We start from the raw sequence: 43,833 nt of genomic DNA on the forward strand, positions 1-43,833 counted from the left end.
GATGAACTGCTGGCCAATGCGTCGTCAGAACGTTGCGGCGCGACCCGTTGAACAAGCTTGAATCACCAGCGTTGTCTGCGCCAAGGAGGAAGCCGCGTGCGCACCCAGCACAGGCTCCATCGACCAGCGACCTGCTTGACCATCGAACACTGGACCGAGCCGAAGAATCCGGCGGATTCGGCGTTCGGCCACTTTACGCACAGCACACGGCCTTGTCATTCCGCAATGCAGCAAACGTCTCGCGCAACGCCTCACGCCACCTCTTGGCGCTGCCGGCAGAGTGACCACGGCGCCTGTTCAGCGCGTCCGGCGGTTGACCGAAACCTGCACGCCGAAACGCTGCCGCAGAGCCGGCTGTTTTGGTAAGCGCGGTGTATCCAGCGGGGTGACGAAGTGAGTTCAGGAAGCGCCGGCAAACACCGCTTTCAGGCTCGGTGCGTCAAGCACGCGCTTGGCCCAGGCCTCCAGGCGGGTCGTTTCGGCTGCGGCAAAGTGGCCATCGACCCATTCCGGCAAGGCGCCAAAACGGCAGCAGAGCAATTGCCGCAGCAAGCGCGCTTCGCCTTGCCCGATGCCTTTTGCCGGGCAACGTTCCATTGCCTGCCGTTCCCATTCTTTCGTAATTGTCGGCACCAGTTCCTCGCCATAGTCAAAGGTTTCGGTCACCACCTGGCGCAATTCCTGATTGCTCAGGCGGTCGATACTCGCCCCTCCAGCCGGATAGCGTGTCAGCGTGCCTGGATGCTCATGCGGGCGACCGGCGAGGAAAGCTCGCGCAGCGGTGGGAAGATATCGCGCAGGTGCTCGGGCAAGTCGTCCCGGAAGATGTATTTCATGACCAGAAGCGCGCTATGCAGGATAGCGCGCCGCGCCGCGCCGACTTGCGCGCAGTTCGTTGGCGGAAAGGTGGCGGATGTCGCGCCCATCGGGGCGGATCTGTCCTTCCTGCGGGCGGTAGAAACCGAGCAGAAGCTTGGCAAATGTGCTTTTGCCCGACCCTGAGGAACCCATCAGGACGCTCAGGCGGCCAGCTTCGAAAACCAGATTGAGATGGCGATAGAGCCAGGGATGCTGGTCGGAGTAGCGGGACGCGAGGTCGAGCGTTTCGATGCGTCCGCTGCTGTCTGCTTCGCGTGCGGCGCTCACGGTGTTTCAGTCGGCTGATCGAGAATGTCGCCCAGGCGGCGGACGGCGATCATCGCCTGCTGGAACTCCTGCCAGAGCCCGGCCAGGCGCGGCATCGGTTGGCTGAGCCGGGCGGCAAGCATCTGGAATGCAAGCAGCATGCCGACGGAAAAGCCCTCGTTGCGCATGACGAGCAGGGCGCCGGCGAGCGGTACGATCAGCGTCATCGCTTGCTCAAGTGCGTTGGTGGCGACGCCATAGCCGTTCGTTACCTGCCGCGTGGAAAATCCAGCCGCGAGATAGCCGGCAAGATACTCGCCGTAACGCTTCTCGGCCTGCGTTTCCATCGGCAGCGACTTGACCATCGCCATGCCGGCGACGTACTCGGTGAGAAACGATTGATTGCGCGCGCCGAGCAGGAATTGCTGATTCAGGCGCCGCCGGTAGAGCGGCGTGACGAGCAGCGAAAGCAGACAGATGAGTGCGAGCAGGGCAAGGGCGATCAGCGAGGGCTGCCAGGAGTACCAGAACATCGCGGCGAGAAAGATGAGCAGGAATGGCAGGTCGAGCACCAGCGTGACGGCGGCGCCGGAAACAAACTCGCGGATCGTTTCGACACCCTGCAGGCGAGCGACGAGCGTGCCGGTCGGGCGCGCCTCGAAATAGGGCAAGGGCAGGCGCAGCAGATGCTGGAAGACTCGCTGCCAAGCACGGCATCACTACGGTTGCCGGTGTGCAGGACGAGGTATTGGCGCAACCAGCTCAGGCTGGCGGTAAAGACCAGAAAGATTGCCAGCGCTATGCCGGGAACGATCAGCGTGCTGCGCGTCTGGTGCACGATGACCTTGTCGATGATGACCTGGGTAAACAGCGGTGTCGCCAGTGCGACGAGCTGAATAGCGAGCGACGCCAGAAGAACGTCACGCCAGATGCGGCGGTACTTGAGCAATTCCGGAACGAACCAGCGGAAACCGAAGTGCTCCGTTGGCCTCTCGCCTGCGTCCGTTCGTGGCGGCGCGGTTTGCTGGGTGAATTGCAGAACAAGCATAACTTCCCCGGCGAGTAGCGCTGCGCTCGTCGTCGTACCGACCTGCGCATCGCTTGGCCGCAGGCGGGCGATGCGTCCGTCCTTTTCGGCCAGCAGGAGAATTGCCTCCGCCGGCGTGCTGTGTGCTTGCTGGGTGTCCGGCGTGAGGAAGGCGCAGCAGGGATACGCCAGGTGCTGCGCAGTCGTTGCGTCGAAGGCGACGCTGGCCGAGTGCAAGCCGAGATGGGCGAGCGCCGCCTGCAGCGTGGCCAGCGAGCGCGGTGGTGGAAAGCGCTACTGGACGAGCACCGGGTCGCAGGGTAGGTGGTACATCTGGCAGGCGGCACCGACGAGCCAGAGAAATCCTTCCGGCGTCAGGCGGCATCGGTCAGACACCAGCACATCTCCTCGTATCCCGCTGGGGGCAAAACGTAGTGGGTTTCCTGTGGCGCCGCAGCGGAACGGTTCGCTGTCGGGTTGGCGCAAGCGCAAATTTAGCCCAATGTGGCTGATTCGGCCAGCGTTACTGACAAACTATTCAGTCAGCCAGCCAGCTCTCGGCGCTCAGGCGCTTGCCAAGTGCGCTGTCAATCGTCGTCGCCAGCGTCCTGAGGTTGATCGGCTTGCGCACGTAGCCGTCGATGTCGGCTGCCAGGCGAGCGGCGTTCTGGTCGTCGGCGGTGCTGGCGGAGAGCGCCAGGAGGACCGCCGCTCGTGGCTGGCCCAGCGCGCTGGCGCGCGCACGCAGTTGCCGGCAGGTCGCCAATCCCCTGATCAGCGGGAACTGACAGTCGATCAGGACGACCTCGAAAGGCCCCGTGTCGAGCGCTGCCAGGGCTTGCTCATCGTTTTCTGCCTCGACTACGCTCAGTCCGAGCGAGGAAAGCATTTCCCGACTGATCAGGCGGTTCACGGCATTTTCGTCGACGAGCAGCAGGCGGTGATCGGGCGCAATTCCTGCCGGCGGTCGATTTGCCGTCGCCGGCGCGGGCAGGTCAGCGCTGCCGCTCGACGCGTCTGGCGTCGCCGGTGACCGCGCTGGCAGCGTCGCGGAATACGGGATATGCACAGTGAACACGCTGCCCCGGTGGTCGGCCGCAGTGCTGCTCTGCCAGGCAATCGTTCCATCCATTGCGTCGACCAGTTGCTTGACCAGCGCCAGACCGATACCGGTACCGCCGTGCCGCCGGGTCGTTGACTGATCGCCCGGCGTGAAGGCCTGGAAGAGCGTCGCCTGACGTTCTGGCGGTATGCCGATCCCGGTATCGCTGATCGCAAAGACGATCGTCGGCTTGTCGCTGCTTTCCTTGCCCGCGGTGCGGCTGACGGTCAGGACAATCTCGCCGTGCTCGGTGAACTTGATCGCGTTACCGAACAGCTTGAGCAGGATCTGCCGTGTTCGCGTCGGATCGCCCAGCACGCGCGACGGCAGGTCGGGTGCCAACTCGAGTCGCAGGTGCAGGCCTTTGCGTGCCGCTTCCGCCGCGAACAGTTGGACGACGGTCTGTGCGACAGCGCCGGGCGAGAATTCGCTGCAGCGCAGGACGAGATGCCCTGCATCGATAGAGGCGAAGTCGAGAATGTCGTTGATCAACTCGAGCAAGGCGTCGCTCGACTTGCGCGCAGTGCGCAGCAAGGCAATCTGGCTGGACGACAGCGGCGAGTCGGCGAGCAGGTCGAGCGTTCCGATAAGCCCGTTCATCGGTGTGCGCAGTTCGTGACTCATCGTGGCCAGAAAGCGCGACTTGGCCTGGCCGGCGGCTTCGACCTGTCGCCGGGCCATGTCCAGCGCGCTGGCAGTCTGCTCGAGTTCAATACGTTGGAGAACCTGCGCCGTCGCCTCAGCCAGTTGCTCGCGTGCGGCGCGCAGCGTGATCAAGCCGTAGATTGGCGCGACGGCAGCAAGCGCGTAGCCGTGACCGGTTGCTTGCAGGAGCGAAACCACCATCGTGGTCAGCAGTGGTGGTAGCAACCAGATGAGCAGCGCCGAGCGGACCAGCGTCAGAAAGAGCGCGGCAACGGTGAGTGAGGCAAGCAGAACGATGAGGACCATGGCCGCCGCTTGCGGCGGAACGTTCGGGTAGACGAGCGCGACGCTGATAATGTTGTTTGCCGCCAGGACCGCGGTCATGGCGAGAAAGAGTCGGCGCGCGCGTTGGCAGCCGGCCGGGGTGGTCGACATCTGCGGCCATTGGCGAGCGAGGATGTGGCGCCAGACGCCAGCCGCGATCGCAGCCGCCAGAATGGCGCCAGCGAGCAGCGCAGGCAGGTAAACCGCGGTGATGGTGGCGATTATCGCCTGTCCGAAAACCATCGCGACGGCCGACGAACGCGCTTTCTCGATGGCGCGACCGGTCAGTTCGAGTTCGACGCGCAGCGTCTTGTCGGCGCTTGGCTGCGCGCACCCGGCCAGGCGGGGTCCGGTCATTGCCGAGCAAAGGCCGTTGGCTGGCCGGCCGTGACGAAGGCAAGCAGCGCGTTGGCAAGCGCGCCCGGTTGCTCGCTCATCATGGCGTGTCCGCAGTCGGCAAGTTCGATGCGTTCGCAAGCGGGCAGCGCGGCTAACAACGGCGGCAGATTGCGGCGTGGAGTCATGCGGTCGCGACGTGCGACGACCAGTAACGTCGGACAGTGCACCTGGGCGGCGGCGCGCAAACCGTTCTGGTAGTCGTTGCAGTTGGCCAGGTCGACGGCCAGCACACCGGGTGGGCTGCGCCGCATGATGGCCAGCATCAGGCCCGGCCCCCAGATACCGTGCCCGCGCTGACCTCCCGTACGCAGAAAGCGGCTGCTCGCCGAGTAGGCGGACATCATTCGGCAAACCTGGTCGGGAGCACTTGTCGCCTGTCCGAGCAGTGCGTCGGCGACCGGCATCGGGACCGACGTTCCGAGCAAGGCGAGGCGGCTGACGCGCTGCCGGTGGCGGGCTGCGCACTCGAGCGCGACGAGCGAGCCCATCGAGTGACCGACGAGCACCGCCTGGGTGACGCTGGCCGCGTCGAGCAACTCGGCCAGCCAGTCGGCGAGTGCTTCGATGCTGCGCAAGGGTGCGCCGGCGGACAAGCCGTGTCCCGGCAGGTCAGGCACCAGCACGTGCTGGCCGGCCGCGGCCAGGAGGTCGGCGACGCCCAGCCAGGCGTCGTGATCGTTGGCAGCGCCGTGCACGAGAACGACGGGCGAACACGGCCTGCCGGCCACCGAGCGTGGCGGCCCGCTGCTTGTCAGGTGGCAGCGAAAGCCGTTCACGGTCAGGTCCACAGCAGGTTTCCGCGCGCGGGTTCCAGGGGTCAGCGGTCAGGCAGGTACATCGGGTTCCAGCATATGTTCGAGGAAGGTAATGCGATCCTTCAGCAGCAGTTTGCGCTTCTTCAGGCGGCGCACGAGAAGCTCGTCCGGGGGTGGGTTGAGCATCAGGTGCTCGATCACCAGATCGAGGTCGCGGTGCTCGATCTGCAGCTCATGCAGGGTGGCGCGGGTGTGAGTCATCTGCTCTTCGGTCAGCATGGTCGGCAATTTCCCAGGGTTGTGATTCGGCTAGCCGAGCGCGCTTGCAGCCTGCAGCACGCAAGCCTGCCAGGAACGACAGTCAACCTGGCTTGCGCGTCCGCCCGGCTGCGCTTGCGGCCACCGTGGCGGCGGCGCGCGGCGAGTCAGCGTGTATGGTAGGCGTGCGACCGGGAAAAAACAACGGCGGCGTAGGATGGTTGCGGTGATGACCGCCAGCGCTGCCGCAGTTTTCGCCGCGTAAGCTGCTGAACCGCAGCCTGCGCATGCTCGGAAGGCCGACACCCATTCGCGCTCGGGAAGCCTGCTTGGGGGGGGGCGCCAAGAAACTCGCTGCACGGGCGCGTGACTTGCCGCAATGGGGTGCTTTTCCGACTAGAATAGAGAGTCGGATTGTAACCTTGAGATACCGCCGGGAGGAGGCAGATGGTCTATCACATTATCGTTTCGTTTGGGCGGGACAGGCAGTACGAGTTCAAGTTTTCGCACACCGATCTCGCTTCCGGCTCTCCTGAAGATGCGCGCCGCTGGTTCGACAAGGAGTTTGCCGACCTCGAGTGCGAGCCCAGCAATCCGATGGGCAAGGTGCTGATCATCGACAAGATTCTCAATGTTGCACGCTACGGCGGAGAACAGCGCTTCATCGACGGCAAGGATTGGGCGACCCGCTTTGCGCGCTACACGGCTCTCGCCCTCGGTCGCGACACGGTGCGTATCGATGTGGCGGCATTCAATATCGGCTACTGAGCGCGCGTGACGCCGGGCGGCGCGGTGTGTCGGTGTGACGATGATGAGCAAGGGATTGGCGCAGAGCAGTGTCGATGACGATGAGGACGAAGCAGTCAGTGGCGGATTCGCCGCGCTCCCCGGAGGGACACGCAACTACATTACGCCGCAGGGACACGCTCGTCTGGTCGCTGAACTGGAACACTTGGTACGTGTGGAAAGGCCGCAGGTAGTTGCTGTCGTGCAGTGGGCGGCGTCAAATGGGGACCGCTCGGAAAACGCCGATTACCAGTACGGCAAGCGACGTCTGCGCGAGATCGACCGGAGGATTCGCTTTCTCGGCAAGCGTCTCGATCTGGCCGAGGTCGTCGATCCGAGCCGGCACGTCAACTGCGAGCAGGTTTTTTTTGGCGCGACGGTGACCATTTGCGACGAGCAGGGAAGGGAAAGCACCTATCAGATCGTCGGTGTCGACGAAACGGAATCGGCGCGCGGGCGGATCAGTTGGGTTTCGCCGCTGGCTCGTGCGCTCCTCAAGTCGCGCGTCGGCGACACTGTCCGTTTCCGTAGCCCGGCCGGTTGGCGCGAAGTGGAGGTTGTTGCTGTCGACTACGCGCTGAGCGAAACTTGAGCGCTGGTGCCTGGCCGGTGCGCGCCGGCGGGGATGCGCTGCATGACGGAGCTGGCGACGATACGCCAAGTCGGACTTCAGGAGAGCACGAATGAAACCGCATGCCTTCGTTGCCATGCCTTTCGGTAGCAAGCCGGGGCACGACGGTCAGCCGATCGACTTCAACCGCGTCTATTCCGAATACATCGAGCCGGCTTTGGCAGCGGCTGGCATGGCCGTCTTTCGTGCTGATCGCGAGCAGCGGGCGGGTGATATCCGGACCGACATGTTCCAGGAGTTGCTGATTGCCGATCTGGTGGTCGCCGACCTCACCCTCGACAACCCGAACGTCTGGTATGAACTGGGGATTCGGCACGCCTTGCGGGCACGCGGCGTCATCCTGGTCCAGGGGCCGCGCGCCAATCAGCCCTTTGATCTCTACACCGATCGCAAGCTGCGTTATGGCTTGATCGGCGGTGTACCCGACCCGACAACCCTGGACGAGGATAAGCGTGCGCTGACCGAGATGGTTCGGGCAACGATGACCAGCTCGACGCGCCGCAAGGTGAGCCCCGTCTTTCAGTTGATTCCCAATCTCGAGCAGCCCGAGTGGCGGCGTCTCTTGCTCGCCGAGCGCAACGAGTTTTCTGCCGCGTATGCCAACTGGTCGAGCCGCATGGAGGTGGCCCGACAGAAGAACCGGCCCGGCGATATTCTCGTCCTCGCCGACGAAACGCCGGTACGCGCCTTGCATCTCGAAGCCAAGCGGGCCGCCGGCAATGCCTTGCTCAAGCTCGAACAATATGAGCTCGCGCTCGAACAGTTCGAGCAGGCGCTGGCGGTCGACGCCGACGACAAGCCGAGCCGGGAAAGGAAGGCAGTCTGCCTGGGCCGCCTTGGTCGCTACGAAGAAGCGCGTGAGTGGGTCCGCCAGCTCACCACCGACTATCCGCGCGACGCGGAATGCTGGGCTTTGGCCGGGCGTGTCGAGAAGGAAAAGTGGATTGCTCGCTGGCGCCAGCCGGGACTGACGCCAGCTCAGATGTACCAGGCGGCGACCAACGAAGACGCGTTGCTGGCGGAAGCTCTTGAACCGTATCGGCAGGCATTCATTGCCGACCCGGCGCATCACTATTCGGGGATCAACGCGCTGACCCTGCAACTCCTGCGCCAGCACTGCGGTGCTTCGGTTGCACAGACGCTGATCGACAATCTGGTTGGCGGCGTTCTCTGGGCCAGCCTGACGGCACAGGAACGTGATCGCCGCGATTACTGGGCGCGCGCCAGCTACGCTGAACTTTGCCTGCTGGTCAATCCGCTCGACAGCGTGCGCCGCGAGTATGGCAACATGGTTGCCGCGGCCAATGGTGACTGGTTCGCCCTGGACTCGAGTCGGCAGACACTCACTCTGCTGCGCGACATTGATTTTCGGCCAGTGGAAACGGCTGCCGCACTGGCTATCGTGGACCGCGAGATCGCGCGCAGCAGTCCACCGTTCGTGCCTCGCCAGGTCGTCCTCTTCAGCGGTCACATGGTCGATGCAGCACAGCGTGAGCCGCCGCGCTTTCCCGCCGAGCAGGAAGCGGTGGCGGCGGCGCGCATCGGCGAAGCGCTTGATCAGCTTGGCGTGGGGCCGGGAGACCTCGCCCTGGCGCAGGCGGCGAGCGGTGGCGATCTGCTGTTTCTTGAGGCGTGTCAGGCACGCGGCTTGCGCCTGCGGCCCATGCTGCCGTTTGAAGCACCCGAATTCATCGAACGTTCCATCTTGCCGGCCAGCAACGGCGAGCAGTGGCGCCAGCGCTATTTCGCCCTGATCGCCGGGCTCGACGAGCCGCCACGCATCATGCCCAGCGAACTCGGTCGGCTGCCGCGTGATACGCGCGGTGTCGAGGCGAACGCCTACGAGCGCTGCAATCTCTGGTTGCTGTACACCGCTCTCGCGTGGGGAGTCGACAAGGTTCGTTTTGTCTGTCTGTGGAACGGCGGTGGCGGCGACGGTCCGGGCGGCACCGCGCACATGTACGAGGAGGTGCGCCGCCGTACGGGGCGCGTCGTCTGGCTCGATACACGCAAGCTGTGGTGACCCGCGCATGCGGGCGGTGTGCGGCGAATTTCCAAGCCGGGCTCAGCCGCCGTTCTCGTTCAGCCAGCGCAGCGCAGCGCTCAGACAGGTATTCAGCGTATGGTGGTTGAGTCCTCCGGCCACTTGCGCCAGGAGCTCGTCGCAGCCGGCTGCATCGTCGCCATCGAAGCGCTCGAGCAGCGCTAAAATCGTTCCCAGCAGTCCTTCGTGCAGGCAAAGCGCTGCCCACAGGTCACGATCGACGGTGATTTGCTGCAGGATTTCCTCGATCGGCAGCCCAAGCGCAATCGGCATCATCGACAGGATGCCGGCCAGGAAAGCGAGGTCGCTGAGTTTGCGGTCGTGCACCCGCGTCGCCTCGACCAACAGTTCCATCATCCGCCCACGCAGTGCGGCCACTTGCAGGAGCGCCGAGCCGCTTGGATCGGCGCTGCCATTTTCCGGTGCGAGCAGCAGGAGCGACAACCAGCGCTGGATCTGGCGGCGACCGAGCAGGGTGATCGCCTGTCGCAGCGAAGTGACAGGCTGGGCGTAGCGGCTGCCGCGGTGGCCGACCGAGTTGACGACGCGCAGCAGGTTGAGCGTCAGCGCCGGCTCGTGTTTGAATGCGTCCTCGATTACCGGCGTATCGACGTCCAGGCCAACCAGGTTGATCAGCCGGATCAGCGCTGTCTGCGAGGCGGAAAGGCGGCGCCCGCTGACGATTTCAGCCTGGGCAAAGTAGCGCCCCTGGAAGAGCTGGAAGCCCACCTTGCGGCAGCGTTCGAGCTGCTCGTGGCTGTCTACGCCCTGCGCCAGCAGTTTGATCGGCAGGCGGCGCAGCGACCCGGCGAGATCGCGTAACTGGCTTTCGTCGGCAGTCTGCACGTCGATCTTGATGACATCAACGATTGGCAGGAGCGGCCGGCTGCGGTCATCGATCCCGCGGTAATCGGTCAGGGCGAGCGAATAGCCACGTTCGCACAGGGTTCGGCAGCGGCTCAGCATTTCCTTGTCGGGGATGTCGTCGATCAGCAGTTCGAGAACAACGCCTTCGTGCGGCAATAACTCGATTGCTTCCTGATGGAGAAAGACGGCATCAATGCCGATGAAAGCGGAGCGGTGGCCAAGCGCACTGCGCATGCCGAGATCCGCGTAAACGGCGCACAAGGCGGCTCCGCTGCTGCGCTCGTCGGCGCTCGCGCCACTTCGCCGAAGAAAAAGCTCGTAGCCGGCGAGTTCGTTCTTCTGATTGAGAATCGGTTGGCGGAAGAGGAAGGCGTTGTCGCGAGTGCGGTCGGTCATCGGAGGTTTTCGTCTTCGGCGGTGGTCAAGGGCAGACGTCGCGGCGGGTTCAGAAGGGCAGCCGCAAGTCAGGTCGTGCGGCGTGCAGCACGCGACGGAAGTCGGCCTGGATGCGCTCGAGCGCGCTGGCGTCGTCGGCCTCGAAACGGAGCACGACGACCGGTGTGGTGTTCGACGGACGCGCCAGCCCGAAGCCGTCGGCGTATTCGACGCGCAGGCCGTCGATCGTGATGATCTCCCTTGCTCCGGCAAAGTTGGCGTTTTGGCGCAGTTCTTCAATCAACGCGAAAGGTTCCCCTTCCCGCATGGCGATATTCAACTCGGGGGTTGAACTGCTGTCGGGCAATGCCGCCAGCAGCGCGCTGGGGTCGGCCGCGCGTGAGAGAATTTCGAGCAGGCGAGCAGCCGCGTAAAGGCCATCGTCAAAGCCGTACCAGCGCTCCTTGAAGAAGACGTGGCCGCTCATTTCGCCGGCCAGCGGCGCGCCCGTTTCCTTCAGCTTGGCCTTGACCAGCGCATGCCCGGTCTTCCACATCAGCGGCTCGCCACCGTGTTGGCGTATCCAGGGCGCCAGGCGGCGGGTGCACTTGACGTCGTAGATGACTGCCTGTCCGGGACAGCGCTGCAGCACATCGGCGGCGAAAAGCATCAGTTGACGGTCAGGAAAGATGATCTCGCCGTTTCGCGTCACGACGCCAAGCCGGTCGCCGTCGCCGTCGAAGGCCAGGCCAAGTTCGGCGTCGCTGCTCGCCAAGGCGTCTACCAGGTCGCGCAGGTTTTCCGGTTTCGAGGGATCCGGGTGGTGGTTGGGGAAGTTGCCATCCACCTGGCAGAACAGTTCGACCAGCTGGCAACCCAGGGCGCTGAAAAGCTGCGGCGCGAGACCGCCGGCGACGCCGTTGCCGCAGTCGATGGCGATCTTCATCGGGCGCGCCAGGCTGACATCGCCAATGATGCGGGCGAGATAGGCCGGACTGACGTCGGCGCTACGTGCGTGGCCACTGCCGGCATGCAGCCGGCCGGCGTCGACGCGCTGGCGAATCTGTTGAATCGCCTCTCCGGCGAGCGTCTCGCCGCCGATGACCATCTTGAGTCCGTTGTAGTCGGGCGGGTTGTGACTGCCGGTGACCGCCACGCAGCTCTGGCAGCCGAGTTCATGCGCGGCGAAATAGACCACCGGCGTCGGGACACAACCGAGGTCTATCGTATCCATGCCGGCCTGCCGAATACCTTCGCTGAGCGCCGCGGCCAACTCGGGACCCGACAGGCGACCGTCACGACCAACGGCAATCGCCGGCTGACCGCGTTCGATCGCCAGCGAACCGAGTCCCTGACCGATGCGGCGAACGATGTCACGGGTCAGCGTGCGACCGACGATGCCGCGGATGTCATACGCCTTGAAGATCTCGGCGGGCAGGGGAAGGCTCATGGCGGACCTCGTGCTGAAAGGGAAGAAAGGGCTAGTGCAGGATGCGCGCGACCTTGCTCTCACCGTCACCGCCCGCGGCGCCGTCGGCGAGGCCGCGCTCGGCTGCGGTCGAGGAGTGGTGCGCAAGCAGGCGCCAGCCACTGGCGCCACGCTGGAAGACATTGGTGGCCAGCATCACGCTGTGCGGGCGGCGCTGATCGCCGATGAACAGCGTTTCGACGGCGTTGTGTACGGCCAGCAGCATGCCGGTCCAGCGCACGACGCGCGACAGGCGGACGGTCAGCCGCGGGTTGTTGGCAAAAATGGCGCGCCAGCTTTCGCGTATGGCGGTGGTGCCGGTCAGGCGGTGGCCGGTGGGATGGATACAGATGATTTCCTCGTCATCCGCCCAGACATTCATCAGGGCGCTCAGGTCGGCCCGGGCGATCGCTTCGTAGAATGCCGCCTCAACGTCTTCCGGGCTGGCGAAAACGAGAATCATGGCGCGGTGTCGGCCAGGCAGGCAGCGAGAACCTCTTGCGGCGCGAGCCTGTTCAGACAGTCGAGGTGGCCGAGCGGGCAGCGGCGCTGAAAACACGGGCTGCAAGCGAGATGCAGACTCAGAATCGTCGCACGCTCGGAAAGCGGCGGGGTGAACGTCGGCGATGACGAGCCGTAAAGCGCGATCAGCCGGCGATCGAGGGCAGCGGCGACGTGCATCAGCCCTGAGTCGTTGCAGACGACGAGTGATGCGGCAGCGAGCAGGTCGATCGCCTGGCTCAGCGATGTCCTGCCGGACAGGTTGAGCGGCAGGTGCGTCGGTTTGGCCAGGGCGACGATCTCGTCGCCGATCGAGCGATCCTTGTCCGAGCCGAGCAACCAGACGGTATGGCCGGTCTCGGCGAGCAAGTCGGCGAGTGCCGCGAAATGGCGGGTTGGCCAACGCTTGGCCGGGCCGTACTCGGCGCCGGGGCAGAAGACGGCGAGTTTATCTGGCAGTTCGAGGCCGAGCGCTGCGCAGGTCGAGGCGCGCTCGCTTGCGTTGGAGCGCAGGCGCGGCCTGGGTAGCGGTCGGGGCAGCGGCGCGCCGGGCTCTTCGGCGAGTTGCGCAAAGCGCTCGGCCATCTGCGGCAGCGCGGTCTTGTCCAGAATGTGCCGCTGGTTGATCAGTCCGTAACGCTTTTCCCCGACGAAGCCGATGCGTTGCGGAATGTCGGCCATGAACGGCACGAGCGCCGACTTCAGCGAGTTGGGCAGGACGTAGGCGCGTTGATAAGCATTTCCGGCAAGCCGGCGCGCCAGTCGGTGGCGCGCCCGTAGCGAGAGGTCGCCGTGGGCAAAGGGGCTGTCGACGATCTGGGCAATTTCAGGCATACGTTCGAGGACCGGCGCGACCCAGCGCGGAGCCAGCGCATCGAGCTGCAGCCCGGGAATCTTTTCGTGCAGTCGCCTGCACAGCGGTTGCGCCAACACCGTGTCGCCAATCCAGGACGGAGCGACGAGAAGGGCTTTCATGAGCAGCGGCCAGGTCGGCTACCCGCGAACTCGGATAGCCGCCAGGTGATCAGTGGTGTCCGTTGGGCAGCTCGCCAGTGAAGACGTAGCGCGTGCTGCAATACGGGCACACGGCCTCGCCGTGCTGCGTGACATCGAGGAAAACACGCGGGTGCCTGGCCCACAGCGGAGAATCCTTGGTCGGGCAATGCAGCGGCAAGTCACCGGCGGTAACCTCGACGGGCTTGCTCCTAAGGTCTTGAGACATGAGCGCAACCTTGCAAACAGAGAACCGGAGTTAGACGTAGGCGAGCCAGTCCTCGCGCGCCGGCACACGGCCGTTGACGCAGTCGAAAAACAGGCTCTGAATTCGCGTCGTGATTGGCCCGCGCCGCCCTTCGCCGATCTGCCGGTTGTCGAGCTCGCGAATCGGCGTCACCTCGGCTGCCGTACCGGTGAAGAACGCTTCATCAGCGCAGTAGATTTCGTCGCGTGTGATGCGCTTCTCGATGACTTGCAGGCCCAGTTCTTCGGCGAGATCGAGGACCGAGGCGCGGGTGATTCCCTCCAGGCAGGACGTCAGGTCGGGTGTGTAGAGCTTGCCGTGCTTGACCATGAAAACGTTTTCGCCAGCGCCCTCGGCAACATAACCGTCGACGTCAAGCAGCAATGCTTCGTCGTAACCGTCGTGCGCTACCTCCTGGTGCGCGAGGATCGAGTTGGTGTAGGTACCAACCGACTTCGAGCGGCACATGTTGATGTTCACGTGATGCCGGGTGAAGGACGAGGTCTTGACGCGGATTCCCTTCTCCATTCCCTCGGCACCGAGGTAGGCGCCCCATGGCCAGGCGGCAATCGCGACATGCGTACTCACCGCGGTGGCGGCGATACCCATCGCTTCCGAGCCGTAGAAGGCAATCGGCCGAATGTAGCAGGAGTCGAGCTGGTTGGCGCGGACGACCTCCTTCTGCGCGTCCATCAGCGTTGCCTTATCGTAGGGCATCTTCATCTGGAAGATGTAGGCCGAGTTGAGCAGGCGTTCGGTGTGCTCGCGCAGCCGGAAGATCGCCGTACCTTTGACCGCCTTGTAGGCACGCACGCCCTCGAAGACGCCCATGCCGTAATGCAGCGTATGGGTCAGGACATGCGTGGTTGCCTCGCGCCACGGCACCAGTTTGCCATCGTACCAGATGAACCCGTCACGATCTGCCATGGACATGGTCTCTACCCCTCTTGCCAGATGCCTAGAAGGCCGAATTCTAGCCGATTTCGTGTCACGGTTGGCGGTAAAATGGCGCTTTGCTCCCCTTCCGGCAAGGTCTGGCTCATGGTCTGGAAACCCAACGTAACGGTTGCTGCGCTGCTTGAACGCGATGGCCGCTTTCTGCTTGTCGAGGAAGAGACCGAGTTCGGTGTCCGCTTCAACCAGCCGGCGGGCCACCTCGACTGTGGCGAGTCGCTGCTCGCCGCAGTCGTACGTGAGACGATCGAAGAGACGGCTTATCGCCTGCAGCCGGAGTTTCTGGTCGGTATCTACAACTATCGCATTGAAGAGCGGGATCTGACCTACTTGCGCTTCGCCTTCGGTGGCCGGGTGGCCGGGCACGAGCCAGCGCGGCCGCTCGATCAGGGCATTCTCGCAGTGCACTGGTTGACCCCGGACGAGATTCGCGCGAAGCAGGCGCTGCATCGCAGTCCCCTCGTCCTGCGTTGTGTCGAGGACTGGCTGGCCGGGCGGCGTTACCCGCTCGAACTTCTCGTCGACTACCATCGATGAGGTGGCTCGCCTGCCTTCTGATGGCTGGCGCGGCGAGCACGGTCAGCGCCGATACGGTCAGGGTCTGCTACAACTACGGGTGTCTGGCCGAGGCCGAGGCGCACTTCGAGGGAGTGCGCATGGTACAGCTCGCTGCCTTGCTTGGTGCAGCGCAAGACGCGCCTGACGAACGGGAGCGGCTGTCGCTGGCGGTCGGCTGGATGCTTGGCTGGGCCGGCGAACAGACGCCGATCGGCGCAGACCGGGGCGGAAACTTTGCCGATCAGGCTGTCTTTGGACGGATGGACTGTATCGACCATTCAACGACGACGACGCGTCTGTTGCGCCTGCTCGAAGCGCGCGGGTGGCTGCGTTTCCATCGGGTTGCCGAGCCGGTGCAACGTGTGCGTTACTTGGTGCAAGTGCATTTCTCGGCGCAAATCGAGGAAATCCCGGGCGCGTCAGAGGTGGGCGCAGGTCCGTCCGAGCCGGCACGGCATGTCGTCGATAGCTGGTTTCGCGACAATGGCCAACCAGCCGTAGTCATGCGTCTGGAGGACTGGCTGGCCGGGGACGAAGACCAACTGGAATCAGTAGCGATTGCCGGCCGGTTGCCAGAGTAGGCGACGCGGCTCGGATGTGCGTAGAGAGGCTGGAATGGATGCGGTGAAGCGGGGAAAGACGGTAGTCGTCGGCTTGTCGGGGGGGGTCGATTCGTCGGTCGCCGCCTTGCTCCTCAAGCAGCAGGGTTGGCAGGTGGTCGGCCTGTTCATGAAGAACTGGGAAGATGACGATACCGAAGAGTACTGCTCGTCGCGCCAGGATTTGATCGACGTGTTGAGCGTTGCCGACGTAATCGGCATTGATGTAGAAGTGGTCAATTTTGCGAGCGAGTATCGACAGCGCGTGTTTGATCGCTTTCTCAAGGAGTACCAGGCTGGACGGACGCCGAATCCAGACGTGCTGTGCAATTCCGAGATCAAGTTCAGCGTGTTCTTGGAGCACGCCGCGAAGATCGGCGCGGACTGCATCGCGACGGGTCACTACGCGGGTGTGCGCGAATTCGCCGGCGGATTCCAGTTGCTCAAGGCGGAAGACGGCACCAAGGATCAGAGCTACTTCCTCTACCGCCTCGATCAGCAGCAACTGGCGAAGACGATTTTTCCGCTCGCCGGCCTGTACAAGCGCGAGGTGCGCAGAATAGCTGCGGCAGCCGGACTGCACCTTGCCCTGAAGAAGGACTCGACCGGCATCTGTTTCATCGGCGAGCGGCCGTTCAAGGAATTCCTGATGCGCTACCTGCCACAGCAAAAGGGCGAAATCCGCTGCCTGGACGACGACCGCCTGCTGGGCGAGCACGATGGTGTCGCCTATCACACGCTGGGCCAGCGCAAGGGGCTGCACATCGGCGGTGTCAGAGGCGGCAAGGGCAGCGAGAATGGCGACCACGAAGCCTGGTTCGTCGCCAGCAAGGATCTGTCGCGGAACATTCTCTACGTCGTGCAGGGACACGATCATCCGGCGCTGCTTGCCGAAGAACTGCGCGCCGAAGAACTCACCTGGATCGCCGGCGACGCTCCGCATACGCATTGGGTCTATACGGCCAGGACGCGCTACCGGCAAGCCGATGCACCTTGCGAGATCGAGCAGGTCGACCGCCAGTCGTGCCTGATCAGATTCGCCGCGCCGCAATGGGCAGTGACGCCGGGCCAGTCCGTCGTCGTTTACGAAAGCCGTGTTTGCCTGGGCGGCGGCATCATCGTCTGAGCGGGCGACAGCGAGGGAAGTCAGTTGCCGATGAGCAACTCGAAGCCGCAGGCCTCGTCGCCGAAGCCTCCCATACAGGTGACTTCCCTGGCCTGCACGTGTTGCCCGACGATGCCTTCGACGACGCCGGCGATCAGACCACCCTCGAAATGGCACAAGGCACGGCCAACCGGCGTCAAGCCAGCGCAGGTGACGCACTCATGGACATCCACGTGGATGTGCTCGCGGGTCATCACCGGAACGCTCACCTGACCGATACGCAGTTGCTCGCACAGAGCGAGAAAATCGTCGATCTGCTTGAGCCCCAGATCCATGCCCAGTTTCTTGCCGGCGTAGTAGGTGATGGCCGATGCGCCAGTGCCGAGAACATCCTCCAGGGCGACCAGTCGAAGAAGGCGGTAAAGGCCGACGCCGGCCATGCCGCCGACCGCCGGGCGATGAACTTGTAAGGCGTTGTGAATGGCGACCGGCTCTTTCATTGGTTTCTCCAGGAGCAGGGCAACAGGCGGAAGCCTTCCCTGTGGGCAGTTAAGGGTCTGGTTTCGCGTGGTCGGCCGCGTGCCGGAAAGGCGATCAGGGCGAGTCTGTGGGTCTGCTGGCGGCTGGGACGAGCGATATCCATCCGATGAGTATATATTATATCTGGCCTCTGGGTCAATTTCCGAGCAAAGGCGACACGCTTGCTCCGGGCGTCCGGCGGTTGGGTTTGTTGTCGCGTCGGTAGAGCTTCAACTTCTCGCTGTCGCGACGGTCGGCCGGCCGCGCGCCCTCCCAGATCTTTCGCCAGTTTGCACTGGCGAGCGGGCTCTCATCCTTCAGCGAGCCCTGCACGAGCAGCAGGTCACAGCGCGTGCTGGCGGGCGAGTCCAGTCCGACGGTTCGTATGCGATCGAAATAGTCGAGCGAGGCAAGCAGCGAGTCGCCCAGGTTGCCATTGGCAATGCATTCACGTTTCTCGGGCAGGGCTCGGGCGAGCCCCGCCGATAGTGGGCGATAGCTCTTGCCGTAGTCGATCCATGGCATCCAGAGCGTCGCGATGAGGAACCAGAAAAGGGTCAGTCCGGCCATCCAGTGCACGATTCCCCGCATCGGCGAGCGCGGACTGGTGGCGATCAACCATGACCAGATCAGCGTAGCGAGAAGGGCAAGAGCGATCAACACGACGCTGAGCTGCGGCGTGAAACCGGGTTCCAGCCGGCCGACTTCGCTGGCCAGGCGTTCGGGCCAGCCGAAAGTCGTGGCAACCCAGCCTGCCCAGGCAAGCAGGGCAAAGAAGCTGAAGGTGATCATGGCGAACCAGTCGAAGGCGTTCGCCGCACCGCGTCGCAAGGACGAGACACCGGGGACGGCGAGCAAGACCAGCGAAGGCAGAAGGAGCAGGGTAGGCGCGCTGCGCGTTCCGAAGCAGACACTGATGATGACCAGCGAGGCGAGGAAGGCAAAGATCGGGAAGCTCAGTTGCCGGCCGAGCAATTGTCGGCGACGCGCCCATAGCGTCCACCCGGCGAGCGGGAGTGCCGGCCAGGCGTACCAGGTGAGGAGCAGCAGAACCCGCGGGAAACTGAGTAGCGGCTGGCTGCTGCCGGTCAATTGGAGCAATTCCTCGCGCCAGAACGCGTGCAGGAAATCCGGCCGCGTGGTGAGCAGCGCGAAAGCCCAGCAAGCGGCAATCGCGCTGGCGAGCAGCAGCGCAGCGAGCAACAGGAGCCCGGTCTGCCGGCGCTTGTCCGAGCGCCAGGCGACGAAGCCGGCGATCGGCAAGAGCGAAAGCATGGGCACCAGACCGTTGGCAAGGAAACCCAGGCCAAGCGCCACTGCGAAACAGCCAGCCCCGGCTAGCGGTTTCCGGTTGATCAGCGTCAGTCCCCAGTAAGCAGCGGTATGGGCAGTAAGCGCGGCGAGCATCGGCTGCGCCTCGTGCGCGTGAAACAGGAAGCCGATGCTGCCGGCAAGCAGCAGTGGAGCTGCCGGCGCTGCTGCGCGACCATGCAGTTCGCGCGCGGCGAGGAGAATGAAGCTGAGCGCCAGCAAGGTGCACACGCCGCTTGCGAGGCGTGCGCCTTCGTGCACCGGCAGGAGCCAGGAAGACAGGTGTGCCGTCGCTGCGGCAAGCCAGTAGTAGAGCGGTGCGTCAGGGTAGGGGCGGCCGGCGAGGCCCGGGGTCAACCAGTTGGCGTGAGTGACGATGTCGTGCACGACGCCAATGGTTACCGCATCGTCCGTCTTCCATGGGTCGTGGCCGATCAGGCCGCTGAAAATGTAGATCGCCAGCAGGAGCGCCAGGACCGCACCTCGCGGGTGCAGGCGGATCCCGTTGAGAGGAGAACTTTCCGGCTCAACTGACATGGGGCGATCGCTGGTGGGCAAAAAAAAGGCAGCCGACCGGCTGCCTTCGTCGCCGAAACCAAGACGGCGGGGCGCGCCGGCTCAAGCCGACTTGCGAATGGCGCCGTACTTCTGGTTGAATTTTTCTACCCGGCCAGCCGTATCGATGATCTTCTGCTTACCGGTGTAGAACGGATGGCAGGCCGCACACACTTCGACATGCAAGGCCTTCTTCATCGTCGACCGGGTAGTAAAGGTGTTACCGCAGGAGCAGGTCACCGTGATTTCGTTGTAGGCAGGATGGATAGTGGCTTTCATCTGGTGCTTTTCCTGTAGGTTGAACTGGCTCGTCGATCGTGCGCCGACAGCGATCGACCAGCCTGACCAATGAAAAAACGCGAATTATGGTGCATTTTCACGCCATCCGCAATCCTTCGTCGGGCTCACGGCCGACCGCCTTGACCGTACAGGCGGCTTCAGCGCAGGCCGCAGCGCTTGCGCATGGCCTCGCCTGGCGTGCTGCAGCTCAGGTAATCAACGCCGCATCGAGTCGAAAAATTCGGCGTTGTTCTTGGTGGCCTTGATCTTGTCAAGAAGGAACTCCATCGCCTCAAGGTCGTCCATGTTGTAGAGCAGCTTGCGCAGAATCCACATTTTCTGCAGGATATCGGGTTTGAGAAGCAGTTCCTCGCGCCGTGTGCCCGAGCGATTGACGTTGATCGCCGGGTAGACGCGTTTCTCTGCCATACGCCGGTCAAGGTGGATCTCCATGTTGCCGGTCCCCTTGAACTCTTCGTAGATGACATCGTCCATGCGGCTGCCGGTGTCGATCAGCGCGGTCGCGATGATCGTGAGCGAGCCGCCTTCTTCAATGTTGCGCGCAGCACCGAAGAAGCGCTTGGGCTTCTGCAGCGCATTGGCGTCGACGCCGCCGGTGAGAACCTTGCCTGAAGCCGGTTGAACCGTATTGTAGGCGCGCGCCAGGCGTGTGATCGAGTCGAGCAGGATGACCACGTCTTTCTTGTGCTCGACCAGCCGCTTGGCCTTTTCGATTACCATCTCAGCGACCTGGACATGCCGGGTTGCCGGCTCGTCGAAGGTCGAGGCGACCACCTCGCCGCGTACCGAGCGGGTCATCTCGGTCACTTCTTCGGGGCGCTCGTCGATGAGCAGGACGATCAGCGAGATATCCGGATGGTTGCTCGTGATGGCGTGTGCGATGTGCTGCATCATGACGGTCTTGCCGCTCTTCGGGCTGGCGACCAGGAGGCCGCGTTGTCCCTTGCCGATTGGCGCGATGATGTCGATGATTCGGCTGGTGATGTTTTCCTCGCCGCGGATGTCGCGCTCGAGCTCGATATGCTCGGCTGGGTGGAGCGGCGTCAGGTTCTCGAACAGGATCTTGTTCTTCGACGCCTCGGGGACTTCGCCGTTGATCCGGTCGACCTTGACCAGGGCGAAGTAGCGTTCACCGTCTTTCGGCGTGCGAATTTCCCCCTCGATGGTATCGCCGGTGTGCAGGTTGAAGCGCCTGATCTGGCTGGGGCTGACATAGATGTCGTCGGTGCTGGCGAGATACGAGGTGTCGGGCGAGCGCAGAAAGCCGAACCCGTCCGAAAGTGTCTCCAGTGTCCCATCGCCGAAAATACTCTCGCCTTTCCTGGCCTGGTTTTTGAGCAGCGCGAAAATCAGTTCGTGTTTGCGCAGACGGTTGGCGCCTTCGACGTTGTTGTTGACCGCCATGTCGAGAAGCTGGCTTACATGAAGTGCTTTGAGTTCGGATAAATGCATTTGCTGACGATGGAGAAGGGGGGCCGGACGTCCGCGTGCCGTCGTGGGTCAGACGACGGCCGGCGGAATGGCCACGTGCTCGGCGGGGCGCCGCTGTTGCGGCGAGAAGAAAGTACTCGAAGAGTGCCCGAAGCGTGAGTGAAGCTCAGGTGTCAGCCGATGGCTGGCCGAAACCGTGGGTTGCATGGAGCACCCACGCCACCTTCAGGCGCAGGGTAGCGACTTTAGATATTGCTGTCAATGAAGGTTACCAATTGCGACTTCGAGAGCGCGCCGACCTTGGTCGCCTCGACGTTGCCGTTCTTGAACAGCATCAGCGTCGGTATCCCGCGTATGCCGTAGCTGGCTGGCGTCTTCTGGTTGTCGTCGATGTTGAGCTTGACCACCTTCAGTCGACCGGCATAGTCGTTGGCCACGTCGTCGAGCAGCGGCGCAATCATTTTGCACGGGCCGCACCATTCGGCCCAGTAATCGACCAGCACGGGGCGGTCCGACTGGAGGACGTCGGCGGCAAAACTGTCGTCGGTAACATGGTGAATGTGTTCGTTCATGGGCTAGCCTCTAGCGGGATCTGGATGGGGTGCGTGGCCGAAGCGGGGGGGCGAGGCGGGCGGCAGAAGCGGGGTCGTTACAGACCGACCGGCAGCAAGCTCAGCCAGCCCCGCTATGCTAAACAAAAATCATCGTCATGGGAAGCCGTTGCTCTGTCTCGTCCGCGGCAAATGCGCTATAGTGAATCCGTCGCAGATTCACGAGACTAGACAATGGCCTACGTCGTTACTGAGAACTGTATCAAGTGCAAGTTTACGGATTGCGTCGATGTGTGCCCGGTGGATTGCTTTCACGAGGGGCCGAATTTCCTGGTCATCGATCCGGAAGAGTGCATCGATTGCACGCTGTGTGTCCCCGAGTGCCCCGCCGAAGCAATTCTCGCCGAGGATGACGTTCCGCAGGCACAGCGCCACTTCATCGCGCTCAATGCGGAGTTGGCCGGGCAGTGGCCGACAATCCTCGAACGCAAGGAGCCGCCGGCGGACGCCGATGAATGGAACGGCAAGACCGGCAAGTTGCAGTACCTGCAGCGCTGAGCAGGCATTTCACCCCGGTGACAGGGGAAACCATCAATTGATTCAGGAGGAGAGCAGTGGAAAGAATCTGGCTCGAAAGCTACCAGAAGGGGGTACCTGCCGAGGTTGATCTGAGCGAATTCCAGTCGCTCGGCGAACTCTTCGAAAGAAGCGTTGCACAGTACCGCGAGCGCGTCGCCTATATCAATATGGGCGTCGAGATTACCTATGGGCAACTCGACAAGCTGTCGCGCGACTTCGCCGCATACCTGCAATCGGTGCTCATGCTGCCGCCGGGTGCACGCGTCGCGGTGATGCTGCCGAACGTCCTGCAGTATCCGATCTGCATTTTCGGAGCGCTGCGCGCGGGCTATGTCGTGGTCAATGTCAACCCCCTCTACACGCCGCGCGAACTCGAACATCAGTTGAAGGATTCTGGTGCCGAGGTCATCGTTATTCTGGAGAACTTCGCCGTCACGCTCGAGGAGGTACTTGCCCGGACGCCGGTCAAGCACATCGTTCTGGCGCGCCTGGGGGACATGCTGGGCTTTCCGAAAGGCGCGGTGGTCAACTTTGTCGTCAAGTACGTCAAGAAGATGGTGCCGGCCTACAGTCTGCCGCGGGCGGTCGAGTTCCGCACGGCGCTTGGCAAGGGTGCGGCTGGTGAACTCAAGAAAGTCGCCGTCGCGCAGGAAGATCTTGCCTTCCTGCAATACACCGGGGGTACGACGGGCGTTTCGAAGGGAGCCATGCTGGTTCACCGCAACATCCTGGCCAATCTGGCGCAGGCGCATGCCTGGATCAAGCCCGAACTGGGCGACGCACAGCACATGGTGGTCACCGCCTTGCCGCTCTATCACATCTTTGCCCTGACCGCGAATTGCTTCACCTTCTTCAAGATCGGGGCAAGCAATCTGCTGATCACCAATCCACGCGACATCCCTGCCTTCGTTGCCGAACTGGGCAAGTATCCGTTTACAGTGATCACGGGCGTCAACACCCTGTTCAACGCGCTGCTCAATAACGACGCGTTCTGTGCGCTCGACTTCAAGCACCTGAAGGTGACCTTGGGCGGGGGAATGGCGGTGCAGAAAGCGGTTGCCGTGAAGTGGAAGCTGGTGACCGGCAAGCCGCTGATCGAAGCCTATGGCTTGACCGAAACGTCGCCGGCAGCAACCATCAACCCGCTCGATATCGCCGACTATACCGGCGCAATCGGCCTGCCGATCTCGTCGACCGAGGTCACCCTGCGCAACGACGCCGGGCAGGATGTTCCGCTCGGCGAACGCGGCGAGTTGTGCATCCGCGGTCCGCAGGTGATGAAGGGCTATTACAATCGGCCGGAAGAGACGGCAAAGGTAATCACCGCCGACGGTTTCCTGATGACCGGCGACATCGCAGTGATGGACGAAAGAGGCTTCGTGCGTATCGTCGATCGTAAGAAGGACATGATTCTCGTTTCCGGCTTCAATGTCTATCCAAATGAGGTCGAGGACGTGGTCGCGCAACATCCGGGCGTCCTGGAAGTCGCCGCGGTCGGCATACCGCATGAGAAGTCGGGCGAAGCGGTCAAGATCTTCGTCGTCAAGAAGGACGCCGCGCTCACTGCCGAGGTGCTGATCGCTCACTGCCGCGAGCACTTGACCGGCTACAAGGTACCCAGCCAGGTCGAGTTTCGCAGCGAGTTGCCGAAGACGAACGTGGGCAAGATTCTCCGTCGTGAACTGCGTGACGAGGCGCTCAAGAAAGCCTGAGTCGCTGCACCTCAGTTCTGCGCGTACTGCTGGAGAAACTCGGTGGTGACCGGGTGTTTGTTGCGCGAGGCATAGAAAAGTGGGGTCTTGCCGTTCTTGTCGACGCTTTCCGGGTCAGCGCCACGTTCGATCAGGACGCGCGCCACTTTCGGCTGGCCGGTGGCGGCAGCCAGGTGCAGCGCCGTCTGACCCGCGTCGCTTTTCGCGTTGACCTCGGCGCGCTTGTCGAGCAGAAGTTCGACCTCGGGCCGACCGCCGGAGAGCACGGCCGCGTGCAGCGGCGTCATCCCGATCCGGTCGCGCGCGTTGATGTTTGCCCCGCGTGCCAGGAGCAACTCGGACGCCTTGCCGCGGCGATGGAAGGCGGCCAGGTGCAGCGGCGTTCTGCCCAGCGCATCGGGTGCATCGACGTCCGCACCACCTTCCAGCAGCGTCTTGATTTCATTCAGGTCGCCACGCGTCGCCGCGAGCGTCAGCGGCGGTGTTGCACTGCTTGAAGCGCTTGCCGGAAGGGCGGCTGCGGCCGGTTTGCCGGTCGCCGCAGGTGGATGGTCGGCTTCCTTGCTGCAGGCGGTGACGAGGGCGACGGCGACGGCTATGACGGCCGGGGTGATGCAGCATTCAAGTCGTTTCATGCGGGAAAGTCTCCTGCGGGGCAAGTCGGTGATTCTCCGGTGACCGGATATTACCATTGCTCCCGGCGAGCAAGTCCGTTCGAGAAACCGTCCGGGGCTGGGCAGGCTGCCGGGGTGTTGCCGCACGCGCTGGCCGCTGGCCTCGTCGACGACCCCGGGCGTGCGGCCGATCGCCCTGATTGTTCGGAGGAAACTCTATGTTGATGAGGATAGATCATTCGGTGCTGCTGCTCGTCGACTTGCAGGAGCGTCTGCTGCCGGCGATCGACGATGCGGGCAGCGTTGTCGAGGCGAGCGTCTGGTTGACGAAACTCGCCGGGCAGTTGCATGTCCCGGTGATTGCTACCGAGCAGTATCCGCGCGGTCTGGGCGCCACTCTGTCCGAATTGCGCGCCTGCCTGCCGCCGACAGCCAGCAGGGTCGAGAAGATTCACTTTTCGGCACTGGCCGATGGGGGGGTGTTCAGGGCGGCCGGCGGCGATCGTCAGCAGTTCGTCGTGGCCGGAACTGAAGCACACGTCTGTGTCCTGCAGACGGTGCTCGACCTGCTCGCTGCCGGTCGTCAGGTCTACGTCGTCGAGGATGCGGTCGGCTCGCGGCGCAGTTCGGACAAAGCGCTCGCCTTGGCCCGCATGCGCCGTCATGGCGCCGACATCGTCTCGCGCGAGATGGTTGCTTTCGAGTGGCTGCAGCAGGCGGGAAGCGATATCTTCCGTCAGGTCAGTCGCGACTTCATCCGTTGATCGCCTGGCTGCGCAAGTCCTGATCGCTGCCAAGTTCCAGCGCTTCTCTCCGCTGGACTAAACGGGACGCGTAGACGGGCAGCGCAAGGCATTTCGAGTGAGCAGAAGAGGAGCAAGACATGGGAAAACTCGCTGGGAAGGTGGCTATCGTCAGTGGTTCTGGTCGCGGCATTGGTCGGGCAGTGGCGCTCAAGCTGGCCGAGGAGGGGGCTCGCGTCGTGGTCAACGATGTTGACCAGGCGCCGGCGTTGGCGACGGTCAGCGCGATTGCAGACAGCGGTGGCGAGGCGATTGCCTGTGTCGGTAGCGTGACCGCGACCGATTTCGCTGAACGCTTCGTGCAAAGTGCGCTCGACCATTTCGGTGGGCTTGACATCATCATCAACAATGCCGGATATACCTGGGACAATGTTGTCCAGAAGATGAGCGACGAGCAGTGGCAGGCAATGCTTGAAGTGCACCTCACCGCGCCCTTCCGCATTCTGCGTGCGGCGGCGGATTTCTTGCGCGCGGCAGCGCGCAGCGAGAGCGAGAGTGGTCGGGAAACCTTTCGCAAAGTGGTCAATGTGTCGTCGATCGCCGGCGTCGGTGGCAACGCTGGGCAGGCCGGCTATGCTGCTGCGAAAGCGGGAATCGTCGGGCTGACGCGGACGCTGGCCAAGGAGTGGGGCCGCTACCGGGTGAACGTCAATTGCGTTGCCTTTGGTCTGATCAACACGCGCCTGACCGGCGCGACAGCCGGCGAGGCGGTGCTGGAGATCGAAGGTCGGCAGATCAAGGCAGGGGTCAACCCGGACCTGATGCGCCAGATGGCGGCAATGATCCCGCTCGGTCGGGGCGGAACGCCCGAGGAGGCGGCGGGAGCGATCGCCATGCTGTGCTATCCGGAAGCCAACTACGTGTCGGGCGAACTGCTCGTCTGCGCCGGTGGTTTCCGCATCTAGGTGAGAGGTCGACGGCGATGGCGGTGAGCGGAGCGCATGCCTGCGGCGAGGCGCGACGCTTGTGGTTGAAGCAGGCTGGTGCTCTCGCCGGCGCTTCGCTGTTGCCGCTCCCTGTGATGCCGGCCGCCGAAGTGTCGATCGTGCACGCCTTGCCGCGATTGGCGTTGGTGATCGGTAATGCGAACTATGGGCAAGCGCCGCTGAACAACCCGGCCAATGACGCGCGCGCATTTGCCAAGGAACTGCAGCGGGTCGGGTTCAGGCTGAGCTTGCGGCTCGAGGCAAGTCGGCAGCAGATGAGTGAGGCGATCGACGCGTTCTGTGGCGAACTCGCGCGCAGCAGAGGCGTCGGTATCTTCTACTACGCCGGGCACGGCGCGCAACTCGCTTGGCGCAACTATCTGATTCCGGTCGATGCGCGGCTCGACAAGCTCGCCGATCTGCAGACGAAGACGATCGAGCTCAATTCACTGCTCGCTGGCCTGAAGCAGGCGAAGAACCCGATGAACATCATCATCCTCGACGCCTGCCGTGACAACCCGTTTGGTACGCGCTTGCCGATCGAACAGCCCGGCCTGAGCCAGTTTGATGCGCCGCCGGGTTCGCTGCTCGCCTATGCGACTGCGCCGGGGAATACGGCGAGCGATGGCGACGGCGCCAACGGCTTGTACACGGAGAGCCTCCTGCGTGAGATGAAGGTGCCGGAAACCCGGATCGAAGACGTTTTCAAGCGCGTACGCCTGGCTGTAAGGCGCAGCTCGGAGGGCTTGCAGATCCCATGGGAGAGCACCTCGCTTGATGACGACTTCTTTTTCTTGCCGCCGCAGGAGCTCAGGCGAAAATCCGAAATTGAACTGGAAAGGCTGTTCAACGAGGAACTCGCTCTCTGGCAGGAGATTCGGCTGGCGAAGGAACCCGCGCACTTGGAAGAGTACCTGCGCCGCTATCCCAGCGGAAAATTCTCCGAACTGGCGCAGTTTCGACTCGACCGCTTGTTGAAAGCCGGGGGCGAGAAGGCGATTGTCATCCAGGAGGCGAGGGACAACCCATTCAGCAAGGGTAGCGCGCGGGTAGACACGCAGTTCAAGGTCGGCGAGTGCTGGCGCTACCGCGAGATCGACCTCTATACGAGGCTCGAACTGCGCCGGTTCAGCAACTGCGTGAGCGCGATTACCGAAGGCGAAGTGCACTTCAACGATGGCAGCCTGGTGACCGATCTGTTGGGCAATTTCATCAAACGGCCGCCGGGTTGGCACTACACCGGCGCGCAGTTCTACATTCAGGAATATGCGCTGGGCAAGCGCTGGTCTACCCGTTTTCGCGTGCTGACGCCGAATGGTTTCGACAGCGAAACGGAGTTCGACTTCAGGGTAATCGAGCGCGAGCAGATCACCGTGCCAGCCGGGACTTTCACTGCCTTTCGGGTGGAGGGCGACGGCTGGGGCCGCTCACCGCGGGGAGTGGTCAAACTGCGCGTGGTCTATTGGATCGCGCCGGAAATAAAGCGCGTACTGGCTTCCGATACGAAGCGGAGCCATTTTAATGGCAGGGTACTCAACAATGAGCGTCTCGAACTGACGGCCTACACTCAGTTCCAGCAGAACGGCGATGGCGGGCCAGGCCCCGCTTGCGCCAGCGGTCACGGCTGCCGGGAGTGGCAAGAACAAGGTGACGAGGTGACAAGGTCGAGGTGACAAGGTGGACCGGGCGGAAGACGGTGCCGCCGGGTGCGTTCGCTTGCGTCTGGTCAACCGTGCTGGAGGGTCAGAGCGCCAGCGTATCCTGGCGCTTGCCGATCAGCGGCCCTTGACGTACTGCAGCGTGATTTCGGCGATGCGCTTGCCATACTGGCGGGCGGTCGCCAGGTCGCCTTCGGGGGGAGCCAGGTCGGCGCCGATATCGGAATCGCTCTGCGCCATTGCACCAATGAACGAGCCGAGTCGGTTGATGTCGTTGCGGTGGGCCTGCGAACTGTTCGCTGGCAACATGCCGGTGCCGACCCAGATCATCGAGTGCTGCATGGCCAGCGTGACGAAGGACATCAGCGTTGCGTACTTGTCGCCGTTGAGCGAGGCCGAGTTGGTGAAGCCACCGGCAATCTTGTTCCGCCAGGCCTGGGCGAACCAGGGCTTGCTCGAAGCGTCGGCAAACTTCTTGAAGTCGGCGGATGCGTTGCCCATGTAGGTCGGTGCACCGAAGATGATGGCATCGGCGGCATTGAGTTCAGCCCAATGGTTTTCGCTGAGGTCGTTGACGGGGTAGAGCGTCGCGCTGGCGCCGGCAACCGAGCAGGCCCCCTGGTGGACGGCGGCGGCCTGTCGCGCCGTGTGGCCGTAGCCGCTGTGAAAGACGATGGCGATCTTGACCATGGAGGACTCCTGGTAATGGGGTGAGAGGCAGAAGCGCGCGGTCGGTTAGCGTATGGCCTGGCGCGCGGCGGTCAGTCGGATCAGGTCGCCGACGACGCCGGCGAGCGCTTGCTGCAGCTTCGGGTCGTCCAGCTTGCCGTCGCCAATGACCTTGGCCGCATGGCCCACGGCGAGTTCGTTGGGCGACACGAGGACGCCGAGCCGGGACAGGAGAAGGCGAACGTAGGGCAAGCCTCGGATACCGCCGAGGGCGCCGGGTGAGGCGCCAAAGATGGCGGCGGTACGGCCGGAAAGTGCTTCCGGCACGCCGGCAGGGGCCGGGCGTGACAGCCAGTCGATCGTATTCTTCAGCAAGGGTGTGAAAAAGCTGTTGTATTCGGGCGAGGCGATGAGGAAGCCGTCGTGCGCCGCGAACAAGTGTTTCAACTCGATGACGCGCGCCGGCATGCCGGCAGCTTCGAGGTCGCCGTCATAAAGGGGCAAGGTATCGGCTTTCAGGTCGAGCAGCGTCACTTCCGCCCCCTGCTCCTGCGCGATGGCCACGGCAGCGGCGAGCAGTCGCCGATTGAGCGAATCCTTGCGGCCGCTACCGGCAAAGGCGAGCAGACGGACTGTCGGTACGGGCATTCTTCGTCCTTTCAGAGGGGCTGGTCTATCGCTTCGAACAGGATTTTTTCCGACAACTCGTCGACCAACTCGGTTCCCAGTACGACAGAGTCGTTCTGCTCGGCGAGGCTGGCGCCATCGTTGGCGGCTGGCACCACGCCAGCTGTGTCGAAGCTGCCAACGGCATCCAGGTAGGTCGCGCGGCAGCAGCGAGGCGCTCGCGCCTGGGCCGGGCGTCCGGGTGTGCGCGGGTGGTGAGCCAAGGTCCCTCGACGGTGATCGCTGTCACCATCGAATGGCAATACTGTCGGGGCTGTTTGAAGATCAGATCAGGCGAAAAATCCAACCGGGCATGCGCTCGGCTGGCTGCCGGCGGTCGCCGCCTGGCATCGTCAGCATGGTAGGAGAGGGGGCGAGAAACTCGTCATGTTCGGCCCGTCGCGGTGGGCTTTGCCGCCAGAACGTGGGGGAAACCGGCGATTCAACCATGTCGCCCTCAGCTCTGCAGGCCACCGTCCGGCTTGGTCGAGACTACTCGGTCAGCGGCTCCAGCGGGACGAGGTTCGGCCGTGCGCAGCCTCATCTCCGGCTTGCTGATCACTTCGTCAAGGCCAGACGAGTGGGCAGATCGACAGTGCTGCCCGAACGATGGGTAGCGGCGGGAGCGAGGATCGCCGGCTTGCCAGCGTCCAGCCCCGGCGCGCTGCACTGCGCTGGCGGCTGGCTCCGGCCATCCCTGTCCACGCAGAGGCTTTGCGGTTTGGCGGGTTGACAGGGTCTGTCCGAAAATTCGACGCGTCCGTTGTACTGGCATCTGAAGAGTGAGGCGCCCAATGCGGCTTGGCTGGCTTGCAATCCGAGCACTACCACCAGCAGGCTCAGCAATTTCATGGATGACTCCCAAACTTGTCTCTAAGGTGCATGGGCTGCATCTTTGCACGTCTGTGCCGGCGAGCCAGTGTCGAAAATCACGTTTGTCCACCTGCCCCGTAGCCTCCGTGCGGTCGGGGTCAACACGGCGAGTGCGGCGGTCTCGAGATGGCCATCAGGCGTAGGCGGTGGCGCCAGCTTGCTGCAGTGAGCGCACTCATCTGTCACGCGTGACGCCTACTCGCGCTATACTCACGTGTTCTATTCCGGCCCGGCCGGGCCGCCTGTCTCGCGTCGTCGTGGCAGCAACCGAATTTTCCGAGGAACGCAATGGACAGCTTGCTCGCCGAGGTTTCGCAATTCTTCTCGCTGGCCGCGACGGGCAGCCTGGTCGACTGGTCGGCGGCGGCGGTGACCAGTTTTGCCTTGATTGCCGCGGCGGAAATCGGCGACAAGAGCCAGCTCGTGTGCATGACGCTTGCTTCCCGCCATCGTCCGGCGCCGGTCATGCTCGGTGCGCTGGCGGCCTTTGCCGTGCTCAATACCTTGGCCGTCGTGTTTGGCGCGGCGATTGCCAGTTGGCTGCCCGAGTATGTGGTCGGCGCGACGGTAGCGGTGCTGTTCGCCGTCTTCGGCATCCACGCTCTGCGCGCCAAGGACGAAGACGATGACGAGGAGGTCGAGGAAAGGAGTGGCCACGGGATCTTTCTGACCACCTTTCTGCTCCTGACGGTGGCTGAGTTTGGCGACAAGACGCAACTCGCCGTCGTTGCCTTGAGCAGCACACACGCGCCAGCGGCCGTCTGGGTCGGCGCCACCGCCGCACTGGCGATGACGTCGGCGATCGGTATCCTGGCAGGCCGGACCATCCTGCAGAGGATTCCGCTTGCACTTCTGCACAAGCTGAGCGGTGCCTTTTTCCTTGTCCTGGCGGTCGTTGCGGCTTACCAGGCGTATGGCGCCTTTACGGGTCGGTGAGCCGCCTGAGCGAGCGCCTGGGTCGGCGCGCCGGCGGGCTGCAGCCTTACCGCGCGCCGGGCCGTCGCCTCCTCTGACTGTTGCCGAGGCGGCCTGATGGCAGCGGATGAAATTGCTCCGGGTTTGCCCGGCCGCACGCGCCAGCGGTTGCCGGTGGCCGTAACTCCAGCGCTGCGCGCGGTGTGGGCTTTCTCGGTGCGCGCGTTCTGGCTGATCTATTTCGCCTTCGTCCTCCTTATTCTCGGACTGCGCTATCTGGTTCTTCCCGGCATCGAAGCCTATCGTCCGGACATTGAGCGGGAAGCCAGTCGGGCGCTGGGTCTGGCGGTGAGCATTGGGCGAATCGAGGCCAGGTGGGCTGGCCTCAATCCTGATCTGATTCTTTCCGACGTGCGCATTGCTGACCGCAAGGGGCAGCCCGCGCTCGCCTTCAGGCGTGTCGAGAGCGTTCTCTCGTGGTGGTCGCTACCCAGTCTGCAGCTTCGCCTGCGCCTGCTGCAGATCGACCAGCCGACGCTGCATCTGCGGCGCGAGGTGGACGGGCGCTTTTTCATTGCCGGCATCGCGGTCAGCGAGGAGGGCAGCAACAACGATGTCGCCGATTGGGTTCTGGCGCAGAAAAGCATTCGCGTAAGTGGCGCTACCGTCGTCTGGGAGGATGCGAAACGCGGTGCTCCTCCGCTCACCCTGCAACAGGTGAATTTCGCGCTTGACAACGACGGCCGCCGCCACCGTTTTGGTCTGACTGCCGTTCCTCCGACCGAATTCGCCTCGCCGATCGATCTGCGCGGCGATTTTCGCGGCAAGGACATCGAGCAGGCCAGCACGTGGACCGGGCAGGCCTTCGCGCAGCTCGACCAGGTGGACCTGGCCGTCTGGCGCGCCTGGCTGGATTACCCGGTCGCCTTGCCGCGCGGACGCGGCGCGCTTCGCCTGTGGGCGGATTTCGCCGATGGTGGGCTGCGCGAGCTGACCGGCGACTTCGCTCTGGACGACGTGAATCTGCGTCTGGCACGCGATCTGCCGGCACTCGATCTGCTGCACATGTCGGGCCGTGTCGGCGTGCGCTTCCTGGCGGATGGGGCGAGCGTCCAAGCGCGTGGCGTGCAGCTCACGACACGACCGTCGGAAGCGGCTCGTAGTAGCGCTGAGCTGGGCCTGCGCATTGAGCCCAGCGACTTCGCGGTCGACTGGCGACGGCAGAGTGACGGGCAAACAGTGCACGGGAAAGCAAGCGCGAGCAGCTTTGAACTCGCCACGGTTGCTGCGCTGGCGGCTTATCTACCGCTCGATGCCGGTTCGCGCCGACTGCTCGACGACTTCGCCCCGCGCGGCAAGATCAGCGAACTGCGAGCGGCCTGGCAGGGGAGCGTGGATAGATTGAACAGCTACACGCTGAAAGCACGTTTTGACGACCTGGCGTTGAAAGCGCGCGCCTACTTCCCGGGCGTATCCGGCGTCTCCGGTGTTGTGGATGCGAACGAGAAGGGGGGCAGCGCCGAACTGCGCGCCAAGGCGGTGACGCTTGATCTGCCGAGGGTTTTCCCGGAGTCAGCGATTGCGCTTGATACGCTGAACGCACAAGCCCGTTGGAAAATCAGCCAGGGGCAGCTTGACGCCGAACTGCTGCGCGCCGAATTTGCCGGTCCAGACGCCGCCGGTGCGGCGCGCGGCACGTATCGCTTCAACGGCGAGGGTCCGGGCACGGTCGACTTGACCGCCTCGCTGAGCCGCGCGGAGGCGCGCGCCGTGTGGCGCTACCTGCCACGGGCGGTCAATGCCGATGCCCGGCACTGGGTGCGCGATGCGCTCAAGGCGGGTAGCGCGAGCGAGGCGAAGCTCGTTCTGCAAGGCGACTTGGCGCATTTTCCTTTTCTCGACCGTACGCAGGGCCAGTTCCTGGTGACAGTGAAGGCGCGTGATGTCGTTCTCGACTACGCGCAGGGATGGCCCGCGATCAGCGGAATCGAGGCGGATTTACGCTTCGAGGGTGCCGGCATGGTCGTCGAGGCGAAGCGCGGAGCCATTCTCGGTGCGCGCCTCGGGCCGACGCGAGCCCAGATTGCCGACTTCGATGCACCGGTGGCGACGCTCAAGGTAAAGGGAGTGGCCGAAGGCGAAACGGCAGAGTTTCTCAAGTTCATCGCGCAGAGCCCGGTGGCGGCACAGATTGACCACTTTACCGCGCCGATGGGCGCCATCGGCAAGGGGCGGCTCGATATCGGTCTGACGATACCGCTCGCCGAGGTGCACCTGCCGGAGTCCAGGGTCGACGGCAGCTACACCTTCCTCGCCAACGAAGTGACGGTCGATCCGGCGCTGCCGCCTCTGCGCCAGGTCAATGGCACGCTGAACTTCAGCGAGAAGGACCTGCGCGTCAATGAAATCGCGGCCAGCTTCCTGGGCGGCCCGGTGAAGATCAGGGGCAGTGTCCAGGGTGGGCGCGTTCTGGTGACCACCAGCGGGACGATCGCTGCCGAGGAAGTCCGCCGGCGTGCCGAGCTGCCGGTTTTCGAAGCGCTTTCCGGCAGCACCACCTATCGGGCTGAGATCCGTATCCGCAAGCGCGAGGTCGAACTGGTCATCGAGTCGAATCTTGTCGGTATCGCTTCAACGCTGGCCGCGCCGTTCGCCAAGGCGGCCAGTGACGTACTGCCGCTACGCATCGAGAGCGCTGTGTTACCGACGGCGGCGCAGCGCAGTGGAACTCCAATCGTACGCGAGCAGTTGCGCGCAACGCTCGGCAGCATTCTCGGCCTGCAACTGATTCGCCGCAAGCAGGGCGATGAACGCGTGCTTGAGCGTGGGGCGATTGCCATCGGTCGGCCGCCGGGGCAGATTCCCGAACGTGGCATCGTGTTCGGGATCAGCGCGCGGCTGGTCGATCTCGACTATTGGCGGAACGTCTGGCGTGGGCGCGGCAAGGATGGCGCCTCATCCGCCGGCAGCAGCCTGCCGCCGCTCACTGTCGACCTGAAGGCAGACGAGCTGGTCATCCTCGGCAAACACTACAACGAGGTCAGCGCCGGCATCAACGGCGCGGCGGCCCAGTGGCGGGGCTATGTGAACGCGCGTGAGGCAATCGGAAGCTTTCAATGGGACGGGACCGGCGCCGGCAAGCTGAGCGCGCGTTTCAAGAAATGGCGGCGCCCGGAAAAGACCAGTGAGCAAGGCAGCACGAGCGAACTGCTCGACGAGTTGCCAGCGCTGGATATCGTGGTCGACGATTTCATCGTCGGCGACCACCACTTCGGCCATCTTGACGTGCAGGCGCACAACGACGGCGGCATCTGGTTGCTTGACCGGATCGTGTTGAGCAATCCCTTCGGCAGCCTGACCGGGCGGGGGCAGTGGCAGGTGGCCAACGGCAATCGCACGCAACTGGATTTTGCCCTGGAAAGCAATGATGTCGGCAGGTTGCTCGATCGATTGGGCCATGGCGGAACGATGCGTGCAGGCAATGCGACGATGAACGGCCGGATCGGCTGGCAAGGGTCGCCGGCGGCGCTCGATTACGCGACGTTGAGCGGCGACATGGCGCTTGAAGCGAATAAGGGCCAGTTCCTCAAGCTCGACCCTGGTGCAGCCGGCAAGCTGCTCGGTCTGATCAGCCTGCAGGGCTTGCCGCGCCGTTTTCTGCTCGATTTCGGCGATGTGTTCAGCGAAGGCTTCGCGTTTGACCGGATCAGCGGGAAAATGACGGTGAGCAGCGGTTTGATGCGCTCGGATCGCCTGCAGATCGACGGGCCGGCGGCGCGTGTCGTGCTGCGTGGAGAGACCGACCTGAAGCGGGAAACGCAGCGTCTGGCGGTCAGTGTGCAACCTGAACTCGGGGGCAGTGCGGCGCTCGGTGTTGCCGTGGTCAATCCGCTGGCCGGCGTGGCCACCTTGCTGGCGCATCGAATGCTGCAGAATCCGCTCAACCGGGTTTTCGCGTCCGAGTACCTGATTACCGGTACCTGGGCCGATCCCAAGGTGGAAAAGCTGACCCGTGCCAAGGCGGCGCCGGCCAGTGTGCCCTGATCGCTGGCAGCATAGGTGCTGTCGGCCGAATGGAGAGTGTATGAACGAATCGACTGGCGGGCAGGCGCACCGGCGCTGGCGCGTTGCCGCACTGCAAATGGTTTCTACGCCGCGCGTCGCTGACAACCTGCACAGCGCTGCGCGGCTGATCGACGAAGCGGTGGCGCAGGGGGCGCAACTCGTGGCCCTGCCCGAGTATTTCGCCATCATGGGGATGAACGACACTGACAAGGTGAGCCTGCAGGAGGACGCCGGTGGTGGGCCGATCCAGGATTTTCTCGCCGCGGCAGCCGCTCGCCATGGCATCTGGCTGATCGGCGGATCGCTGCCGCTGCGCACTGACGATCCGGGCAAGGTGTTCAATTCCTGTCTGGTTTATCGCCCAGACGGGCAGCGTGCGGCGCGCTACGACAAGATCCACCTCTTTGGCTTTCGCCAAGGAAACGAGAACTACGACGAAAGCGCAACGATCAAAGCGGGTACTCGGGCGGTCGCCGTCGATACCTCGCTTGGCCGCGTCGGATTGTCGATCTGCTACGACCTCAGGTTCCCGGAGCTTTATCGCGCATTGGGTGTCACAGACCTGCTGGTCATTCCGGCGGCATTCACCGAGACGACCGGGCGGGCGCACTGGGAAATCCTTCTGCGCGCGCGGGCAATCGAGAATCAATGCTACGTCCTGGCGGTGGCGCAGGGCGGTCGGCACGAAAACGGACGCGAGACGCACGGCAACAGCATGCTGGTAGACCCCTGGGGCGACATTCTCGCGCGCCAGGCGAAAGGGCCGGGAGTCGTCATCGGCGATCTGGAAGAAGCACGCCTGGCGGAGGTTCGCGCCAGTCTGCCGGCGCTTCGCCACCGGGTAATGTGAAGAGAAGGCAAGGCAAGCTCGACCCACCCGCAGTTGTCATGGGAACCACTGTATGACCGCCAGAAACCAGACCCTGCTGACGCAGGCCAGGAACACCCTGCTCACTCCCTATGGTCTTGACCAGGCCGATTTGCAACGCGTCTTCGGCCGGATCATGGCGCATCGGGTCGACTATGCCGACCTCTACTTCCAGTACACGCGTTGCGAGGCGTGGAGCCTCGAGGAAGGAATTGTCAAGGCCGGCAGTTTCAACATCGACGAAGGCGTGGGCGTGCGCGCGCTGGCCGGCGAGAAGACCGCCTTCGCCTATTCCGACGACATCAGCGCACAGGCGCTCGACGATGCGGCGAGCGCTGTGCGCGCGATTGCCGCGGCGGGTGAGGAACGGCGGGTGCCGCTGACCCGGCGCAAAGGCGGGCATGCGCTCTATGCAGCGAACGATCCGCTCGCCTCGCTGGACGCGGCGAGCAAGGTCCGCCTGCTCGAACGGCTGGAAGCGCTGGCGCGTGCCGAGGACCCGCGGGTCAAACAGGTGATGGCGCATCTGGCTGGCGAGTACGAGGTGATTCTCGTCGCGGGCAGCGACGGACGGCTGGTGGCCGACATTCGACCGCTGGTACGCGTTTCGCTGACCGTCATCGTCGAGGAGAACGGTGAGCGCGAGCAGGGCTCGTCCGGCGGCGGCGGCCGGACCGACTATGCCTTCTTCAGCGATGCGCTGCTGCAGACCTATGCGCGGGAAGCCGTACATCAGGCGCTGACCAATCTCGGTGCGCAGCCGGCACCCGCCGGGACGATGACGGTCATTCTCGGTCCTGGCTGGCCGGGAATTCTGCTGCACGAAGCGGTCGGTCACGGTCTGGAAGGCGACTTCAACCGCAAGGGAAGCTCGACGTTTGCCGGGCGCGTGGGCAGCCGGGTGGCCGCCGCGGGCGTCACCGTGATCGATGACGGTACGCTGCCGGGTCGCCGCGGTTCGCTCAATATCGACGACGAAGGCAATCCAACGCAGCGCACCGTGTTGATCGAAGACGGGATTCTGCTCGGCTATCTGCAGGATAGTCTGAATGCCCGCCTGATGGGCGTGGCCTCGACCGGCAACGGGCGGCGCGAATCCTTTGCTCACCTGCCGCTGCCGCGCATGACCAATACCACGATGCAGGCTGGCGACCGGCACGCCGAGGAAATCATCGCCTCGGTCAAGAAGGGAATCTACGCAGTCAACTTCGGCGGTGGTCAGGTCGACATCACGAACGGCAAGTTCGTCTTTTCGATGTCCGAAGCCTATCTGATCGAGAACGGCAAGGTCGGCGCACCGGTCAAGGGCGCGACCCTGATCGGCAGCGGACCGGAAGCGATGACGCGGGTTTCGATGATCGGCAATGACTTGCGCCTCGACCCCGGCGTCGGCACCTGCGGCAAGGATGGACAGAGCGTACCGGTCGGCGTCGGCCAGCCGACGCTGCGTATCGACGGTCTGACGGTTGGCGGAACCGCCTGACGGCCGATCCCGCCGGGCGCTTGCCTGCAATGGTCGCCGCCCGGCGGTGTACAATCGCTGACCTTGGACACGGCTGGAGGCGTTGCGATGCTTGGGAAAGTAGCGTGCCGTTGGTGTTTTGTCGTCTTGGCGCTGTTTGTGCACGTGTCGGCGGCGGCTGAGATTGCCGACATCAATTCCGCGATCAACAAGGCCGGCCGCCAGCGCATGCTCTCGCAGCGCATGGCCAAGTGCTTCTTCCAGATCGGCCTGGGGGTGGACAGCGATCGTTCGCGCCGCGTTCTCGACGCTTCGGTAGCGCTTTTCGAGCGGCAGCTTGGCGAGCTGAAGAGCTTTGCTCCGTCGCCCGAGATCCGGGAGACTTATCAGAAGTTGGACAGGGCTTGGGTGGCGTATCGCCAGGCGCTGATCGCGGCCGTACCGAAGCAAGCCGAAGGCGCACGTATCCTGCAACTGTCGGACGAGGTTCTGCGCCTCGCGCATCAGGGTACGCAGCAACTCGAAAGCCGTTCCGGCACGACTTCCGGCCGCCTGGTGAATATCGCGGGCCGCCAGCGCATGCTCTCGCAACGGATGGCCAAGTTCTACCAGGCGGCGGCTTGGGGGATTGGCGGCGAGCAGACGGGGGCAGAAATCGACAAGGCACGCAGCGAGTTTGTCAGCGCGCTGGACGAACTGAACGCGGCGCCGACGAACAATGCGGCGCTACGCGAAGAACTCGACCTGGTCAAGCAGCAGTGGATGTTCTTTGCGAACGCGCTGAGTCAGCCTGCCGGTGCCGACAAGCGGCCGCCGACCACGGTGGCGACGACCAGCGAGCGCATTCTGGAAACTATGGAAAACGTCGTTACCTTGTACGAAAAGCTTGCCAGATAACCGGTTACGGCCCCCCGTCGCCCAGCCGAGTGGCGCCGGCATCCGCCTTGCCCGCGCCTTGCACGGCTATAATGCGCGGTTTTCGAGCAGGGTGCTCCGGCGTGCAGGTGCCCATTTCGCAGTTCGGCGAAGCTGATCGGGGCAGCGGCCTGTCGTAGTGCCCAGTGCCCCCTGTCGCACGCCTGCCTGCCCGGTGCGCCAAGCAGCACGGTCGGTTCAACATCTTTGGAGTGCAGATCATGTCGCCGCAGTTTGTCGTCCAGCCGCGGAACAGTGTCGTTCTGACGTGGGCCAGAGAGGCGGCAAGGCCGGGCGCACAGCAGGTTGAGGGTTGGAGCGAGCGATGACCAGCTTTGCCTTGACCGTCTTTCTGTCGGCGTTTCTGCTTTTCCAGATTCAGCCGATCATCGCCAAGATGATCCTGCCGTGGTTCGGCGGTTCGTCGTCGGTGTGGAGCACTTGCCTGGTCTTCTTTCAGGTCGAACTGCTGCTGGGCTATCTTTACGTTCACGTCTTGCACGAGTGGCTGGCGCCACGCCGGCAGAATCTGGTCCATTGCGCCCTGTTGCTGGTCAGCCTGGCGACGCTGCCGGTGGTCGCCGATCCGGCGTGGAAAGGGATGACGCTCGACAACCCGACGTGGAACGTTTTGCTCGTTCTCGCCTCGGCCGTCGGCTTGCCCTATCTCCTGCTGTCGACGACCGGTCCGTTGATGCAGGCGTGGTACGCCCGGGCTTTCGCCAGCTTGATGCCGTACCGGCTGTACGCCCTGTCGAACCTGGCCTCGATGCTCGCCTTGCTGAGCTATCCGGTCTTGGTCGAACCCAACTTTCCCGTTCTGGCGCAGGCGCAAGGCTGGTCGTTCGCCTATGTCGCGTTCGTCGTCGCGTGTTTCGCCAGCGCCTGGCAGTCGTGGCACGGCGTCGCGAGCGAGCGCGAGAACGCGGCGAGCAGGCCAGAGACGGCGCCGCCAACCTGGCGCGAATGCCTGTTGTGGGTCGGCCTGGCGATGAGCGCATCGCTGCTGCTGCTGGCCGTTACCCGCCATCTGACGCAGGACGTGGCGCCGGTTCCCTTCCTCTGGGTGTTGCCGCTGAGCATCTATCTGCTCAGCTTCATCCTTTGTTTCGATGCTCCGCGCTACTACCACCGGCGTGGCTTTCTCTGCGCGCTGCCGATCGCTTTCCTGACCCTCGACGTCGTTCTCGAAGGCGCCGGATTGGGCGTGCCGGTGCTGGTCGCCTTGCTCGCCGGTTCGCTCTTCGTCTTCTGCATGGTCTGCCACGGCGAGCTCGTTCGGCGGCGGCCACCGGTACGTCACCTGACGCTGTTCTATCTGATGCTGTCGATCGGTGGAGCTTTGGGCGGAATGTTCGTCGGCCTGCTGGCGCCGGCGATTTTCAACGCCTACTACGAATTGCCCATCGGTCTATTCCTGTGCGCCGGACTGGTGATCGTCATCCTCTGGCAGGAGGTTCGGCCGGGTTGGCGCTGGCTGCTCGTTGCCGCCCTGCTTGCCTATGGCGTCCGCCTCGGGCAGATCTCCTATGACTACGTGGCCGACTATCGGCGCGTCCTGCGCAACTTCTACGGTCAGTTGCGCATCGACGACGTCAGCTACGACGATCTGGGGGTGAAACGCCGGATGCAGCATGGCGAGGTTTACCACGGCGAGCAGTTCATGGCCGAGCAGTATCGGCGCCAACCGACCGCCTACTACTGCGAGAAATCGGGCATTGGTCTCGCTTTGCGCAGCCTGGCCGGTGACCCGCCGCTGAAGATCGGCGTGCTTGGTCTGGGCGCCGGGACGCTGGCTACCTATGGCCGGGCAGGCGACCAGATGCGCATGTACGAAATCAACGAGCAGGCGCTGGAACTGGCGCGCAGCGAGTTCACCTACCTCGCGGATTCCCCGGCGGAGATTGCGCACGTGCTCGGCGACGGGCGGCTGATGCTCGAACGCGAACCTGCGCAGGGCTTCGACCTGCTGGCCATCGACGCCTTCTCGGGCGATTCGATCCCAACTCATCTGCTCACCATCGAGGCAATGCAGGCGTATCTGCGCCACGTGAAGAACGACGGTGTGCTTGCCGTGCACATCACCAACCGCTACCTCGACCTGCGGCCGGTGGTCGCTGCGGCGACCGAGAAACTTGGCCGCGTGGCGCTGATTCACCAACTGCAACGGGAAGAAGGCGACGCCTTCTGCCGGCGGACAGTGTGGGTAATGATCGCATCGGCCGAGCGGGCGGCCAGCCTGTCGGCGCGAATTCCGGGTGCCGAGGTGCTGGTCGCTCGTCCGGGCTTCAGCCTGTGGACCGACAGTTTCTCGAACCTGCTGGGAATCCTGCGTTGAGCGGCTCGCCCTTCGCCGAAAGGAGATCACGTGACAACTTCAGCCGCGGGTGAAAGCCCGACCATCGTGCGCGGTGTCTGCCCGCACGACTGTCCCGATACCTGTGCGCTCGACCTGACGGTGCATGACGGTCGGGTGATCAAAGTGGTCGGCGCCGCGGACCATCCGCCGACCGACGGCGTATTGTGTACCAAGGTCGCTTTCTACCCCGAACGGCTGCACCACCCCGATCGGCTGCTCTTTCCGCTGCGTCGGGTGGGCACCAAGGGGCCAGGCGCGAAGTTCGTGCGCATATCCTGGGACGAGGCGCTGGCGACGATCGTCGAGCGTTTCCAGCGCATTATCGCCGAAGACGGCGCCGAGTCGATCGTTCCCTACAGTTATGCCGGCAATTCCGGTCTGCTTGGTTACGCTTCGATGGACCGCCGCTTTTTCCACCGCCTCGGGGCTGCCCAACTCGACCGCACGATCTGCGCCAGCGCCGGCGCCATGGGGTATGCGGCGACGATCGGCGCGATGCGCGGCTTCGACCCGGAGAACATCGTCGACGCCCGCCTGATCATCCTCTGGGGGACGAACAGCGTCGTCTCCAATCTGCATTTCTGGCGACTCGTGCAGCAGGCGAAGCGGCGCGGCGCGCGTCTCGTCGCGATCGATCCCTTGCGCACGGCGACCGCCGAGAAGTGCGATCAGCACCTGGCGCTGGTGCCGGGGACCGACAGTGCGCTGGCCCTTGGCCTGATGCACGTCCTGATCCGCGACGGGCTGCTCGATCGCGACTACATCGACCGTCACTGCATCGGCTTTGCAGCGCTTGCCGAGCGCGCGGCGGAGTATCCGGTGGACCGTGCGGCAGCCCTCTGCGGGATCGACGCAGGCGAGATCGAAGCACTCGCGCATGCGTATGCGACGACGCAGCCAGCCGCCATCCGCACCAATTACGGGATCAACCGGACCGCCGGCGGCGGTATGGCGCTGCGCGCGATCGCCTGTCTGCCGGCACTCGTCGGTGCCTGGCGGCATCCCGCCGGGGGGGTTCTGCTGTCGACTTCGGGCAACTATCCGGTGGCCAGCGCAGCGCTCGAACGGCCCGACCTGATGCCGCTGCCGCGGCCGCGAACGATCAACATGAGCACCATCGGCCACGATCTTCTACACGCTACACCGCCGATCAAGGCGCTCTTCGTCTACAACAGCAACCCGCTGGCGGTTGCGCCGCAGTCGGGCGAGGTCGTGCGCGGCTTTGCGCGCGAAGACCTGTTTACCGTCGTGCACGACCTTTTTCAGACGGATACGGCGGACTACGCCGACCTCGTGCTGCCGGCTGCCAGTCACGCCGAGCAACTCGACATTCACAAGTCGTACGGGCATCTGTACGTGCAGGTCAATCGGCCGGCGATTGCGCCGATCGCCGAGGCGCTGCCGAATACCGAACTCTTTCGGCGTCTGGCGCGGGCGATGGGGTTTCGCGAAGCCTGCTTTGCCGACAGCGACGAAGACCTTTGCCGGCAGGCTTTCGACTGGCAGGACGAGCGCCTGGCCGGACTCTCATGGGAGAAACTCAAGGCCGACGGGCACGCCCGGCTGCACCTGCCGCGTGGCGCCGCGCCTTTCGCCGACGGGGCCTTTCCGACACCGTCCGGCAAGTGCGAGTTCTTCAGTGAAACGCTGGCGCGCGCCGGTCTCGATCCGCTGCCCACCTTCATCGCACCGCGCGAATGGCGGGAAAGCGATCTCGCCAGCGAATTTCCGCTCGCGCTGATCACGCCACCGGCGCGCAATTTCCTCAATAGCACTTTCGCCAACTCGGCGCGTTTTCTCGCCCAGGAAAAGTCGCCCGCCGTCTGGCTCCATCCGGTCGACGCGGCCGCGCGCGGCATCGACGGAGGCGAGTCAGTGCGCGTGTTCAACCGGCGCGGCGAGTTTCACGCGCGTGCTGTCGTCAGCGAACGCACACGCGTCGGCGTCGCGCAGGCAACGTCGATCTGGTGGCGCAAGCTGTCGCCCGACGGCCGCAACTGCAACGAAGTGACCAGCCAGGAGCTCACCGACATGGGCAGCGGCGCCACCTTCTACGATTGCCTGGTCGAAGTGTGCCGAATCTGATCCAACCTTCGATTCCGCGTTCTATGCACTTCACCGTCAGAAGCCGCCGAGTTGCGCGGTTCGCTGTATCAACCTTCGATCGCTGCGCTGTGCTGACCACCACATCGTGCCGTGGACGGTGCGACGCCGGAGGTGGCCTGTGGCATGGTCCTCGCGTCGGCCATCCGAGCCGCGGCGTAGGAAGCGAGGAATGGGGGAGTGGGTTCTGCGGATCTCTGGACCATGGGCAAGTGCGCACCGGGTGCCTGGCCGTGGCAAAGTCTGACGATTTTTCGGCCGCACTTCACTGCACCCTCAAGTTCAGCCACTATTGGCCGTTTCGTATGGCATCCCACCAGGTCGACAGGTAGCGCCACGCGGGTCGCTTGGACGCGGCCGGCTGGGCTGCACGTCGCGAAGCAGATTCACTGTCCAAATGGTTGGCGCCGCTTCTCTTGGCAAGCTTCGCGGCAGGACTCGTTCTAGCGATTGCAGGGCGCAGGCAGATGGAAGCTTCATACAAGCTGATTGCGAGGATTCACGAAGGCGCTTCGCTGACCCTCTGGAGAGCGCTGCGCGCCTCCGATTCTCGGCCGGTGCTGCTGAAGACCGGCCGATGTGCGGACGACGACGCAGTCGCGGCGGTGCACAACGAGGCGGAGCTTCTGGCGAGCGTCGCGGGCGAAGGTATCGTCCGCTTGCTCGGCATCGACGAGAGCGATGCCATTCCGCGACTGATTCTCGACGATCCGGGCGGCATTCCGCTCAGTGATTGTTTCACGGCCGGCAAGCCGGACGTCGACACTTTTCTGTGCATCGCTTTGCAGGCCGCTCAGGCGCTGGGCAAGGTTCATTCCGCCGGGATCGTCGTTGGCGACATCAACCCGGAGAACTTTCTCTATCAGCCGGAGCGTCGCCAACTCAGACTGCTCGGGCTTGCCGCCGCCATTCATGGTCCTCGGGCCCGGCAGCCGTTCGATTCGCCGACGAGACTTGCCGCATTGCTGCCCTATGTGTCGCCGGAACAGACCGGGCGGATGAATCGCGGCGTCGATCAGCGAAGCGACTTCTACTCGCTGGGCGTGATGTTCTACGCGCTGACCACGGGCCAGCTTCCATTCGTCTCCGACGATCCGCTTGAGATCGTTCACGCCCACCTGGCGGTCGTTCCACCCGATCCGACCACGCTCGACGATGCCATTCCGGCGACGATCTCGCGGATCATCCTGAAGCTGATGAGCAAGACGCCTGAGGA

40 protein-coding genes and 1 pseudogene are annotated in these 43,833 nt (G+C 63.9%); 19 read left to right on the plus strand and 22 right to left on the minus strand.

Annotated features, from left to right (window positions below; translation table 11 throughout):
* Positions 1 to 399: 399 nt before the first annotated feature.
* The 7 genes and pseudogenes from RKP46_RS04175 to RKP46_RS04205 all read right to left on the minus strand — a co-directional run bounded on the left by RKP46_RS04175 (position 400) and on the right by RKP46_RS04205 (position 5,656).
* Entirely contained in the window at positions 400 to 669 is a 270-nt protein-coding gene (locus RKP46_RS04175; RefSeq protein ID WP_311105464.1) for a hypothetical protein, read from the minus strand.
* A gap of 180 nt (positions 670 to 849) precedes the next feature.
* A complete protein-coding gene (locus RKP46_RS04180; RefSeq protein ID WP_311105465.1) occupies positions 850 to 1,146 on the minus strand; it encodes an ATP-binding cassette domain-containing protein in 297 nt (98 codons plus the stop codon).
* Positions 1,143 to 1,796, minus strand: a complete 654-nt coding sequence (locus tag RKP46_RS04185) for an ABC transporter transmembrane domain-containing protein (protein WP_311105466.1) — start codon at positions 1,794 to 1,796, stop codon at positions 1,143 to 1,145. Before RKP46_RS04185 ends, RKP46_RS04180 begins: the two co-directional genes overlap by 4 nt.
* Before the next feature lie 107 nt (positions 1,797 to 1,903).
* Positions 1,904 to 2,173 (minus strand): annotated as a pseudogene (locus RKP46_RS20180) (peptidase domain-containing ABC transporter); the annotation flags it as partial.
* 517 nt (positions 2,174 to 2,690) lie between these two features.
* Positions 2,691 to 4,580 carry an ATP-binding protein gene (locus tag RKP46_RS04195; RefSeq protein ID WP_311105468.1) on the minus strand — a complete coding sequence of 630 codons (1,890 nt, stop codon included), beginning with the start codon at positions 4,578 to 4,580 and terminating at the stop codon, positions 2,691 to 2,693.
* Positions 4,577 to 5,410, minus strand: a complete 834-nt coding sequence (locus RKP46_RS04200; protein WP_311105469.1) for an alpha/beta hydrolase — start codon at positions 5,408 to 5,410, stop codon at positions 4,577 to 4,579. Before RKP46_RS04200 ends, RKP46_RS04195 begins: the two co-directional genes overlap by 4 nt.
* 36 nt (positions 5,411 to 5,446) lie before the next feature.
* Positions 5,447 to 5,656: a DUF465 domain-containing protein gene (locus RKP46_RS04205; RefSeq protein ID WP_300328173.1), complete on the minus strand. Its 210-nt coding sequence runs from the start codon at positions 5,654 to 5,656 to the stop codon at positions 5,447 to 5,449.
* Positions 5,657 to 6,082: 426 nt separating this feature from the next.
* Here RKP46_RS04205 and RKP46_RS04210 point away from each other — a divergent pair, with 426 nt between their 5' ends.
* From RKP46_RS04210 to RKP46_RS04220, 3 genes are all read left to right on the plus strand, one after another.
* A complete protein-coding gene (locus RKP46_RS04210) occupies positions 6,083 to 6,403 on the plus strand; it encodes a hypothetical protein (RefSeq protein ID WP_300328170.1) in 321 nt (106 codons plus the stop codon).
* 43 nt (positions 6,404 to 6,446) lie between these two features.
* Positions 6,447 to 7,013 carry a transcription elongation factor GreB gene (gene greB / locus RKP46_RS04215; protein WP_311105502.1) on the plus strand — a complete coding sequence of 189 codons (567 nt, stop codon included), beginning with the start codon at positions 6,447 to 6,449 and terminating at the stop codon, positions 7,011 to 7,013.
* Positions 7,014 to 7,104: 91 nt separating this feature from the next.
* Positions 7,105 to 9,075: a tetratricopeptide repeat protein gene (locus RKP46_RS04220; RefSeq protein WP_311105470.1), complete on the plus strand. Its 1,971-nt coding sequence runs from the start codon at positions 7,105 to 7,107 to the stop codon at positions 9,073 to 9,075.
* Positions 9,076 to 9,117: 42 nt separating this feature from the next.
* Here RKP46_RS04220 and RKP46_RS04225 read toward each other — a convergent pair whose 3' ends face one another.
* Genes RKP46_RS04225 through RKP46_RS04250 form a run of 6 tightly spaced genes read right to left on the minus strand, consistent with a single transcriptional unit; the run spans position 9,118 to position 14,480 of the window.
* Entirely contained in the window at positions 9,118 to 10,359 is a 1,242-nt protein-coding gene (locus RKP46_RS04225) for an EAL domain-containing protein (protein ID WP_311105471.1), read from the minus strand.
* Positions 10,360 to 10,408: 49 nt separating this feature from the next.
* Positions 10,409 to 11,788: a phosphomannomutase/phosphoglucomutase gene (locus tag RKP46_RS04230; protein ID WP_311105472.1), complete on the minus strand. Its 1,380-nt coding sequence runs from the start codon at positions 11,786 to 11,788 to the stop codon at positions 10,409 to 10,411.
* Between the two features lie 31 nt (positions 11,789 to 11,819).
* A complete protein-coding gene (locus tag RKP46_RS04235; RefSeq protein ID WP_311105473.1) occupies positions 11,820 to 12,269 on the minus strand; it encodes a nuclear transport factor 2 family protein in 450 nt (149 codons plus the stop codon).
* Positions 12,266 to 13,282 (minus strand): lipopolysaccharide heptosyltransferase II, encoded by a 1,017-nt coding sequence (gene waaF, locus RKP46_RS04240; RefSeq protein ID WP_311105474.1) that lies wholly within the window; start codon positions 13,280 to 13,282, stop codon positions 12,266 to 12,268. Before waaF ends, RKP46_RS04235 begins: the two co-directional genes overlap by 4 nt.
* Positions 13,283 to 13,331: 49 nt before the next feature.
* Complete coding sequence (locus RKP46_RS04245; RefSeq protein WP_311105475.1) at positions 13,332 to 13,529, minus strand: zinc-finger domain-containing protein; 198 nt, start codon at positions 13,527 to 13,529, stop codon at positions 13,332 to 13,334.
* A 30-nt stretch (positions 13,530 to 13,559) separates the two neighbouring features.
* Positions 13,560 to 14,480, minus strand: a complete 921-nt coding sequence (locus tag RKP46_RS04250) for a branched-chain amino acid transaminase (RefSeq protein ID WP_311105476.1) — start codon at positions 14,478 to 14,480, stop codon at positions 13,560 to 13,562.
* Between the two features lie 72 nt (positions 14,481 to 14,552).
* Here RKP46_RS04250 and RKP46_RS04255 point away from each other — a divergent pair, with 72 nt between their 5' ends.
* From RKP46_RS04255 to mnmA, 3 genes are read left to right on the plus strand one after another with little or no spacing between them, the layout of a single operon-like run.
* Positions 14,553 to 15,038 carry an NUDIX hydrolase gene (locus RKP46_RS04255; protein WP_311105477.1) on the plus strand — a complete coding sequence of 162 codons (486 nt, stop codon included), beginning with the start codon at positions 14,553 to 14,555 and terminating at the stop codon, positions 15,036 to 15,038.
* On the plus strand, positions 15,035 to 15,640 hold the full coding sequence (locus tag RKP46_RS04260; RefSeq protein WP_311105478.1) for a hypothetical protein: 606 nt from the start codon (positions 15,035 to 15,037) through the stop codon (positions 15,638 to 15,640). The genes RKP46_RS04255 and RKP46_RS04260 overlap by 4 nt, the downstream gene beginning before the upstream one ends.
* A gap of 34 nt (positions 15,641 to 15,674) precedes the next feature.
* Positions 15,675 to 16,784 (plus strand): tRNA 2-thiouridine(34) synthase MnmA, encoded by a 1,110-nt coding sequence (gene mnmA / locus RKP46_RS04265; protein WP_409194102.1) that lies wholly within the window; start codon positions 15,675 to 15,677, stop codon positions 16,782 to 16,784.
* A 20-nt stretch (positions 16,785 to 16,804) separates the two neighbouring features.
* Here the strand turns inward: mnmA and RKP46_RS04270 are convergent, their stop codons facing one another.
* From RKP46_RS04270 to trxA, 5 genes are all read right to left on the minus strand, one after another.
* Positions 16,805 to 17,263: a DUF2507 domain-containing protein gene (locus tag RKP46_RS04270; protein ID WP_311105480.1), complete on the minus strand. Its 459-nt coding sequence runs from the start codon at positions 17,261 to 17,263 to the stop codon at positions 16,805 to 16,807.
* A 175-nt stretch (positions 17,264 to 17,438) separates the two neighbouring features.
* Positions 17,439 to 19,130, minus strand: a complete 1,692-nt coding sequence (locus RKP46_RS04275; protein ID WP_311105481.1) for a glycosyltransferase family 39 protein — start codon at positions 19,128 to 19,130, stop codon at positions 17,439 to 17,441.
* 81 nt (positions 19,131 to 19,211) lie between these two features.
* Positions 19,212 to 19,427 carry a 50S ribosomal protein L31 gene (gene rpmE, locus RKP46_RS04280; protein ID WP_311105482.1) on the minus strand — a complete coding sequence of 72 codons (216 nt, stop codon included), beginning with the start codon at positions 19,425 to 19,427 and terminating at the stop codon, positions 19,212 to 19,214.
* Between the two features lie 216 nt (positions 19,428 to 19,643).
* Positions 19,644 to 20,900 (minus strand): transcription termination factor Rho, encoded by a 1,257-nt coding sequence (gene rho / locus RKP46_RS04285; protein WP_311105483.1) that lies wholly within the window; start codon positions 20,898 to 20,900, stop codon positions 19,644 to 19,646.
* A 224-nt stretch (positions 20,901 to 21,124) separates the two neighbouring features.
* Positions 21,125 to 21,451 (minus strand): thioredoxin TrxA, encoded by a 327-nt coding sequence (gene trxA / locus RKP46_RS04290; protein ID WP_311105484.1) that lies wholly within the window; start codon positions 21,449 to 21,451, stop codon positions 21,125 to 21,127.
* A 213-nt stretch (positions 21,452 to 21,664) separates the two neighbouring features.
* Here trxA and fdxA point away from each other — a divergent pair, with 213 nt between their 5' ends.
* Together fdxA and fadD are read left to right on the plus strand one after the other, a co-directional pair.
* Positions 21,665 to 21,988 carry a ferredoxin FdxA gene (gene fdxA, locus RKP46_RS04295; RefSeq protein ID WP_311105485.1) on the plus strand — a complete coding sequence of 108 codons (324 nt, stop codon included), beginning with the start codon at positions 21,665 to 21,667 and terminating at the stop codon, positions 21,986 to 21,988.
* Between the two features lie 56 nt (positions 21,989 to 22,044).
* On the plus strand, positions 22,045 to 23,721 hold the full coding sequence (gene fadD / locus RKP46_RS04300) for a long-chain-fatty-acid--CoA ligase FadD (protein WP_311105486.1): 1,677 nt from the start codon (positions 22,045 to 22,047) through the stop codon (positions 23,719 to 23,721).
* 11 nt (positions 23,722 to 23,732) lie between these two features.
* On the opposite strand, the gene RKP46_RS04305 is transcribed toward fadD, so the two are convergent.
* Positions 23,733 to 24,356 carry an ankyrin repeat domain-containing protein gene (locus RKP46_RS04305; protein ID WP_311105487.1) on the minus strand — a complete coding sequence of 208 codons (624 nt, stop codon included), beginning with the start codon at positions 24,354 to 24,356 and terminating at the stop codon, positions 23,733 to 23,735.
* A gap of 197 nt (positions 24,357 to 24,553) precedes the next feature.
* Between RKP46_RS04305 and RKP46_RS04310 the strand changes: the two genes are divergently transcribed.
* The 3 genes from RKP46_RS04310 (at position 24,554) to RKP46_RS04320 (ending at position 27,737) form a co-directional block, all read left to right on the plus strand.
* Positions 24,554 to 25,099 (plus strand): isochorismatase family protein, encoded by a 546-nt coding sequence (locus RKP46_RS04310; protein WP_311105488.1) that lies wholly within the window; start codon positions 24,554 to 24,556, stop codon positions 25,097 to 25,099.
* A 119-nt stretch (positions 25,100 to 25,218) separates the two neighbouring features.
* Complete coding sequence (locus tag RKP46_RS04315) at positions 25,219 to 26,043, plus strand: SDR family oxidoreductase (protein ID WP_311105489.1); 825 nt, start codon at positions 25,219 to 25,221, stop codon at positions 26,041 to 26,043.
* Positions 26,044 to 26,066: 23 nt separating this feature from the next.
* Positions 26,067 to 27,737: a caspase family protein gene (locus tag RKP46_RS04320; RefSeq protein ID WP_311105490.1), complete on the plus strand. Its 1,671-nt coding sequence runs from the start codon at positions 26,067 to 26,069 to the stop codon at positions 27,735 to 27,737.
* Between the two features lie 102 nt (positions 27,738 to 27,839).
* Here RKP46_RS04320 and RKP46_RS04325 read toward each other — a convergent pair whose 3' ends face one another.
* From RKP46_RS04325 to RKP46_RS04335, 3 genes are read right to left on the minus strand one after another with little or no spacing between them, the layout of a single operon-like run.
* Positions 27,840 to 28,412, minus strand: coding sequence for a flavodoxin family protein (locus tag RKP46_RS04325; protein ID WP_311105491.1), 573 nt, complete (start codon positions 28,410 to 28,412; stop codon positions 27,840 to 27,842).
* A 45-nt stretch (positions 28,413 to 28,457) separates the two neighbouring features.
* Positions 28,458 to 29,039, minus strand: coding sequence for an NAD(P)H-dependent oxidoreductase (locus RKP46_RS04330; RefSeq protein ID WP_311105492.1), 582 nt, complete (start codon positions 29,037 to 29,039; stop codon positions 28,458 to 28,460).
* A gap of 11 nt (positions 29,040 to 29,050) precedes the next feature.
* Complete coding sequence (locus tag RKP46_RS04335) at positions 29,051 to 29,176, minus strand: hypothetical protein (protein WP_311105493.1); 126 nt, start codon at positions 29,174 to 29,176, stop codon at positions 29,051 to 29,053.
* Between the two features lie 1,042 nt (positions 29,177 to 30,218).
* Between RKP46_RS04335 and RKP46_RS04340 the strand changes: the two genes are divergently transcribed.
* The 8 genes from RKP46_RS04340 to RKP46_RS04375 form a co-directional block, all read left to right on the plus strand.
* Positions 30,219 to 30,866, plus strand: coding sequence for a TMEM165/GDT1 family protein (locus tag RKP46_RS04340; RefSeq protein ID WP_311105494.1), 648 nt, complete (start codon positions 30,219 to 30,221; stop codon positions 30,864 to 30,866).
* A gap of 96 nt (positions 30,867 to 30,962) precedes the next feature.
* Positions 30,963 to 34,889, plus strand: a complete 3,927-nt coding sequence (locus RKP46_RS04345; RefSeq protein WP_311105495.1) for a YhdP family protein — start codon at positions 30,963 to 30,965, stop codon at positions 34,887 to 34,889.
* Positions 34,890 to 34,929: 40 nt separating this feature from the next.
* Entirely contained in the window at positions 34,930 to 35,760 is an 831-nt protein-coding gene (locus tag RKP46_RS04350) for a carbon-nitrogen hydrolase family protein (RefSeq protein ID WP_311105496.1), read from the plus strand.
* Positions 35,761 to 35,812: 52 nt separating this feature from the next.
* Positions 35,813 to 37,261, plus strand: coding sequence for a metalloprotease TldD (gene tldD, locus RKP46_RS04355; RefSeq protein ID WP_311105497.1), 1,449 nt, complete (start codon positions 35,813 to 35,815; stop codon positions 37,259 to 37,261).
* A gap of 87 nt (positions 37,262 to 37,348) precedes the next feature.
* Positions 37,349 to 38,137: a type IV pili methyl-accepting chemotaxis transducer N-terminal domain-containing protein gene (locus RKP46_RS04360; protein WP_311105498.1), complete on the plus strand. Its 789-nt coding sequence runs from the start codon at positions 37,349 to 37,351 to the stop codon at positions 38,135 to 38,137.
* Positions 38,138 to 38,480: 343 nt separating this feature from the next.
* A complete protein-coding gene (locus RKP46_RS04365; protein WP_311105499.1) occupies positions 38,481 to 40,493 on the plus strand; it encodes a fused MFS/spermidine synthase in 2,013 nt (670 codons plus the stop codon).
* A gap of 30 nt (positions 40,494 to 40,523) precedes the next feature.
* On the plus strand, positions 40,524 to 42,599 hold the full coding sequence (locus tag RKP46_RS04370) for a molybdopterin oxidoreductase family protein (RefSeq protein ID WP_311105500.1): 2,076 nt from the start codon (positions 40,524 to 40,526) through the stop codon (positions 42,597 to 42,599).
* A gap of 485 nt (positions 42,600 to 43,084) precedes the next feature.
* The coding region (locus RKP46_RS04375; protein ID WP_311105501.1) for a serine/threonine-protein kinase at positions 43,085 to 43,833 on the plus strand (749 nt) is incomplete at its 3' end.

Source organism: Accumulibacter sp. (assembly GCF_031732815.1).
Classification (GTDB): domain Bacteria; phylum Pseudomonadota; class Gammaproteobacteria; order Burkholderiales; family Rhodocyclaceae; genus Accumulibacter.

What these genes read in the sequence shown, in the direction of transcription:
- RKP46_RS04195 (WP_311105468.1), bottom strand. Translation starts at nt 4,580, where the DNA reads ATGACCGGACCCCGCCTGGCCGGGTGCGCGCAGCCAAGCGCCGACAAG.
- RKP46_RS04205 (WP_300328173.1), bottom strand. Translation starts at nt 5,656, where the DNA reads ATGCTGACCGAAGAGCAGATGACTCACACCCGCGCCACCCTGCATGAG.
- RKP46_RS04210 (WP_300328170.1), top strand. Translation starts at nt 6,083, where the DNA reads ATGGTCTATCACATTATCGTTTCGTTTGGGCGGGACAGGCAGTACGAG.
- greB (WP_311105502.1), top strand. Translation starts at nt 6,447, where the DNA reads ATGAGCAAGGGATTGGCGCAGAGCAGTGTCGATGACGATGAGGACGAA.
- RKP46_RS04220 (WP_311105470.1), top strand. Translation starts at nt 7,105, where the DNA reads ATGAAACCGCATGCCTTCGTTGCCATGCCTTTCGGTAGCAAGCCGGGG.
- RKP46_RS04225 (WP_311105471.1), bottom strand. Translation starts at nt 10,359, where the DNA reads ATGACCGACCGCACTCGCGACAACGCCTTCCTCTTCCGCCAACCGATT.
- RKP46_RS04230 (WP_311105472.1), bottom strand. Translation starts at nt 11,788, where the DNA reads ATGAGCCTTCCCCTGCCCGCCGAGATCTTCAAGGCGTATGACATCCGC.
- RKP46_RS04235 (WP_311105473.1), bottom strand. Translation starts at nt 12,269, where the DNA reads ATGATTCTCGTTTTCGCCAGCCCGGAAGACGTTGAGGCGGCATTCTAC.
- waaF (WP_311105474.1), bottom strand. Translation starts at nt 13,282, where the DNA reads ATGAAAGCCCTTCTCGTCGCTCCGTCCTGGATTGGCGACACGGTGTTG.
- RKP46_RS04245 (WP_311105475.1), bottom strand. Translation starts at nt 13,529, where the DNA reads ATGTCTCAAGACCTTAGGAGCAAGCCCGTCGAGGTTACCGCCGGTGAC.
- RKP46_RS04250 (WP_311105476.1), bottom strand. Translation starts at nt 14,480, where the DNA reads ATGTCCATGGCAGATCGTGACGGGTTCATCTGGTACGATGGCAAACTG.
- RKP46_RS04255 (WP_311105477.1), top strand. Translation starts at nt 14,553, where the DNA reads ATGGCGCTTTGCTCCCCTTCCGGCAAGGTCTGGCTCATGGTCTGGAAA.
- RKP46_RS04260 (WP_311105478.1), top strand. Translation starts at nt 15,035, where the DNA reads ATGAGGTGGCTCGCCTGCCTTCTGATGGCTGGCGCGGCGAGCACGGTC.
- mnmA (WP_409194102.1), top strand. Translation starts at nt 15,675, where the DNA reads ATGGATGCGGTGAAGCGGGGAAAGACGGTAGTCGTCGGCTTGTCGGGG.
- RKP46_RS04270 (WP_311105480.1), bottom strand. Translation starts at nt 17,263, where the DNA reads ATGAAAGAGCCGGTCGCCATTCACAACGCCTTACAAGTTCATCGCCCG.
- RKP46_RS04275 (WP_311105481.1), bottom strand. Translation starts at nt 19,130, where the DNA reads ATGTCAGTTGAGCCGGAAAGTTCTCCTCTCAACGGGATCCGCCTGCAC.
- rpmE (WP_311105482.1), bottom strand. Translation starts at nt 19,427, where the DNA reads ATGAAAGCCACTATCCATCCTGCCTACAACGAAATCACGGTGACCTGC.
- rho (WP_311105483.1), bottom strand. Translation starts at nt 20,900, where the DNA reads ATGCATTTATCCGAACTCAAAGCACTTCATGTAAGCCAGCTTCTCGAC.
- trxA (WP_311105484.1), bottom strand. Translation starts at nt 21,451, where the DNA reads ATGAACGAACACATTCACCATGTTACCGACGACAGTTTTGCCGCCGAC.
- fdxA (WP_311105485.1), top strand. Translation starts at nt 21,665, where the DNA reads ATGGCCTACGTCGTTACTGAGAACTGTATCAAGTGCAAGTTTACGGAT.
- RKP46_RS04305 (WP_311105487.1), bottom strand. Translation starts at nt 24,356, where the DNA reads ATGAAACGACTTGAATGCTGCATCACCCCGGCCGTCATAGCCGTCGCC.
- RKP46_RS04310 (WP_311105488.1), top strand. Translation starts at nt 24,554, where the DNA reads ATGTTGATGAGGATAGATCATTCGGTGCTGCTGCTCGTCGACTTGCAG.
- RKP46_RS04315 (WP_311105489.1), top strand. Translation starts at nt 25,219, where the DNA reads ATGGGAAAACTCGCTGGGAAGGTGGCTATCGTCAGTGGTTCTGGTCGC.
- RKP46_RS04325 (WP_311105491.1), bottom strand. Translation starts at nt 28,412, where the DNA reads ATGGTCAAGATCGCCATCGTCTTTCACAGCGGCTACGGCCACACGGCG.
- RKP46_RS04330 (WP_311105492.1), bottom strand. Translation starts at nt 29,039, where the DNA reads ATGCCCGTACCGACAGTCCGTCTGCTCGCCTTTGCCGGTAGCGGCCGC.
- RKP46_RS04340 (WP_311105494.1), top strand. Translation starts at nt 30,219, where the DNA reads ATGGACAGCTTGCTCGCCGAGGTTTCGCAATTCTTCTCGCTGGCCGCG.
- RKP46_RS04345 (WP_311105495.1), top strand. Translation starts at nt 30,963, where the DNA reads ATGGCAGCGGATGAAATTGCTCCGGGTTTGCCCGGCCGCACGCGCCAG.
- RKP46_RS04350 (WP_311105496.1), top strand. Translation starts at nt 34,930, where the DNA reads ATGAACGAATCGACTGGCGGGCAGGCGCACCGGCGCTGGCGCGTTGCC.
- tldD (WP_311105497.1), top strand. Translation starts at nt 35,813, where the DNA reads ATGACCGCCAGAAACCAGACCCTGCTGACGCAGGCCAGGAACACCCTG.
- RKP46_RS04360 (WP_311105498.1), top strand. Translation starts at nt 37,349, where the DNA reads ATGCTTGGGAAAGTAGCGTGCCGTTGGTGTTTTGTCGTCTTGGCGCTG.
- RKP46_RS04365 (WP_311105499.1), top strand. Translation starts at nt 38,481, where the DNA reads ATGACCAGCTTTGCCTTGACCGTCTTTCTGTCGGCGTTTCTGCTTTTC.